Source organism: Halomonas sp. G15, assembly GCF_021282295.1.
In the GTDB taxonomy this organism is placed as follows: domain Bacteria; phylum Pseudomonadota; class Gammaproteobacteria; order Pseudomonadales; family Halomonadaceae; genus Halomonas; species Halomonas alimentaria.
The window spans coordinates 1-50,802 of the sequence record NZ_JAJSPA010000024.1; the positions used below are offsets into that span (position 1 = coordinate 1).

General features: G+C 65.4%; 47 protein-coding genes, 1 tRNA gene and 2 pseudogenes. 21 read left to right on the top strand and 29 right to left on the bottom strand.

The window, feature by feature from the left end; translation table 11 throughout:
* Window positions 1-215, bottom strand: a pseudogene (locus LWH48_RS11915) (IS200/IS605 family accessory protein TnpB-related protein); the annotation flags it as partial.
* An 89-nt stretch (window positions 216-304) separates the two neighbouring features.
* Between LWH48_RS11915 and tnpA the strand changes: the two are divergent.
* Window positions 305-742: an IS200/IS605 family transposase gene (gene tnpA / locus LWH48_RS11920; RefSeq protein WP_232912747.1), complete on the top strand. Its 438-nt coding sequence runs from the start codon at window positions 305-307 to the stop codon at window positions 740-742.
* Between the two features lie 45 nt (window positions 743-787).
* On the opposite strand, the gene LWH48_RS11925 is transcribed toward tnpA, so the two are convergent.
* Window positions 788-1,255, bottom strand: coding sequence for a DUF2489 domain-containing protein (locus tag LWH48_RS11925; protein WP_232912748.1), 468 nt, complete (start codon window positions 1,253-1,255; stop codon window positions 788-790).
* Between the two features lie 209 nt (window positions 1,256-1,464).
* Here LWH48_RS11925 and LWH48_RS11930 point away from each other — a divergent pair.
* Window positions 1,465-2,922, top strand: a pseudogene (locus LWH48_RS11930) (SLC13 family permease).
* A 73-nt stretch (window positions 2,923-2,995) separates the two neighbouring features.
* Here LWH48_RS11930 and cyoE read toward each other — a convergent pair.
* The 4 genes from cyoE to LWH48_RS11950 are packed head-to-tail and all read right to left on the bottom strand — an operon-like array spanning window position 2,996 to window position 6,319.
* Complete coding sequence (gene cyoE / locus LWH48_RS11935) at window positions 2,996-3,949, bottom strand: heme o synthase (protein WP_161432211.1); 954 nt, start codon at window positions 3,947-3,949, stop codon at window positions 2,996-2,998.
* Entirely contained in the window at window positions 3,942-5,009 is a 1,068-nt protein-coding gene (locus LWH48_RS11940) for a COX15/CtaA family protein (RefSeq protein ID WP_161432212.1), read from the bottom strand. Before LWH48_RS11940 ends, cyoE begins: the two co-directional genes overlap by 8 nt.
* Window positions 5,010-5,036: 27 nt before the next feature.
* Window positions 5,037-5,600, bottom strand: coding sequence for a hypothetical protein (locus tag LWH48_RS11945; protein ID WP_161432213.1), 564 nt, complete (start codon window positions 5,598-5,600; stop codon window positions 5,037-5,039).
* On the bottom strand, window positions 5,597-6,319 hold the full coding sequence (locus LWH48_RS11950; RefSeq protein ID WP_232912749.1) for an SURF1 family protein: 723 nt from the start codon (window positions 6,317-6,319) through the stop codon (window positions 5,597-5,599). Before LWH48_RS11950 ends, LWH48_RS11945 begins: the two co-directional genes overlap by 4 nt.
* On the opposite strand from LWH48_RS11950, the gene LWH48_RS11955 reads away from it, so the two are divergent.
* A complete protein-coding gene (locus LWH48_RS11955) occupies window positions 6,318-6,509 on the top strand; it encodes a DUF2909 family protein (RefSeq protein WP_161432215.1) in 192 nt (63 codons plus the stop codon). The two genes, LWH48_RS11950 and LWH48_RS11955, sit on opposite strands and share 2 nt — an antisense overlap.
* A 23-nt stretch (window positions 6,510-6,532) precedes the next feature.
* On the opposite strand, the gene LWH48_RS11960 is transcribed toward LWH48_RS11955, so the two are convergent.
* The 5 genes from LWH48_RS11960 to LWH48_RS11980 form a co-directional block, all read right to left on the bottom strand.
* A complete protein-coding gene (locus LWH48_RS11960; RefSeq protein WP_232912750.1) occupies window positions 6,533-7,390 on the bottom strand; it encodes a cytochrome c oxidase subunit 3 in 858 nt (285 codons plus the stop codon).
* Window positions 7,387-7,986, bottom strand: coding sequence for a cytochrome c oxidase assembly protein (locus tag LWH48_RS11965; RefSeq protein WP_232912751.1), 600 nt, complete (start codon window positions 7,984-7,986; stop codon window positions 7,387-7,389). The genes LWH48_RS11960 and LWH48_RS11965 overlap by 4 nt, the downstream gene beginning before the upstream one ends.
* A gap of 30 nt (window positions 7,987-8,016) precedes the next feature.
* Window positions 8,017-9,651, bottom strand: a complete 1,635-nt coding sequence (gene ctaD, locus LWH48_RS11970) for a cytochrome c oxidase subunit I (RefSeq protein WP_232912752.1) — start codon at window positions 9,649-9,651, stop codon at window positions 8,017-8,019.
* Window positions 9,652-9,709: 58 nt separating this feature from the next.
* Window positions 9,710-10,828, bottom strand: a complete 1,119-nt coding sequence (gene coxB / locus LWH48_RS11975) for a cytochrome c oxidase subunit II (RefSeq protein WP_232912753.1) — start codon at window positions 10,826-10,828, stop codon at window positions 9,710-9,712.
* Between the two features lie 168 nt (window positions 10,829-10,996).
* Window positions 10,997-11,170: a DUF2970 domain-containing protein gene (locus tag LWH48_RS11980; RefSeq protein WP_232912754.1), complete on the bottom strand. Its 174-nt coding sequence runs from the start codon at window positions 11,168-11,170 to the stop codon at window positions 10,997-10,999.
* 138 nt (window positions 11,171-11,308) lie between these two features.
* Here LWH48_RS11980 and LWH48_RS11985 point away from each other — a divergent pair, with 138 nt between their 5' ends.
* Entirely contained in the window at window positions 11,309-11,638 is a 330-nt protein-coding gene (locus tag LWH48_RS11985; protein ID WP_232912755.1) for a hypothetical protein, read from the top strand.
* 63 nt (window positions 11,639-11,701) lie between these two features.
* On the opposite strand, the gene LWH48_RS11990 is transcribed toward LWH48_RS11985, so the two are convergent.
* The 3 genes from LWH48_RS11990 to LWH48_RS12000 form a co-directional block, all read right to left on the bottom strand.
* The gene (locus LWH48_RS11990) at window positions 11,702-12,436 is read right to left on the bottom strand and encodes an LrgB family protein (RefSeq protein ID WP_232912756.1); all 735 of its coding nucleotides are present in this window, start codon (window positions 12,434-12,436) and stop codon (window positions 11,702-11,704) included.
* Window positions 12,433-12,792 carry a CidA/LrgA family protein gene (locus tag LWH48_RS11995; protein ID WP_232912757.1) on the bottom strand — a complete coding sequence of 120 codons (360 nt, stop codon included), beginning with the start codon at window positions 12,790-12,792 and terminating at the stop codon, window positions 12,433-12,435. Before LWH48_RS11995 ends, LWH48_RS11990 begins: the two co-directional genes overlap by 4 nt.
* A 93-nt stretch (window positions 12,793-12,885) precedes the next feature.
* Complete coding sequence (locus LWH48_RS12000) at window positions 12,886-13,152, bottom strand: DksA/TraR family C4-type zinc finger protein (RefSeq protein ID WP_161432224.1); 267 nt, start codon at window positions 13,150-13,152, stop codon at window positions 12,886-12,888.
* Between the two features lie 295 nt (window positions 13,153-13,447).
* Here LWH48_RS12000 and LWH48_RS12005 point away from each other — a divergent pair.
* Window positions 13,448-13,524: transfer RNA gene (locus tag LWH48_RS12005), tRNA-Pro, on the top strand.
* Window positions 13,525-13,951: 427 nt separating this feature from the next.
* Window positions 13,952-14,863, top strand: coding sequence for a hypothetical protein (locus LWH48_RS12010; RefSeq protein WP_232912758.1), 912 nt, complete (start codon window positions 13,952-13,954; stop codon window positions 14,861-14,863).
* Window positions 14,864-15,491: 628 nt separating this feature from the next.
* On the opposite strand, the gene LWH48_RS12015 is transcribed toward LWH48_RS12010, so the two are convergent.
* Window positions 15,492-15,854 (bottom strand): hypothetical protein, encoded by a 363-nt coding sequence (locus LWH48_RS12015; RefSeq protein WP_232912759.1) that lies wholly within the window; start codon window positions 15,852-15,854, stop codon window positions 15,492-15,494.
* Window positions 15,855-16,229: 375 nt separating this feature from the next.
* Here LWH48_RS12015 and LWH48_RS12020 point away from each other — a divergent pair, with 375 nt between their 5' ends.
* Both LWH48_RS12020 and LWH48_RS12025 read left to right on the top strand, forming a co-directional pair.
* A complete protein-coding gene (locus LWH48_RS12020; protein WP_232912760.1) occupies window positions 16,230-17,309 on the top strand; it encodes a type I restriction endonuclease in 1,080 nt (359 codons plus the stop codon).
* Window positions 17,310-17,435: 126 nt separating this feature from the next.
* Window positions 17,436-18,251: a DUF6236 family protein gene (locus LWH48_RS12025; RefSeq protein ID WP_232912761.1), complete on the top strand. Its 816-nt coding sequence runs from the start codon at window positions 17,436-17,438 to the stop codon at window positions 18,249-18,251.
* Between the two features lie 168 nt (window positions 18,252-18,419).
* On the opposite strand, the gene LWH48_RS12030 is transcribed toward LWH48_RS12025, so the two are convergent.
* Complete coding sequence (locus tag LWH48_RS12030) at window positions 18,420-19,256, bottom strand: DUF6694 family lipoprotein (protein WP_232912762.1); 837 nt, start codon at window positions 19,254-19,256, stop codon at window positions 18,420-18,422.
* A gap of 393 nt (window positions 19,257-19,649) precedes the next feature.
* Here LWH48_RS12030 and LWH48_RS12035 point away from each other — a divergent pair, with 393 nt between their 5' ends.
* Together LWH48_RS12035 and LWH48_RS12040 are read left to right on the top strand one after the other, a co-directional pair.
* Window positions 19,650-19,928 (top strand): hypothetical protein, encoded by a 279-nt coding sequence (locus LWH48_RS12035; protein WP_232912763.1) that lies wholly within the window; start codon window positions 19,650-19,652, stop codon window positions 19,926-19,928.
* Entirely contained in the window at window positions 19,925-20,152 is a 228-nt protein-coding gene (locus LWH48_RS12040) for a hypothetical protein (RefSeq protein WP_232912764.1), read from the top strand. Before LWH48_RS12035 ends, LWH48_RS12040 begins: the two co-directional genes overlap by 4 nt.
* Here the strand turns inward: LWH48_RS12040 and LWH48_RS12045 are convergent.
* The 4 genes from LWH48_RS12045 to LWH48_RS12060 all read right to left on the bottom strand — a co-directional run bounded on the left by LWH48_RS12045 (window position 20,149) and on the right by LWH48_RS12060 (window position 27,525).
* Window positions 20,149-21,066: an LPD38 domain-containing protein gene (locus LWH48_RS12045; protein WP_269816193.1), complete on the bottom strand. Its 918-nt coding sequence runs from the start codon at window positions 21,064-21,066 to the stop codon at window positions 20,149-20,151. The genes LWH48_RS12040 and LWH48_RS12045 overlap by 4 nt on opposite strands.
* Before the next feature lie 51 nt (window positions 21,067-21,117).
* Window positions 21,118-22,554, bottom strand: coding sequence for a Fic family protein (locus LWH48_RS12050; protein ID WP_232912766.1), 1,437 nt, complete (start codon window positions 22,552-22,554; stop codon window positions 21,118-21,120).
* A 181-nt stretch (window positions 22,555-22,735) separates the two neighbouring features.
* Window positions 22,736-26,206, bottom strand: a complete 3,471-nt coding sequence (locus LWH48_RS18375) for a DEAD/DEAH box helicase (RefSeq protein WP_232912767.1) — start codon at window positions 26,204-26,206, stop codon at window positions 22,736-22,738.
* Between the two features lie 104 nt (window positions 26,207-26,310).
* Window positions 26,311-27,525 (bottom strand): DUF4236 domain-containing protein, encoded by a 1,215-nt coding sequence (locus LWH48_RS12060; RefSeq protein ID WP_161432264.1) that lies wholly within the window; start codon window positions 27,523-27,525, stop codon window positions 26,311-26,313.
* A gap of 133 nt (window positions 27,526-27,658) precedes the next feature.
* On the opposite strand from LWH48_RS12060, the gene mntA reads away from it, so the two are divergent.
* A complete protein-coding gene (gene mntA, locus LWH48_RS12065; RefSeq protein WP_161432265.1) occupies window positions 27,659-28,060 on the top strand; it encodes a type VII toxin-antitoxin system MntA family adenylyltransferase antitoxin in 402 nt (133 codons plus the stop codon).
* Window positions 28,061-28,091: 31 nt separating this feature from the next.
* Window positions 28,092-28,496, top strand: coding sequence for a type VII toxin-antitoxin system HepT family RNase toxin (gene hepT / locus LWH48_RS12070; RefSeq protein WP_161432266.1), 405 nt, complete (start codon window positions 28,092-28,094; stop codon window positions 28,494-28,496).
* Here the strand turns inward: hepT and rmuC are convergent.
* From rmuC to LWH48_RS12095, 5 genes are read right to left on the bottom strand one after another with little or no spacing between them, the layout of a single operon-like run.
* Window positions 28,481-29,935, bottom strand: coding sequence for a DNA recombination protein RmuC (rmuC, locus tag LWH48_RS12075; RefSeq protein WP_232912768.1), 1,455 nt, complete (start codon window positions 29,933-29,935; stop codon window positions 28,481-28,483). The genes hepT and rmuC overlap by 16 nt on opposite strands.
* On the bottom strand, window positions 29,935-30,825 hold the full coding sequence (locus LWH48_RS12080; protein ID WP_232912769.1) for a DUF7281 domain-containing protein: 891 nt from the start codon (window positions 30,823-30,825) through the stop codon (window positions 29,935-29,937). The genes rmuC and LWH48_RS12080 overlap by 1 nt, the downstream gene beginning before the upstream one ends.
* Window positions 30,826-30,831: 6 nt before the next feature.
* Window positions 30,832-32,067, bottom strand: a complete 1,236-nt coding sequence (locus LWH48_RS12085; RefSeq protein ID WP_232912770.1) for a hypothetical protein — start codon at window positions 32,065-32,067, stop codon at window positions 30,832-30,834.
* A complete protein-coding gene (locus LWH48_RS12090) occupies window positions 32,064-32,690 on the bottom strand; it encodes a condensin complex protein MksE (RefSeq protein WP_332875625.1) in 627 nt (208 codons plus the stop codon). Before LWH48_RS12090 ends, LWH48_RS12085 begins: the two co-directional genes overlap by 4 nt.
* A 26-nt stretch (window positions 32,691-32,716) precedes the next feature.
* Window positions 32,717-36,394 carry an ATP-binding protein gene (locus LWH48_RS12095; protein ID WP_232912772.1) on the bottom strand — a complete coding sequence of 1,226 codons (3,678 nt, stop codon included), beginning with the start codon at window positions 36,392-36,394 and terminating at the stop codon, window positions 32,717-32,719.
* A gap of 521 nt (window positions 36,395-36,915) precedes the next feature.
* Between LWH48_RS12095 and LWH48_RS12100 the strand changes: the two genes are divergently transcribed.
* Entirely contained in the window at window positions 36,916-37,881 is a 966-nt protein-coding gene (locus tag LWH48_RS12100; protein WP_232912773.1) for a zinc metalloprotease HtpX, read from the top strand.
* 94 nt (window positions 37,882-37,975) lie between these two features.
* Here the strand turns inward: LWH48_RS12100 and LWH48_RS12105 are convergent, their stop codons facing one another.
* Window positions 37,976-38,443, bottom strand: coding sequence for a hypothetical protein (locus tag LWH48_RS12105; protein ID WP_232912774.1), 468 nt, complete (start codon window positions 38,441-38,443; stop codon window positions 37,976-37,978).
* Window positions 38,444-38,623: 180 nt separating this feature from the next.
* Between LWH48_RS12105 and nfo the strand changes: the two genes are divergently transcribed.
* Window positions 38,624-39,472, top strand: coding sequence for a deoxyribonuclease IV (gene nfo, locus LWH48_RS12110; RefSeq protein WP_232912775.1), 849 nt, complete (start codon window positions 38,624-38,626; stop codon window positions 39,470-39,472).
* Entirely contained in the window at window positions 39,469-39,957 is a 489-nt protein-coding gene (locus LWH48_RS12115) for a GNAT family N-acetyltransferase (protein WP_161432274.1), read from the top strand. Before nfo ends, LWH48_RS12115 begins: the two co-directional genes overlap by 4 nt.
* A gap of 93 nt (window positions 39,958-40,050) precedes the next feature.
* Here LWH48_RS12115 and LWH48_RS12120 read toward each other — a convergent pair whose 3' ends face one another.
* A complete protein-coding gene (locus LWH48_RS12120; protein WP_161432276.1) occupies window positions 40,051-41,175 on the bottom strand; it encodes an RNA-guided endonuclease InsQ/TnpB family protein in 1,125 nt (374 codons plus the stop codon).
* A gap of 209 nt (window positions 41,176-41,384) precedes the next feature.
* On the opposite strand from LWH48_RS12120, the gene LWH48_RS12125 reads away from it, so the two are divergent.
* The 4 genes from LWH48_RS12125 to LWH48_RS12140 all read left to right on the top strand — a co-directional run bounded on the left by LWH48_RS12125 (window position 41,385) and on the right by LWH48_RS12140 (window position 44,452).
* Window positions 41,385-42,380: a TRAP transporter substrate-binding protein gene (locus LWH48_RS12125; protein ID WP_232912776.1), complete on the top strand. Its 996-nt coding sequence runs from the start codon at window positions 41,385-41,387 to the stop codon at window positions 42,378-42,380.
* Window positions 42,381-42,911 carry a TRAP transporter small permease gene (locus tag LWH48_RS12130; RefSeq protein WP_232912777.1) on the top strand — a complete coding sequence of 177 codons (531 nt, stop codon included), beginning with the start codon at window positions 42,381-42,383 and terminating at the stop codon, window positions 42,909-42,911. It abuts the gene before it with no gap.
* Window positions 42,908-44,167 (top strand): TRAP transporter large permease, encoded by a 1,260-nt coding sequence (locus LWH48_RS12135; protein ID WP_232912778.1) that lies wholly within the window; start codon window positions 42,908-42,910, stop codon window positions 44,165-44,167. Before LWH48_RS12130 ends, LWH48_RS12135 begins: the two co-directional genes overlap by 4 nt.
* Window positions 44,168-44,239: 72 nt before the next feature.
* On the top strand, window positions 44,240-44,452 hold the full coding sequence (locus tag LWH48_RS12140) for a hypothetical protein (RefSeq protein WP_232912779.1): 213 nt from the start codon (window positions 44,240-44,242) through the stop codon (window positions 44,450-44,452).
* Between the two features lie 54 nt (window positions 44,453-44,506).
* Here LWH48_RS12140 and rluF read toward each other — a convergent pair whose 3' ends face one another.
* Both rluF and LWH48_RS12150 read right to left on the bottom strand, forming a co-directional pair.
* Entirely contained in the window at window positions 44,507-45,607 is a 1,101-nt protein-coding gene (gene rluF, locus LWH48_RS12145) for a 23S rRNA pseudouridine(2604) synthase RluF (RefSeq protein ID WP_232912780.1), read from the bottom strand.
* A 105-nt stretch (window positions 45,608-45,712) separates the two neighbouring features.
* Window positions 45,713-46,171 carry a YchJ family protein gene (locus LWH48_RS12150; RefSeq protein WP_232912781.1) on the bottom strand — a complete coding sequence of 153 codons (459 nt, stop codon included), beginning with the start codon at window positions 46,169-46,171 and terminating at the stop codon, window positions 45,713-45,715.
* A gap of 184 nt (window positions 46,172-46,355) precedes the next feature.
* Here LWH48_RS12150 and LWH48_RS12155 point away from each other — a divergent pair, with 184 nt between their 5' ends.
* Window positions 46,356-49,073, top strand: a complete 2,718-nt coding sequence (locus tag LWH48_RS12155) for a cation-translocating P-type ATPase (RefSeq protein WP_232912782.1) — start codon at window positions 46,356-46,358, stop codon at window positions 49,071-49,073.
* 89 nt (window positions 49,074-49,162) lie between these two features.
* Window positions 49,163-50,802 (top strand): DUF2339 domain-containing protein (locus tag LWH48_RS12160; protein WP_232912783.1); only part of this gene is annotated, 1,640 nt, incomplete at its 3' end.

Below are 50,802 nucleotides of genomic sequence, written 5' to 3' on the forward strand. Positions count from 1 at the left end.
AACTCGATGGCGGCTCGGCGCAGGTAGGACGGGAACTTGTAGAAACGCTTCACGAAGTAGTGGTGGCGAGGCGAGGGGTTCTTCTTGGTCGGGTGCATCAGCCGCTCCACGGCAGCGGCAAAGCTGGAGGCCTGCTGCAGCGACGGCCAGTTGGCCAGGACCACCACCGACAACGCACGGCAGAACTGGCGATACTCCGCCAGCGTCAAACGCATCAGGTGTCGCTGCTGCGTCGTGGCTTGTAGTGGCCACTTGTCCGTGCGTATCATCGACTTTGTCATGACTCATATAGTCGGTGCATAGAATGGAAATTTCAAGGCTTCGTACAAGCAACCACAGTGCCTACAGGCTTTATTATCATCTGGTGCTGTCAATGAAGTATCGCCACAAGTGCTTGACGGGGCCGATGCTGGAGCGTCTGGAAGAGATGCTGCGCGACCTGCTATTCCGATGGGGCGGCGAGCTGGTCGAGTTTGGCGGCGAAGCCGACCATGTGCACCTGCTGTTTGAGGTGCCGCCGACCGTGAAACCGTCCGATCTGGTAAAGAACCTGAAATCCGTCACTGCCCGTCGCATGCGCAAAGAGTTCGCGGCCGAATTGGCGCCCTACTACTGGAAACCCTACTTCTGGAACCGGGCCTATGCCCTGATCAGTGTCGGCGGCCGGGCCAGCATCGAAACGCTGCTGCGCTACATCGAAAACCAGGACGACCCTCGCAAGCTCGGGCAGCCGCTTAACTAACGCATCACGCTTCGCGTCGATGCGTAGGATGCGCGGCCGATTTGCTCAATGCAGGCTCGCCGGCCAGTCGCGCCGGAAGGCCAGCGCCGCCCTGGCGGCCTCGAGTACGGCATGGCGATGCTCCTCCTCGACTGCGAAGCGCTCCTTGTCCTCCTTGAAGCGCTCCTTGGGGCTGAGCGCCTGACGCGCCTCATGGGTATGCAGGTGCCGGGTAAGGGCATGCACGTCGCCGAAGGGACGGAAACTCTCGCGTTCCAGCAGACGCGAATCGAGGATCTCCAGCAGCACCTTGCAGCGCCATGCACCCTCGGTGATATCGACCTGTTCCTGGAGCAGCGCCGAGGCCACCAGCTCGAGGTTCTCCAGGCAGTTATCGTGGGCGCGCTTCAACTCCTCCTGCTGACTCGCCCGGCGCCGGCGAACTTCACGCCACAGGGTAAAGGCATAGGCGCCGAGGCCGGCGATGATCACCAGGGCAAGGCCGGCAAGGATCAGGGCAGTGGTGGTACTCATCGGGGATCACCGTGGTATCACGAGAAATGGGCTGTCGATTCTACCTGCTTGCACGCTTCCACCCCAACGTCACCACGATGACACCCCGGTAGCCAACGAGGCCTTCAGGCGTGATGCCGCCGGCTCGGGACGCTGACGCGCAGCTGCATACTTAAGTATAATGCGATTACCAAGCGTTCCATGCACCCCGCCAACCAATGGAGACAGGCATGTCTGAGCCCCCCACTCCCGCAGGCGCGCCGGCGCCTCCTTCTACCGCCGCCAGGATCGGCCTGTGGTTCGGTCCCGCCCTGCTGCTGGCCACCCTGCTGTTGCCGCCACCGGCGGAAATGTCACCCGCGGCGTGGGCCTGTGTGGGCATGGCGCTGCTGATGGCCACCTGGTGGTCCACCGAGGCCATTCCGATTCCCGCCACCTCGCTGCTGCCCATGGTGCTGGTGCCGGCCCTGGGGCTGGGCAGCATGAGCGAGGCCACCGGCAGCTATGCCAATCCGATCATCTACCTGTTCCTGGGCGGCTTCCTGCTCGGCATCGCCATGCAACGCTGGGAGCTGCACCGCCGCCTCGCCCTGCACGTGCTGAAGCTGGTGGGGCACCAGCCGCGGCGGCAGATCGCCGGTTTCATGCTCGCTACCGGATTCCTGAGCATGTGGGTATCCAATACCGCCACGGCGATCATGATGTTGCCCATCGGCATGTCGGTGATCAGCCTGCTCGGCGACAGCGATCCCGAGGAGCTCAGGCGCTATGCCACCGCCCTGCTGCTGGCCATCGCCTACTCGGCCAGCATCGGTGGCGTGGCCACCCTGATCGGCACGCCGCCCAACGCCCTGCTCGCCGGTTACCTGGCCGAGGATCGTGGGATCGACCTGGGCTTCGCCCAGTGGATGGTAGTTGGCCTGCCGATCAGCATCGCCATGATGACGGCGGCCTGGTGGTGGCTGACCCGGCGCGGCTTCGCCCTCGATGCGGCCGGCCAGAGCGCCAATATGATCGACGACGAGCTGGAAAGGCTCGGTCGCATGTCGCTGGCGGAGCGCCGGGTGGCCATGCTCTTCACCCTCGCCGCGCTGGCGTGAGTTGCCCGCCCGCTGCTCAATGACGTCGGCCTGCCCTGGCTCACCGACACCGGCATCGCCATCGCCGCCGGCATCGCCCTCTTCCTGACGCCCAGTGGGACACAGGCCGGAGAGCGGCTGCTGGTCTGGGACGATGCCCAGAAGGTCCCCTGGGGCATCCTGCTGCTGTTCGGTGGTGGCCTCGCCCTGGCCGGCACCATCACCCGCACCGGGCTGGCGGAGTGGATCGCCAACCAGCTGGGGATCTTCGGTACCCTGCCGCTGCTGGCCATGATCGGCATCGTGGTCCTGGTCATCATCTTCCTGACCGAGGTGACCTCCAACACCGCCACCGCCGCGGCCTTCCTGCCACTGCTGGGCGCCCTGGCGCTGTCGCTGGATATCTCTCCGCTGCTGATCACGGTGCCGGCGGCCATCGCCGCCAGCTGTGCCTTCATGATGCCGGTGGCAACGCCACCCAACGCCATCGTCTTCGGTACCGGCCATATGAAGATCCAGTCGATGATCCGGGCCGGCTTCGCCTTGAACCTGATCAGCAGCGTGCTGGTGACCCTGATGGCCTACGGGCTGATCCAGCTCTTCTGGTGATCTCTCTCCCTGCCAACGACACGGGCCCGGCAGATGCCGGGCCCGTGTCGTTGTCGCTAGGCGATGGCACCCACTACTGGATCCCCGGAGCCATCCAAAGCGACCAGGCCTGGGCGTAGTGATCCAGCAGCAGCACGCCGAACAGCCCCAGGATATAGCGAATAGAGAACCAGAAGGCGGCCAGGGGAGCCTTCGGGTCCTGCCCCCGCCACACCCGGTAGTTCCAGACCATAAAGCGCATATTGAGCGCCATCACCCCGACCAGATAGAGCGCCCCGCTCATGCCGATGGCGAAGGGCAGCAGGGTCACCGCCACGGTCAGCCAGCCGTAGAGCCACACCTGCAGTCGGGTAAAGGCCTCCCCATGGGTGACCGGCAGCATCGGCACACCGGCACGGGCATATTCATCGCGCTTGTGCAGTGCCAGTGCCCAGAAGTGCGGTGGCGTCCAGGCGAAGATGATCAGCACCAGCAGCAGCGGCTCGGGGCCGACCTGGCCGGTCACCGCCGTCCAGCCCAGCAGCGGTGGCGCCGCCCCGGCTACCCCGCCGATCACGATGTTCTGGGGCGTGGCGTGCTTGAGGAAGGCGGTATAGACCAGTGCGTAGCCGATCAGCGAGCCCAGGGTCAGCCAGGCGGTCAGGGCATTGACCTGCCACACCAGCAGGGCGAGACCGGCCAGCGAGAGCAGCGTGGCCCACGCCAGGGCGATGCTCCCGGGCATGCGCCTTGCCGCCAGCGGGCGTCGCGAGGTACGCAGCATCATGGCATCGAGTCGCCGGTCGACCACATGGTTGAAGGCCGCCGCCCCGCAGGCGGTCAGGCCGATCCCGGCCAGGCCGTAAAGCACCACGGCAGGCGACGGCAGCACCGGCTGCGCCAGCGCCATGCCCACCAGGGCACACACCAGCATCACCAGCACCACCCGTGGCTTGCACAGGGTCACCAGGTCCCGCCAGCCCCATTCACCCAGCGCCGGGGACGGGAGTTCGGCGACACGGATCTCGGTCGTCAGCGCATCAGACATGGAGCCACTCCTTCTTCTGCAACGATGATTGTTGTGTCGTGGTCGACGCCGGCGCCAGGCAGCGCCATCTCCAGGAAGCCAGCGCCAGGCTCAGCACCAGCGCCACGGCGCCAGCGGTATGCAGCAGCGCCAACCACAGGGGCAGCCACAGCAGCACATTGGCCACCCCCAGCGAGAACTGCACCCCATAGGCCAGGCCCAGGGCACCCAGCCACGGACGCATCGCCGTCTCGCGCCAGTAGCACAGCAGCAGCGCCAGGATCGCGACTCCCAGCGCCAACGCCCCCAGGCGGTGCCCCACCTGGATGGCACTGCGCGCCTCAGCATGCAGTTGACCATGCAGGTAGTTGGGGCCGACGCTCTGGGTCAGGTGAAAGCCCTCGCTCCAGTCCAGGCCGGACCACCACTCGCCGTTGCAGGTGGGGAACCCCTGGCAGGCGATGCCGGCGTAGTTACTCGACACCCAGCCGCCCAGCGCCAGCTGAACCACCAGCAGGAAGGCAGCCAGCCCCCAGAGTGGTGTCAATGCGCGGCGCGGCGCGGCAACCCCGCCAGGCGCCAGGCTGCCGCTTGCACAACGCCGCAGGCGCAGATGCAGCCACAGGAACACCAGCATCACGCCAAGCCCCCCCAGCAGATGCAGGGTGACCACCTGGGGCCACAACCTGAGGGTAACCGTGAAGGCGCCGAACGCCCCCTGCACCAGGATCAAGGCCAGCAGCCCCAGGCTGAGGCGCCAGGGGTAGTCGGCACGTCGCCGCAGGGGCCTGCCCAGCACCACCAGGGCGATGACCAGCAGACCCAGGGAGGAAGCCACATAGCGATGGATCATCTCCATCCAGGCCTTGGCACTCTCCAGCGGTGCTTCCGGGGTGTGGGCCAGGGCCCGCCCCTCGTCGGGCACCACCAGGGCGCCATAGCAGCCCGGCCAGTCGGGGCAGCCCAGCCCAGCATCCACCAAGCGCGTCCAGGCGCCCAGTAGGATCACCCCCACCGTCAGCACCACGCCCAACAGGCTCAGCATCTTGAGCAGTGCCAGTCGCCGCTGTGCTGCGTGCATCGCCCCACCTCCCTTGTCATTGCAGGATCAGCGTCCCGCCAGCTCCTGGCCCGCCAATTCCTGACCACCCTGCCAGGGTGCCTCCGGATTCATGCGCAGCAGGCGCCCCAGATCTGCCTTCACCGCATAGGGGTCCACATCCGCCGGGTAACCAAGCACCGGCTGTCCACGCGGGTCGAGCAGCCATAGCCGACCCGGCTCGAGCCAGCTTGGCCGCTCAGCCCAGCGCGCCACCACCTCGCCGGGCAGCGCCTCGGCCTGGCCGCCCACGCGCAACCGGCTGACGCGGGGCGCCTCACGCCCCAGCGCGCGATGCAGACGCCACCACTGGTCGCTCAGCTCGGCACAGCGCCGTCCGCAGTCGAAGGCCAGTACCCAGTCGCCGGACACCGACGGTGCCATGTTCGCGGCCAGTGGCCACTCGGCGAGTACCGGAATCTCCGGGGCCAGTTCACCATGGGCCGTGCGCCCCTCGGGGATGCCGACTCGCCCTAGCGCCATGACCGTGGCCACCAGCACCGGCAAGGAGAGGAACAGCAGCAGCGCCAGCAGCTTGAGCCGCCCGTAGCGCGCAGCATGGGTCATCGTCATTTTGAGTCCTCCACGGGCAAGCCGTCGCGGCGCATGCGCCGCCCGCCGATAATCATCACCACCAGTGCCGCCAGCGCCAGGCCCCACCACTGGACGGCGTAGCCCACATGTCGGCTGGGCGGCATCACGCTGGGCGTCCACCAGGCTGGGAGCGCGCCGGGCCCCTCCTCCAGATGCAGCCAGCCAGGGTGGGCGAAGTCGAGGGCCCAGGCGTCGAGCTGGATACGCTGCAGCCGTGCCCCCTCATGGTTGGGACCGAACAGCGGCGCGCCCTCACCCGCCGCCTGCCAGCGTCCACGCAGGGTGACCCTGCCCTGTGGCGTCGCCACGGCAGGGTCGGCACGGCTGGTGCCGGTCTCCAGGAAGCCGCGCTGCACCAGCCAGATCCGCCCATCATCGCCTCGCAACGGGGTCAGCGGAGCGACCCCCAGGCGACCGTCATGGGTGCGGTTGTCCAGAAACAGCGTGCGGTCCACCAGGTACTCGCCGCTGAGCGTGAGACGGCTGCCCTCGGGGGGCATCTCGCTGGGCGCTGTCAGGGTCGGCGCACTCGACAACCGCGCCAGATAGTCACGCTTTTCCTCGCCGCGCTCCCACTGCCAGAGGCCCAGCGCCAGCCCCAGCACCACCAGCAACGACCACAGGCTCCACCACAGGCGTTGCCGCCACCTTCCGCGGCGGGCATGCTGGGAAACATTGCTGCCCAAGGAGTGTTCCATGCTGCTCAAGGTCCTGATCGCTCTGGTGTTCCTGGCCATGCTGGCGAGCCTGGCCGCCGGCGCCGGCTTCCTGCTGCGCGACAGCGGCACCTCACGGCGCCTGCTGGTCTCCCTGAAGCTGCGGGTGGCACTGGCCGCCACCCTGCTGGCCCTGCTCTTCTACGGCTTCTATGCCGGCAGCCTGGGCTGATCCTGCGAGTCCCTGACACCGGATCAGAACACGTAGACGAACAGGAAGAGCCCGATCCACACCACGTCCACGAAGTGCCAGTACCAGGCCGCCGCCTCGAAGCCGAAGTGATTCTCCGGGGCGAAGTGCCCCCGCAGGATACGGAGCAGCATCACCGTGAGGATGGTGGCACCGATGATCACGTGGGCCCCATGGAAGCCGGTAAGCAGGAAGAAGGTCGCCCCATAGATCCCCGCCTCCAGGGTGATGCCGTAGTGGTGGTAGGCCTCGTAGTACTCCACGCCCTGGATGATGATGAAGGTGAAGCCCAGCAGCACCGTGACCAGCAGCCAGTTGCGCGTGGTCTCGCGCATGCCCTCCTTGAGCCCCTCGTGGGCCACGGTGAGGGTGATGCTGGACCCCACCAGAATCAGGGTGTTGACCAGCGGCAGCTGCCACGGACTGAAGGTATCGCGGGGGCCGGCCACGTCGCCCGGCGGTTCCAGCAGCGGCCAGCTGGCGGTGAATTCCGGCCACAGCAGTGCGGCCACGCCCTTGGCCCCGTCGCCGTCCAGCCACGGCAGCGCGAAGGTGCGCACATAGAAGAGCGCACCGAAGAAGGCGGCGAAGAACATCACCTCGGAGAAGATGAACCAGGCCATGCCCTGGCGGAAGGAGCGATCCATCTGGGCATCGTAGAGCCCACCCCGGGACTCCTTGACCACATCCCGGAACCACAGCCCCATCACCGCGAGCACCGCCAGCACCCCCGCCGCCAACAGTGCGCTCCCCCGGCCATGCACCATCAGCATGCCGGCTCCGATCATCATCGTGCCCAACGCCAGCGAGCCGAGGATCGGCCACTTGCTGGTTGCGGGGACGTAGTAGCTGCCACCACTCATGCCTCATCTCCTTTGCCGGCAGTCGCCCGGGCCTGAAGCACGGCTTCATCGCGGGTGACCGGATACAGGGTGTAGACCAGGGTCAGGGTATTGACGTCCTCGGGCAGGTCGCGAGCCAGCTGGAAGACCAGTGGCAGTTCGAGGCGCTCGCCCGCCTCGAGGCGCTGCTCCTGGAAGCAGAAGCAGGCCAGCTTGCGCAGGTGCGGCGTGGCCTCGGCCGGCGACACGCTGGGCACCGCCCGCCCCCATAGCGCCGTCTCGGCCGGATTGTGGAAGGTGAAATCCACCTCGGCGCTCTGGCCGGGGTGCAGGCGCACCTGGCGGGTCTCGACCTCCAGGTTCCACGGCAGCCCGGCGCTGCCCCGGGTGATGAACTGGACCGTCACCATGCGCGAGTCGTCGACCTCCTCATGGACGATCGCCTGGGCCGAACCGCTGGTCTTGCCGTTGAGGCCGGTGACCTCGCAGAACACGTCATAGAGCGGCACCAGGGCGAAGGCGAAGGCGAACATGCCGGCCAGGGCAAACAGCGTCTTGGCGACGGTGCGGCGCACCCCCCGGCGGGACGCGTTCGGCGAGGCATGACTCTCAGGCATGAGCGACTCCTCCTGTACTTGGGATGGGCGTCATTCACCCTCACGGCGGAAGGTGGGCGGGTGCTCGAAGGTATGCAGGGGCGCCGGGCTCGGCACGCTCCACTCGAGGTCCTCGGCGCCCTCCCAGGCCTTGGCCGGCGCCTTCTCGCCGCCCCGCACGCATTTGATGATCAGCAGCACGAAGAGCAGCTGGGAGGCGCCAAACATGAAGGCCCCCAGGCTGGACGCGAGGTTGAAGTCGGCGAACTGTAGGGCGTAGTCGGGGATGCGCCGCGGCATGCCGGCCAGACCGGAGAAGTGCATGGGAAAGAAGGTCAGGTTGACCCCGATCACCGACAGCCAGAAGTGCCACTGAGCCAGCTTCACGTTGGGGTAGTGGCCGGTCCACTTGGGCAACCAGTAGTAGGCCGCAGCGAGGATCGCGAACAGTGCACCTGGCACCAGCACATAGTGGAAGTGCGCCACCACGAAGTAGGTGTCGTGGTACTGGAAGTCGGCAGGCGAGATCGCCAGCATCAGCCCCGAGAAGCCACCGATGGTGAACTGCACCACGAAGGCCAGCGCGAAGAGCATCGGCGGCTCGAAGCTGATGGAGCCGCGGAACATCGTGGCGATCCAGTTGAACACCTTCACCCCGGTGGGCACCGCGATCAGCATGGTGGTGTACATGAAGAACAGCTCGGCGGCCAGCGGCAGCCCCACGGTGAACATATGGTGGGCCCAGACCAGGAACGACAGGATGGCGATGGCCGCCGTGGCATAGACCATGGAGGCGTAGCCGAACAGGCGCTTGCGCGAGAAGGTCGGGATGATCGCCGAGACGATGCCGAAGGCCGGCAGGATCATGATGTAGACCTCGGGATGCCCGAAGAACCAGAACAGGTGCTGGAACAGCACCGGGTCCCCGCCGCCGGCGGCATTGAAGAAGCTGGTACCGAAGTTGATGTCCATCAGCATCATGGTGACCGCCCCGGCCAGCACCGGCATCACTGCGATCAGCAGGAAGGCGGTGATCAGCCAGGTCCAGCAGAACAGCGGCATGTCCATCAGGCGCATGCCCGGTGCGCGCAGGTTGAGGATGGTGGCGATGATGTTGATGGCGCCGAGGATCGAACTGATGCCGGCGATGTGCAGCGAGAGGATGAAGAAGGTGGTGGATGGCGGCGCATAGGTGGTGGAGAGCGGCGCGTAGAAGGTCCAGCCGAAGTTGGGGCCACCTCCCGGCATCAGCAGGGTGCTGAGCAGCAGCGTGAAGGCCACCGGTAACAGCCAGAAGCTGAAGTTGTTGAGCCGCGGCAGGGCCATGTCCGGTGCACCGATCTGCAGTGGCACCATCCAGTTGGCCAACCCCACGAAGGCCGGCATGATCGCCCCGAACACCATGATCAAACCGTGCATGGTGGTCATCTGGTTGAAGAACTCCGGCTCCACCAGCTGCAGGCCGGGCTGGAACAGCTCGGCGCGCACCACCAGCGCGAATACCCCACCGATGAAGAACATCGTCAGCGAGAAGATCAGGTAGAGGCTGCCGATCTCCTTGTGGTTGGTGGTGAGCAGCCAGCGCATCAGGCCACGCGGCGGGGCGGGATGCGCCGCCGCCTGGCCGCCGGCACTGGCGGTGGAGCTCTGCTCGACGGGGTGATGCAAGGGCAACTTGGGTGCCATGGTGAATCTCCCTGATCTTCGCTGTTCTTGTCTGATCGTTGGGGAACCGGGAGCCGGTCTAGTCGGCCAGCCGCTCGGCAATCTCCGCCGGCTGAACCAGGTCACCGGTTTCATTGCCCCAGGCGTTGCGTTCATAGGTGATCACGGCGGCAATCTCCACCGGGCTCAGGGTATTGCGGAAAGCCGGCATGGCCGAGCCCGAGACCCCGTTGACCACGGTCTCGATATGGCGCTCGCGCTCATCCATCAATGCCTGGTTGCCCGCCAGGGCCGGGAAGGTCGGCGGATTGCCGCTGCCATCCGCCTGGTGGCAGGAGGCACACACGGCGTTGTAACTCTGCTCGCCGCGCGCCATCAGCTCGTCCATGGACCACTCGCGGTCGACGCCCGATGCCTCCTGGGCGCTGGCCTCCTTGCGCTCGGCCAGCCAGGCATCGAACTCCTCGCCCTCCATAGCGTGCACCACGATGGGCATGAAACCGTGGTCCATGCCGCACAGCTCGGCACACTGGCCGCGATAGATACCGGGCTCGTTAATCCGCACCCAGTTCTCGTTGACGAAGCCGGGAATGGTGTCCTGCTTGACGGCGAGATCCGGAACCCACCAGGAGTGGATGACATCGTCGGAGGTGAGCAGGAAGCGCACCTTGCGACCCACCGGCAGCACCAGCGGCTCATCGACCTCGAGCAGATAGTGCTCGCCCCGCTCACCCTCGCCGCGGATCGTCTCTCGTGGGGTGCCGAGGTTGGAGGTGAAGGCGACGTCCTCCCCAAGGTACTCGTAGCGCCAGCGCCACTGCTGCCCGGTGATCATCACATCCAGGTCGGCGTCAGAGGGGTCGTACATCTTCTTGAGAGTGGCCGTGGCGGGGACTGCCATGCCGATGAGGATCAACAGCGGGATCGCCGTCCAGATCACTTCGACAAGGGTGTGCTCGTGAAAGTGCGCCGCCTTGGCCCCCTTGGAATGACGAAAGCGGAACAGGGAGTAGAACATCACCCCGAACACCACCACGCCGATGACCACGCAGATCCAGAAGATGGTCATGTGCAGCGAGTGAACCTCACGGCTGACGTCGGTCACACCCACCGGCATGTTCCAGCCGTTGGCCATGGCCAGCGTCGTCATCAGGGGGACGACCAGGCAACCTGCCATCCACACGATGAACGTGCGCATCGGCGCCTCCTCCTAGCTAGTTGTCGTGGCTTATTGTTGTCGTGAGCTGTCGTGTCGTGCGGTAACTGCACGCTACTGCTCGATCAGTTCAGATACACCTCATAAAGTGAGTGTAGACCCCTCGCCTGCGGCCAACTGTCGCAGAACTCCATTCCGCCAACGGCAATTTCAACGCGCCACCGTCACGGCAAGCACCGCCACCAGCACCACCAGCACAAGCGCCATCAGTATGCCCACGACAATAAAGGCCACGGGATGGCCCTTCTCGAAGTCCTCGCGCCGCTGCACATCCTTCTGCACACCGAAGAAGGCCGCTAGCACAGACTTGACAACGCTCCACATCGCACACTCCCCATGCCGGAAATCAAACACGCGCGGTTCCACCGCAGGTCTTCCCCGTCTACCTCTCCTATACTCTAGTCAAGAGACCACGGCATTTGCCGCAAAGTCATCCGATGGTGCATTCCGCAGGAGGTCATCATGACCCAGAATCCCTTTGCCAACCCGATGCTGGAGTGGTGGCAGCAGCAGTGGACCCAGGGCGTCAATCCCATGGCTCGCACCCAGCTGGCGTGGATGGAGAGCATGGCCGAGGCCCTGCAGTTCGAGGCCCAGTTCCTGAAGGCCATCGCCGAGAGCGGTGAACGGATGGCCAAGTGCTTCAACGGCAAGCAGCCCACTACCCCGGAGGAGGTGCGGGCCTGCTACGAAAAGCTGGTGAAGGAGGTAGGCGACGCCCAGATGAAGCGTCTCGAGCAGGCCTCACAGCTCACCCACGATTTTCGCAAGCGGCTCTGGGAGGAGATCTGACCGACCTTGGCCGCGTCCGCACTACGCCAGACGACACCCCAGGCGCCCTTCGAGGGCGCCTTTTCAGTTACCCAGCCCGAACAGCCCCGTGATCAGCGGCAGCAGGAAGGCCGTCAGCAAGCCGGTCAGGCCCATGGCCAGGCCCGAGAAGGCCCCGGCCACGGCACCGATATGCGCGAAGGCCTGGGCGGTGCCGAAACCGTGGGCGGAGAGCCCCAGTGCAAAGCCCTGCACCGCCGGATCCTTGATGCGCAACAGGCGGAATACCCAGGGCGCCAGCGCACAGCCGATGGAACCGGTCAGCAGCACCAGTCCCGCGGCCAGAGAGGGAATGCCTCCGATCTGCTCGGCGATACCCATGGCGATGGGAGAGGTGACCGAGCGCGGGGCCAGGGAGAGCACCGTTTCCGGGCGCGCACCCATGGCCAGGGCGATGCCCAGGGTGCTGGCCACCGCGGTAACGATGCCCACCCCACAGGCCAGCAGCAGCGGCATCAGCAGTCGCCTGATCCGCTCGCGATGATCATAGAGGGGAATCGCCAGTGCCACGGTGGCCGGACCCAGCAGGAAGTGAATGAACTGGGCCCCTTCGAAGTAGGTGGAATACTCCATGTCCACCAGCAGCAGCAGGCCGATCAGAATGGCGATGGAGAGCGTGACCGGGTGCACCAGCGGCGTGCCCCCCAGTGCCTTGTTGATGCGCACCGCCAGGGTAAACACCAGCAGCGTGACCAGCAGGGAGAGCAGCGGATTACCGGAGAGATAGACCCATAGCTGGTCGAGTGTCGCGACGTTCATCGCCCCTGCCCTCCGCGGCGACGATTGAGCCGATCCAGGGCCCAGGCGGTGGTGGCCAGGGTGAGCGCCGTGGATACCACCAGGGTGACGAGGATCGGCCACAGGTCGCGTCCGATCAGGGCGAAGTGGACCATCAACCCCACGCCCGCCGGCACGAAGAGCAGCGTGAGGTAACGTAGCAGCCCCTCTCCCGTCAGGCGCAGGCTGTCCGGCACCTTGCCACGCACCATCAGACCCACCAGCAGGATCACCATGCCGATCACCGGTCCCGGTATCGGCAGGGTCAGGCCACGCGCCACCAGCTCACCCAGAAACTGGCACGCGAGCAGCACGCTCATTCCCATGATCAGCGGCATTCGCCACCTCCCGCAAACAAGGCCATCCAAGCCGGAACGCAGGGTATGCTGCCCTGCGCCGGAGCAAACCACCGAAGAATCAGGCGGGCCAGCTCAGCGCAACTGGCTGTCCTTGCTGCCCCTGCGGTTGTAACCCGCCGTGGCGCCCTGCCGCTTGTCACGCTCTGCCTGGCAGGCGACACACAGACGCACCCCGGGAATGGCCTCGCGCCGCGCCTGCGGTATCTCGTCATCGCACTCCTCGCAGTGCGTAAGACTCTCGCCATGCGGCAGCCGGCTGCGAGCCAGCGATACCGCATCCTCAACGCTGGCATCGATCTGATCCTGAACCGCACCATCCTTGCTCCATCCGCCCGCCATCTCCATCTCCTCCCGGCCATCAGGCCGGCAACGCCTGATCACGCCCGGCCCGAACGGGAAGGTCCCGAACTAGGTTACCGGACACACCACTTCGCGGCGAACCACGCCACCGCTTGTGCTCGATCCTGATGATTGCGTCACATCATAGTGCATAACCCGGGCCGGCCCCAGCGGCCCCGAGCCAAGCGACTGAATCGAAAGTGCAAAAGGGGCTTTTCATTTGCCGACGAAAGCGCTAGTATACGCCTCGTTCTCGGGGGACAGGCCAGATGGCCACAAAACCCGAAAACAGAGTCGGAGCGTGGCGCAGCTTGGTAGCGCGTTGCAATGGGGTTGCAAAGGTCGCAGGTTCGAATCCTGTCGCTCCGACCATTAATTTTAGAGAAAACAGCCGCTTACGGGTTACTCCGAGCGGCTGTTTTTCTGTGCGATCAAAAAATGTCAAAACCGTGTCAAAATTCGCCGTTCCATCCGAAATGGAACTGACCAAATCGCAGCCCCTTGTGATTTTCGAATTTGGAGAAAGTGACCGTTACCTCTGACTTTAGCGTGAAAACTAACAGTGCATACCAGTTCACAATCTAATGCATTGTTATGAAAGGACAACCTCAGCATTTTTATGATGATATATACAGCACACACCACAACAAAGTGAAGCTACTCAGTGGGTAGGTTTTACCAACCTGCTTACAGCCGAACATATTCTGTATGGCCGCAGGTCATGCCCGCACGTCCTTAGGTTGCATATGGTTACATTCACCCAATAGACTTAGGATTTTTGCGGGGGGGAATCCATCAAATGACAATTAATGTAGCCCTTTCGACTTCAGAGGCTATCGTGCTGGGCTGTGACAGCCTCTCAAGCGTCACCCAGCCAGTCGTGCACAGCCACCCGGATAACATCGCATACAAAGATGGAGAAATGCTCCTGGACGATGAAGGGGCACCATGCTTCACCGCTAAGGCCATCACTCATAACGTAGTGAACGTATTTGGCGGTGTACGTAAGATGTTTTGCATATACGAGTCCGGTGACTTTCATGTGGCCGGAGTTACTGCCGGACTAGCTATCCTTGAAGGGATGACAATTGCAGAGCACGCTAACAAATTCCGCAGAGAGAATAGGCATAGTCAGGAGCTTCAAAGCGTCGACGCTGTGGCTGCAGTATTCCTCGAATACATAAGAGAAAAGTGGGAAATAACTGTAGGGTATAAACCAAGCGACGAACATGACCAGTTTTCAGCCCCTTATCCACCCTTAGAGTTCCTGGTAGCTGGGTTTGAACCCTCTGGCGAGGGACGGGTGTACAGGCTAGATGTAAGCAACGACAGCATGGCGCTCCAGCATGATGGGAGCGAAGGAATTGCTTGGGCCGGGCAGGCGAACTATGTCCAGCGGCTTATCATGGGCTTTGATGCCACTTTGGGTGCTAGCCTGATTCAGGAGGGTGGCGTTTCTGAGGACTACCTTGCTAGACTGCGCCGACAGGTAGGGACGAACATCGATTTTGCCAACCTCCCAACGCAGTATGCTATTGATTTTGTTGAGATGCTTGTAAATACACAATCCGGAATGCAGCGTTTCGAGCCAGGCATTGCTACTGTTGGGGGTAGAACACACATTGGCGTGCTCAGGCGTGGTGAAAGGTTCACCATGCTCAATGAGCCTGAGCTGGTACACAAGCACACGGGGTTCAATCATGATGACTAACTTTGCCTCAAGCAGCGGCTCTATCGCCTCCAGCTCGCACGCTCCAAGAGACCCGGATTTTTACAACGGATCTGGATGTTTCACCTCCACCGCAAGCAGCCGTCATGTAGCCCGCAAGAGGGATGAGGTGGAACAGCGAAAAGCGAAAGGCCCAACATATTTTTCACGAAGAATCAAATGATGTTTTTACATGCATATATAATTTTCTGCTGCAACTGAATTTTGTAATAGCCCCGCTCAATGCGGGGCTACGTTATTTGGTCTTCACTTCCTCGAGCCACAGCCTATTCCGATCACCGGCTCCTCGCCCCCCTACATTACCCCATGGCCGACGCGACCCTCTACCGGATAACCACTTGGCGTAAGCGGCTGGAACGCAGAGGGTGGACCACCCTCCGTCGTGCGCGGCCACCGAGAAACCGGCTGATCGAATATCACGTCATCTGGGAAAGTCAGATCGTCAGCGGGCGAGTACAGCTGATGGATTTAGACGACGAAGCCTACTGGATACCTGGATCACCTATCGCACTGCTCGAGCGCGGCCTGGGTGTCGTGGAAGGCGTCTGGCGACTGGCCCAAGGCCAGAACAGACAATCGGGACAGGTCAGGCGCCCTTTACCGTGGCCGCCTACTTGAGTTGTACCAACTGATCGGCTTGCCGCTGGGTCGTTTCTAGGGTCAGGTGCTGCCCGTCCTTGAACTGCATGTCGACCAGATAGCTGGTCTTGCCGTAGAACGAGCCGACGATACACAACACCAGGGCAATGAGTAGACCGAGCGGACCCAGTATTAGGAAGCCGATGGTGCCGAGAAACAGCAGGCCGAGAAGGAAGGTCAAGAAAGCGAAATGGCGCTCTTTTTCACGGCGGGTTGAGACACTGACCAAGGTGCCCGGCGGGTAGACCGCCTCGCGGCTCGCCTTGATATGCACGCCGTGGCTGCCAATTTTGACCTTGCCGCGGGTGCCGAACGAGCCCCCAATGATGCGCATGTCGTCTCCTGAATGAGGGGCATCCGCGCCCAACCGTCCATGGTGTCCTGTGACGCAAGGAGCAAGCGATGCACTCGCAACGCGGAGGAAGTGGCGTCACACCTTCAGCCTAGCACCCGTAACGGCCCCGTCATGACGAGATCGGTTCGCCGGTTTGTAAGAGATTTCCGACGAAAGTGACTCGCCATCTCCCCTCCGGTTCTCGCCCGGTGCCTCGATAACCCCTCAGCCAACCAGCGCTTCCATGCCGAGCCAGCAGCCCTCTCCATTGCCATAGTGCGCCTACGGAGCCTCATGGGCTTTTGTGCTGACGGGAAACCAGGTCTAGGCTAAGAGAACCTCATATCGCATATAACGAAAGTGGCAGGGAACATCATGGAGCTAGGTGACAAGCTGTCCGGGATCGCCCGGAGAGGACAAGATCAGGTAGATCACATCACCAACGAGGAGGCCACCAAGACGGCCCTGGTGATGCCGTTCATCGGCGCGCTGGGCTACGACCCGTTCGACCCGCGCGAGGTGGTGCCGGAATTCACGGCCGACGTCGGCACCAAGAAGGGGGAGAAAGTCGACTACGCCATCAGGACCAACGACACCCTTTCCATTCTGGTCGAGTGCAAGCCAGTCGGGGCCGATCTCGCCAACGTGCAGTACAACCAACTGTACCGCTACTTCGCCTGTACCGATGCGAAGTTCGCCATTTTGACCAACGGCTTCGAGTACCGCTTCTATTCGGACCTCGACTCAGAGAACAAGCTGGACACCCGCCCCTTCTTTACTTTCAACTTGACCGATTTCAACGACCAGGACATCAGCGAGCTTCAAAAATTCACCAAGCCCAACTTCGATGTGGAGGCAATCCTCAGCACCGCCAACCGCTTGAAATACACCAACCTTGCCAAACGGGCCATTGATCAAGTCTTACGCGAGGTGCCGGAGGAGTTCGTCAAATTTATCCTTGGCAAGGTTTACGAGGGTCGGCAGACTCGACAGGTCATCGAAGAATTCACACCGATCATCAAGGAAGCTGGCACTTTATACGTCAAGGAACAAGTTGCCCACCGGCTTAGAGGCGCACTGGCAAGCAACGATATAGAAGCAGCCAACTCCATTCAATCCAGCCGACCGACTCAGGAAGAGCAGCCGCAGCCGGATGATGACGGCATTGTGACCACCCAGGAAGAGATCGACGCTTACAACATTGTGCGCTCGATTCTTGCTGAGCAGGTCGACATTTCCAGGGTGACGATGCGGGATGCCAAATCCTACTGCGCCGTGCTGCTGGACGACAATAATCGAAAGCCTATTTGTCGCTTCCATTTCAATGCCAAAAGCGTAATGAAAATCGGATTGTTTGAAAATAAGCAAGAATCAAAGGTTGAGATCTCCACTGTAAGTGACATATTCAAGTTTCGAGAACAGTTAAAAACGAATGTCAGCCAATACATTGAATAGATAGCTCTCTACGCAAATCGATATTATGTTTTGCGTAGAGAGAATATTATGCTTTTAATCGACAAATAACCTAGGGTAAATAGAGAGTGAAAATTGATTAAAAAAGGAATAATCGCAGAGCCTGACATGGAACTCATAGAGGGCGGAATTAAAATAAATAACGCAAGAATTGAGAGCCAAAAACTGTTCCACTATTTACTATACTGGGATAGAATCGCCTTCCCTACTAACAACGTTATCCACATCCCGCCTCAGCCGGACATTCAATTTCTAGCACAAGAAGGTGAAGCAGAAATAATAAATGTTACAACAGAGGGAGAATTTAACGCAGACGACAAGTTTTTTGTTGCATTGCAAAATATAACTCACCACCAACTTTCAGTAAGGGGTGACATAGAATGGTGCATTGGGAAGCCTTTGAGAGAGAGCTTGCAAGACCCTGAGGCTCCAGACTTCAAAAGCACGATTGAAATGGACCTATATAACGCAATACCAGTTCCAAACTCATGCCACCACATTGAGGACATCCTTTCATTTAAGAAAAAAAGAAACCCTGAGCTTCAAGAACTCAGGCACGTGATAGACGCCATGAAGCTAGAAGCACAAATCAATTACACGAACCCTTTAGCAAGGAAAAAGCAAATTAAAAAAATCCAGAGTGCCATAGATCAAATTCAAACCTGCCTTCATGAAAGCAAGCTGTCTTTTATAAGAAGAAGCGCAAAAATAATTGCTAACAGTCCTGTTAATTTTTATGGGGGGCTGGCCGCCACAATAGCCGGATTCTCTTATCCACCGCTATTAATTCCAATTTTAATTGGAAGCTCTAGCATAGCATGCATATCTTCAGCACCGAGAATAATGAATATAGGCGATAGATTACCAGACAGCCTGAAAAGCTATGCTTATATAGCTTGTGCGAACAGAGAGCTTGGTAACTAATATGCCTAGCTAAACTGTTTTTTACAATGTCTCCTCCTCCATTCACCGTATCCAAGTCCGTGTGCCCGCTGATCATCGCTGGAATTTTGAGCTGAAATTACAGCGATGAATGGCTCAAAAGATCAATAAGTTTATAAGAAGTAGGCCTCCCATTTTTCCTGGAAGAAACTAGAGGCTGTCATATTCCTTCCTCAACCTGTCTAGGCACTCTTGGTCCCTATCGTCAAAATTCCAAGACGCCCATAACGGCTCACCATCAGCCCCATCAAGTTGCACAACTTCTATCTCAAGAAAAGCATCGTCAGGTGGTTCAGCATCACCCAAAAACTCCCGGTCAACCACCAAGGCCTCAATATCCATTTTCTCTCCAGGTTCGATCCCGCCCGGTATGGAGCTATGGAACTCTCCCTCCCCCCATGGCACTGAGCGCCCGGGACTCAATAATTTCCCGTGAAAGAATGCTCTTGAAACAGGGTGCGGCGTAGCATTTTCAACATTAATCTTGACAGTTGACATAACTTCCCCAGGATCTGCAGGAATTAAAGAAGCCTCCAAAATTGCAAATTTCTCCAAGTGTCTTTTTGCTGACTCAGTCGCGGCCTTTCGTTTTTCTAAATTTTCGACCTTATCTCTTAGCTGCTCTTTAAGACGGTCGTGTGCTCGCTGCTCTCGTTGGCGCTCACGCTGCTCGCTCAGTCTTCGAAGCTCTTCGCTTTTGGCTATCACTTCTGCTGCCGTCAGCCCATCAAGCCCGCGCAGCATTCCATCAATGCAATCACCTTGCCTCCCATATCCCGAGAGAAACGTCTGCCAGTCATCGCTAGACGTAGTCACGAATATGAGCGCGTCTGTAAAATCCTCTCGTTGGTCGTAATCGAGTGACTCCAGGATCTTCCCAGAAGACTGATAAAACGCCTCCTCGCTCGAGGCGTCAATGGTTGGATCGGAACAGCCTGCCAGCAACAGTCCCAATCCTAAAGCCGGTATAACCACAATTCCTGTCATGCTCCCTCCTCTAAGCCCACTTTGGCAAAGGTTATCCCTTGCGCCGGTGATCTGCCACTCACCGTCACTTACATAAGTGGCTTCGTAACGGCCTTGTCATACACGCCTGCTCTGGCGACACAGGTTTCCGTCTCCAGAGCCGCCAGTGCCTCGCATTCGTAACTCGCCGCATCTACGGTGTCGCCATGGCTGGCGTAGGAGGACGTCCATGCGACGTGTTCTCTCGCTGTGGTGGGCGCTGCTGCCCCTGGTGGCTGGTGCCGACTATGGCCCATTGATCGGCGAGGCGATGCCAGTGCGGATGGACGGTAAGGATCTTGGGGAGGCGTTGATCGGGGGCCGGCCAGAGTGGCCAGACCTAGTGCGCCCCGGAAGGAAAGGTAGGAGGTCAACATGATCCTGTTGCCGAGCAAGGACCACTGGTGGGCGGTCGCCGGGATCTATGCAGTGGCCGTGGTCGTATGCAGTGTCTTGGCCTACCAGACCCAGACCATCTATTGGCCGGCAATCCTGCCCGGGGCCGTCGGCGAGGCGACCGGCGGGCTGATCGGCGCCACCATGGTCGCCCTGCTGCTGCGTCCGTTCGGCCCGCGCGGGGCGGTGGTGGGCATGGCCATCGGCTGGGCCGGCTTTTTCTTCGGGATGCTAGGTCGCTACGGGGTGCTGGGGTGAACGAGGCCTGGATCACCCTGGGCATGGGGGCCTTCACCCTGCTACTGCTGGGTGCCCTGGTGATGTCCCAACTGCCGCGCATGTGGGATAGCGTCGGCGGCTGGCTGTTCATCAGCTGGATCGCCCTGCCCGCCTTCCTCGTCTTCATCGCCGTCCTGGTCCGCTACCCTACCCTGCTCGCCGGTGTGGTCGTCGCCCTGGGCCTCTACGCCATGCGCCGCTAGTCCTCCTGCGCACGCAGCGTCTCGACCTCCTGGCCCAACACCTTGGTGATCTGGTTGCGAATCGCGCGCAGTCGCTCCAGCTCGCGACGCTTGTAGTCCCCGTCCATGTCGGTGCTGCGCTGGATCTGCTCCATCGCCTCGCTGATCTCGCTCAGCTCGCGCTGGGCACGGTTTAGCGGCTTGCGCAGGCGCAGCCAGTCGCGGCGCGTCTCGGCACGCTCGCGGGCTTCGGCCAGGCGGCCCAGCTCCTCGAGGCGCTTGACGTCGCTGTAGACCCGGTTGGCCTCCTGGAGCCCGTCATAGAACAGCGTCTGGTAACGGGTGCTGTAGGCTGGGGTGGCCAGATCGCGGTAGAAGCGGCGGATCGGCTTGGACTCAGTCCAGCGCCGGCTGGGCGCCTCCTCGCCCTTGGCGTTGCGCCACAGCGTATCGGCGATGCCGGTGGCGTAGAGCCCCACGGTGCCCAGGTAGCCGCTGACCAGGTAGTCGATCTGGCGCGGCGACAGCGCCGCCTTGCTGTCATCACCAAAGATCCCCTCCAGGGTTTCGCTGGCCTTGATCGCCGGCATGGTGGTGCCGGGGCTGGTGCGCAGGCTGGGCGACAGCTGCTGCTCCCAGAACGGCTCAATCGGGCGGTCCCGGAAGGGGTCGCGGTTGGCGTAGATGTCCAGCGCCGGCTTGGCGGCCTGGGGCACCGGATGGAAGGCGAACGTCTGGCTGATCATGTGCCACAGACGATCCTTGAAGACCTCGCCGGTGGCCTGGTCGTCGACGAACTGCTGGGTCACCCGCTCGGCCATGGTGGCGATGGCTCCGACCTCGAAGGGTTTGGGCAGGAATAATCGGCTTAGGGTATCACCGGCTCGGGAGTGGGCACAGTGGAGCGAAAGGCGGAGAGAGCGGGTTTTCTGCATTATCTCGATCTAGCGAGGGCCGGCAGACCAGCCGCCTCATGGAGGATATATTTACCGGGCAGAGGGCTTCTCCTCAGCAGCCTCACCAAGCGCCTTCCGGGCTTCCGCTTCGATGGCGTCCAGCACCTCTTCGGGTACCTGGTAGCGAAACTGCTTGCGGCGATTCTTCGAAAGCACGCCGTCATCGCTCAGGCACATCATCACCAGCCGTGACATCTCGCTGCCGCGCACATCGAAACGCGTGTCGATGGCGCGATAGACGCGGTCGAAGCAGGCCAGGTAGCGAGTTTCCGCCTTCAGGTCCTCCCTCAGTGCCTCCCTCGCCATACGCAGGGTGAAGGCCACCGCCTGGGTGGCATCCCAGTAGCGATAGAGGTTTTCGCTCCCCTCGAAGTGGAAATCATGGTGGTCGGCATCGATCCAGTTGACCCGCCACTGCTCCCGAGCCAGTGTCGAGAAGGCTTCGAGTGCCGCGAGGTAGTCCCCTTCATGCCGCTTCATGGCGATGGAAATGGGCAGCAGATTGCCACGCGGCAACTCGCCCAGCCGGCACAGCGTATGGTGCAACAGAAACCGGGAGATGCGGCCATTGCCGTCCATGAAGGGGTGCAGGAAGACGAAGCCAAACGAGATCACGGTGGCGGCGACAAGTGCCGGCACACGCTCGACGGAAGAGCCGTCCTGCCCCTCGGGCAGCCCATTGGCCCATCCCATGAGCGCTTCTATCAGGGTCTCACAGAGCCCGGGAGGTGGCGGCAGATAGCTGACACCGATGGCACCCGGCAGCCCGTTATGCAGATAGTTCTGTTCATGCCGAAAGGCGGCCGCCTTGTCGAAGGGATTGCTGACAACGCTGTTCTGAAGGGCCACCAGATACTCTTCATCCAGTGGCTGGCCATCATGTGCCTTGCGCAGCAGCTGCATGAAGCGGTGCTGCTTGTCGGGGGATGGCGATTCGCGCTCGATCTCGAACGAGGACTGCGTCTCGCTGAGATAGGCCCATTGGATGGCGCGATCCAGCATGCCTGGCGGCAGGGACGCCATGAAGGCGCGTGCCTCGGCCAGGATATCCTCCCGCAGTAGCGCCTCGATCTCGGGAGTCCGACGCACCACTGGGCAGTATTGGAGGGTGCCCAGGCCATTGACGTCCACACGCCAGCGGCTGTTACGCCTGGCCGGGCCCGTCACGTAGCGCTCAGGGTCGAACAGCGGTACGGCGCTGCCCTTGACCGAGGGCTCCAGCGGCAGCAGCTCCACGAAGCTCTCGTACAGGCAAGCCACTCGACGCAGATAGATGCCGTTGGGTGACGCCTCCAGGGCCGCAACAAGCGTCTCGACCGGCAGGTGTGGCAGCGTCTCGGCAAGAATGGCCAGGTCCACGCCCTCATGCTTCAGGGCGAACAGCAGATGCGAAAGCAAGTCATCATCGGATGGCGCACGCTCCGGCGGCACGGCAAGCTCATCCTCGAGCCGCATCAGGCGCGTCACCGGGCGCACTCTCGCCGGGCATTGTGGCGGCAGGACACCCAGCGCCAGGTGCTGATGAAGGTGCGCATAGCCAACGTTTTTCATCACCATGCCCGGTTAGCGAGATATTTCGTTGACTACAGCAGGAAAATCTTCAGTTCTCAACAAAGACTGGCTTTTTTCTTGACCCCTGCCCCGCTCGTTACACCGCCGGCGCAAACAGCAGCGCCAGGTCTTCCTCGTCGAACAGCGGGCCGTCGCCCTTTTGTTCTGCGCCGCCCTCGAGGATGGAGGCGGCGAGGTCGGCCTTCCGCGCCTGCAGGTCGAGGATGCGCTCCTCCACGGTGCCGGCGCAGACCAGCTTGTAGACGAACACCGGATTCTGCTGGCCCATGCGGTGGGCGCGGCCGGTGGCCTGGGCCTCCACCGCGGGGTTCCACCAGGGGTCATAGTGGATCACGGTGTCCGCGGCGGTCAGGTTGAGGCCGGTGCCGCCGGCCTTGAGGCTGATCAGGAACACCGGGATCTCGCCCTGCTGGAACAGCGCCACGCGCTGGGTACGGGTTCTGCCGGGGGTGTCGCCGGTCAGGGTGGTGAAGGGAATGCCGTCCTTCTCGAGGGCGTCACCGATCAGCGCCAGCATCTCGGTGAACTGGGAGAAGATCAGGATGCGCCTGCCCTCCTCCACCAGCGGCGGCACCAGCTCGCGCAGCTGGTCGAGCTTGGCCGAGCGCTTCGTCTTGCGCGCGCTGTCCAGCTTGACCAGCCGCGGGTCGCAGCACACCTGACGCAGCTTGAGCAGCGCATCGAGCATGACGATGCCGGAGGCGGCCAGGCCGCGCTCGGCGACGGCCTGCTGGACGCGCTGGTGCTGGGCCAAGCGCAGGCTCTCGTAGAGCTCGCGCTGGGCGCCGCTCAGAGTGACCTCGCGGCGGGTCTCGGTGATCTCCGGCAGCTCGGTCAGCACCTGCTGCTTGGTGCGGCGCAGCATCAGCGGGGCGATGCGCCGCGAGAGACGCTGACGTAGCTCGACATCTCTCTCCTTTTCGATGGGGGTGCGGAAGCGCTGTCCGAACCATTGCTGGCTGCCCAGGGCGCCCGGGGCCACGGCATCGAGCTGAGCCCACAGCTCACCCAGGTGGTTCTCCAACGGTGTGCCGGTCATGGCGATGGCGCGCTGGGCGTTGAGCTCGCGCACCGCGCGGGCGGTCTGGCTGGCGGCGTTCTTGATCGCCTGGGCTTCGTCGAGCACCAGCAGGCCGAAATCATGTTCGCGCAGCCGCTCGAGATCGCGCATCAGGAGCGCATAGGTGGTCACCGCCAGGTCAGCGTCGGGCAGCGCTTCCTCGAACTGGCGCTCGCGCTGCGCCTTGCCGCCCTGCAGGGCGACCACCTTGAGCTCGGGGGCGAAGCGCTCTGCCTCCGCACACCAGTTGCCCACCAGGCTGGTGGGCGCCACCACCAGGGTCGGGCGGGTCAACGCGCCACGGGCACGCTCGTCGAGCACATGGGCCAGCACCTGCACCGTCTTGCCCAGGCCCATGTCGTCGGCCAGGATGCCGCCGGTACCGAGCTCGGAAAGGAAGCGCATCCAGGCGATACCGCGGGCCTGATAGTCGCGCAGCTCGCCGGCGAAGCCCTCCGGCGCCGGCAGGCTGGCGGGCAGCTCGCGCAGGCGCCGGGCCAGGGCGGTGACGTCCTCGCGCCCGGCCCAGCGCTCGTGCTCGGCCAGCGGCGCCAGCTTCTCGGCTGCCATCACCGGCAGGCGCACGGCCGCCTCGTCGTCTTTCTCGTCGCCGAGCCAGTCGAGGATCGGCGCCATCAGCGAGCGCAGCCGGGAAAGGGGCATCACCAGCCGGCGATTCTCCGGCAGGGCCAGCGTCCAGCTGGCGTCGTCGGCCTCGCCCTCGGCGGGCTCCAGCGGGAAGGCGGGATCCCGGAACAGCCGGCGCAGGATGGGCAGCAGGTTGAGGCGCTCGCCCTCCACCTCGATATCCAGTGCCAGGTCGAACCAGCCATTGCCGGCCGGCTCCAGCTCGCCGACCCAGTCATCCGGCTCGACGACGGTAGGTTCCTCGGGGAAGTCATCGCTGAAGATGACCACACAGCCCGCTTCGCGCAGCCTGGCGATCATCTCCCACCACTCGTCGGGCCCGGCCAGGTGGGTTGGCCACTCATTGGCACAACGTGGCGGCGTGCCTTCGCGCGGCAGCAGCAGCGACCATTCGGGCAGATCGAGGTGCGCCGGCACGGCATCGATCTGCTGCAGGCGCTCCAGGGTCACCATGCCGGGCGGCAGGTTGCGCACCAGGGCCAGCTCCGCCTCGCGGTCGCGCTTCACGGTAAGGTGCTGGCCGTCGCGGAAGGCCTGGTGGCTCTCGCCCTCCTCCGGTGGCACCTCGATTCCGGCGTAGTCGAAGCCCACCACGGCGGCGCCCACCTCGATCCAGTGCGGCACCATGGCGCCGTCGCGGTAGCCCAGTTGGCCGGTGGCGACTCTCATGGTGACCTTGAGGCGCGGTGCCACTCCCTCAAGGGTGCGCTCCTCGACTTCCTGGGGGGCCGGCAGCCGCCTGGAAAGACCCGGGACCCGATGCAGACGCTCGGTCAGCCAGCCGCTCATCTCGGGGGGCAGCGGCGGCGCGCGGCGCAGGCGCATCAGCACGTCGGGGTCACCTTCCAGTCGCCCGATGCGACCGCGCCGCTCATCGAGATAGCACAGCTCGGTGCCGGCCCGCACGATCACCGCCTGATCCGAGATGACGTCGGCGGGTTGGGTATCCGCACGCAGGTGCTGGTTGCCATCGGCATCGGGCTCCCAGGCGAGGGCCAGCCGACAACTGGGGCCGGGGTCGAGCATGGTGCCGGTCTGCTTGGGGTGGAACAGCAGCGGAGGGGTATCGCTCTCCAGCAGCGACCACAGGGCGCGCGCCTGGAAGGCGTGGGTGACACGGCTCCAGCGCTGCTCATTGGCTCCCACATACTGCCGCCGCTGCTCGCCCAGCATGAGCAGCTCCAGCGCCTCTTCCTCATCCGCTGCCAGTCCGTGAGGCGGCCTGGGGGTGAGCCCGCCACCGCTGCGCACCATGATGGGTCGCGGCTTGACCCAGCCGTTGCCGCGGCTGCGCTGTTTGGCGGGGCGCAGCCACACCGGCGACACCTGCAGGGTGGGGGCACGCGGGTCAGGGTCAACGTCGAGGAACAGCGCCAGGCGATAGTCACTCTCCAGTTCCTCGACGTAACGCCTGCCGCCAAGTGGCGTCTGGAGCTCGGCAAGCCAGGACTCCCAGCGCTGCTCCAGCAGCGCCGTGTCGTCACGTGGCGGAATGCCATCGGCCTCCAGGTCATCGATGAAGCTCTGGATCACCGCCACCGCGTGCTTGCACTGGCGTCCCACCGGGCAGCTGCAGTCGCTGACCACCCCCATGCTGTGGTCATCAGGATCCACCGCGAGACTGGTGAGGTAGCGCCTGTGACCGCTGCCCTCCACCTGGGCCCGCAGCACCAGCATCTCTCGTTCTCGCTCGAGTCGGATTCCGTGACGCACCTTGCCCTGCCGCGCATAGCCACGCCCACGGGTCAGCGAGCGTGGATCGAAGCTGCGCTGCCAGGGGATATCCTCCAGGGTGTGGTAGAGCTTCAGGGCGGGGGCGGCGAGTTGGGGATCCGACACGAATAGTCCTCACGGCTTGAAGGCGAGGCCAGTATTGGAACGAAACCCGCCGCCGAGAGCAACCAGAGAACCGCCCGACGCTACGCCTGACGCCCGGCGTCACCCTACACCAGCTTCAGCGGCTCGATGTCGCGGAAGATTCCCGTCTTCGTCATGTCGCGGCGCAGGGTGAAGGCCTCCAGGGCGGCCACCGGGTCGACCTGGTCGAGGCGGTCGAAACGGATCGCCTCCCACTGGGCGCGAGTGACCTTGACGCTGTAGAGGTACTGGTCGCGCTCGGCGCCGGTGGCGGGGTCGACCACCTGGCGGTAGCCGGAGACCCGCGCCTCCTTCACCCCCGGCAGGCGGGCGAACACCGCCCCCAATACACGGAAGGCGATGCCGTGGACATGGTCGCGGTAGAGCTTGCGCTGGCAGGTATCGCTCAGCCGGCGCGACGAGAGCTTGAGCTGTTTGGGGGGCATGCCCCAGTAGCGATCGGGCATCTCCTCCTCGCCGGGCAGGTCGATGTCCACCGCGATGGTCGAGATATCGCTGCCCAGGTCGAAGTCGATCAGCGTCTCCCGCGGCCAGTCGATCTCCTCCAGCCGCTCACGCAGGGTCGCCTCCATCGCCTCCGGATCGTCCCAGACGCCCTCGCTCTCGCGGCGATGGCGGGCAAACTCGGCGGCATCGTGCTCCGCCTTGCGCCACTCCCAGGCTCGATAGCGCTCGTCGAACTCGGCCTTCAGGCGCCGACTCTGCGCCTCCCGGGCTCGCCGGGCCGGAGGCCACAGCGCATGCCACCACACCGGGGCCAGCGGCTGAAACGGTGCCGGGGGCGGCTCGTCGAAGTCGCGCATCGCGTAGCCTGTGACCTCGGGCGCCGGGGTCTCCTCGTGGAGGCGCCCCAGGCGGTCGAGGTCGGCGTTGAGGCGCTCGCAGTGGGCCTGGAGCTGCTCGCGCAGGCTCGCCTCGGCATGGCGACGCACCTCACGCGCCTCGGCATCCGACATCGGCGTGCCATCGGCATGGAAGTAGCGGAGCTGGCCGCTCTCGTCGATCTCGAGGGTCAGCGCCAGGCTATCGCCCTCGGCCAGCCGCTGGGCCAGGGCCGAGGCCGCTGCGCTCCGGCTGGCACGCCGCTGGCGACCAGCGCCGGAAAGCTTCTGCCGATAGGAGAGGCCGGTGCCGGGGATCCCGGCATGACCATGCACGCCGCTGGGCCCGACACTTAGGCTGGCACCCCGCGGGCCCACCGAGAGGCCCAGGCCGCGCTTGCTGAGGTTGAGGCGCACCCCGGGTGCCAGGCGGATGCGACGCTGGAAACGAAAGGCCATCTCGACTCCCTGCTCCCTATGCTGACTTCCTACGGTCCTACCCCCATGGCTCAACGGCTGCATACCTGCCGCCTGAACCTGTGATGGGGATGGTAGACTGGCGGCAAACCTTCATCACGCCAAGGGATTCACTATGCCGGATATCGACATCCTGCTCGAGGCCTTCGCCGACATGGCCAGACGCGAGCCCAGCATCGCCGTGCTGTGGCTCTACGGCTCCCACGCCAAGGGCACTGCGACCGCTCAGAGCGACATCGACCTGGCCGCAGCCTTCCGCGACTTCGAGCAGGACCCGCTGGAGCGGCGCCTGCGGCCCGAGCTGCTGACTCAGGCCTGGCAGGATGCCATGGGGCTGGAGGCGGAGCGCCTCTCCATCGTCGATATCAACCTGGCTCCCCTGCCACTGGCCCATGCCGTGATCCGCACCGGAAGGGTGCTGCAGGCCAACGACCGACTGCGCCTGGCCCGCGAGGAAAACCGCATCACCTCTATGTGGGAGCTGGATCACCTCTACCATCAGCAACAATTCGCCTGATGCCTCAGGTACCGACCACAGGACCCCCGCGATGGAACCCGAATACATCGATGCCATGGGCGAGCACCTGGCGACGCTTGCCGAAGAGCTGGAGCAGCTACATGAGGCGTCCACGATGGCGAACGGTCTCAACGCCCTGCTCTACCGCGCCGCCGAACGCAACCTGCAGCTGCTGACGGAGGCCTGCATCGGTATCGCCAAGCAGCGCCTCAAGTCGCAGGGCAGCGTTGTTCCGAGCGATGCCCGCAAGGCGTTCGACAAGCTGCGCGAACAGGGACTCGATGCCAGCGACGTCCCCTGGAACAAGGTGATCGGGCTGCGCAATGCGCTGGTGCACGACTACCTGAATCTTGATGCCGCGATCGTCGAGTCCATTATCCGCCAGCGAGAGTATCGCCGGCTGCTCGACTTCGCACAGGCTCAGCTCCGCGCCTGATCGTCGCTCCGCCCATCACCCGGCGGGGCCGTGCCCACTTCGAGCCTGGCACGCTCGAGGATCTCGGCAGGCAGCTCCTTCTTTACCGCCACGCCCAGTTCGCGGAACTCGCTGGCCTGCTTGACCAGGTTGCCACGGCCGTTGACCAGCTGGCCCAGCGCCCGGTCGTAGCTCTCGCGGGCGCCATCGAGCTTGCGCCCCACGTCCTGCATGCTGTCGAGGAAGGTGGAGAGCTTGCTGTGGAAGCGCTCGGCCTTGCGGGCCAGCTCGGCGCTGTGGCGGCTCTGGTTCTCGAAACGCCACAGCTGGCCGACGATATTCAGGCTGGTCAGCAGCGTGGTGGGGGTGGCCACCAGCACGTTGCGCTCGATGGCGCGCTGGTAGAGGGTGGCGTCGTGGCGCAGCGCCTCGATATAGGCCGACTCCACCGGGATGAACATGATCACCACCTCCGGCGAGTTGAGCCCCGGCAGGTCGTAGTAGTGCTTGTCGGCCAGCTCCTCGATGCGATCGCCCACCGCCCGGGCGTGGTCGGCCAATGCCCGCTGGCGGGTCGCCTCGTCCTCGGCGTTGACGTACTCAAGATAGGCGGCAAGCGAGGTCTTGGCGTCGATCACCAGATGGCGCCTCTCGGGCAGGTAGACCAGCGCATCGGGGCGGCGCTTGCCCGCCTCGGTGGTAAAGCTCTTCTCGCGCTGGTAGTCCGAGCCCTGGCGCAGGCCGGCACTATCGAGCACGTTCTCCAGCATCAGCTCGCCCCAGTTGCCCTGGACCTTCTTCTGGCCCTTGAGCGCCTCGGTCAGCTGGGCGGCCTGGTCGGTGATATCGCGATTGAGCTGCTGCAGGTGCTTGAGCTCGGTGGTCAGGCTGGCGCGCTGGGCGGTCTCCTGGTGGTGCAGGGTCTCGACCTTCTCGCGGAAGCCCTTGATCTCCTCCTGGAAGGGCTTTAGCAGCCCCTGCAGGTTGCGCTCGGAGAGCGACGAGAAGGCCCTGCCCTTCTGCTCCAGCAGCTCGTTGGCGAGGTTCTCGAACTCCACCTTGAGCTGGCCCTTGCTCTCCTCCATCCAGGCGAGCTGGCGGGCGAAGTGTGCCTCCTTCTCCTCCAGGCGAGTGGTCAGCTCGCCATGGGTCTGCTTGAGCGCATAGTAGGCCTCGCGGAAGCGCTCGAGCTCCCGCGCCTGGGCCTGGTTGGCTTCGCGCTGGGTCTCCACCTCGCCTTCGGCCACCTGCAGCGCCACCGTCTGCTCGCGCGCCTCCAGCTGCTGGGCATGCAGCTCGCCACGCATGGCCTCCCGCTCGCGGCGCGCGTTGCGCAGGCGGCGTTGCTGGAGGGCAAAGGCGATCGCGAGGCCCGCCGCGAAGGTGGCCAGGCCCAGGATCAGCTGGGTCGTGTCGAGCGTCTGCAGGAGTTCCACGGTGGCGTCGTCCGGTTGGGGCATCAGGAATTCGGGCGGGGGTGCAGCGGCACCGCGACCCAGTCGTCGGCGCTGCCGAACCACTGCTGCAGCAGGCCGCGCTGCTCACCGAGCAGGATGGCGAGATAGCGTGCCAGCGGATGCTCCTCGGGCAGTCGCGCCGCATGCTGGCGCAGCGCCGCCTGGTAGCGCTGTTGCTCGGGGGGCAGCTGCTGGGCATTGGCACGCTCGGCCACCAACTCAAGGGGTGGCAACAGCTGGTGGCTGGCACCGCGCTCCAGGGCAATGCTCACCCCCTTGGCATCGAAGTCGCCCAGGTAGAGATGCGGCCGACCGCTGGCGGCCCAGTCGGCGGCCAGGTCGGCGAAGCCTCCGCCGTAGAAGCTATCGCCGCGGTAGAGCACCAGCGGGCGCGGCCAGGACGAGAGTGCCGGCAGCGTGTCGGGCAAGCCGTAGAAGCTGTCGAGGTTCTCGACCTGCACCAGGGCGTCGAAGGCGGCGAGGTCGAGATCGCGAAGATCGAGATCGAGGCAGTCGTGCGCCCGGCAAGCGACCCCGGGACGGCTCACCGCCGGCAGACTGGCCAGCACGCGGCGGGCACGCGGCTTCTCGCGGACGCCCTTCGCCTCGCGGTTGCCGAGCTCCGCCTGCTCGGCGGTGGTCAGGCCGGAGAGCCCGGCGGCGATGACGGGCTCGCCCAGAGCGGCCAGGGCCTCGTCGATGCGGTCCAGCAGCTCACGGTCGAGCACCAGACGGGCATGGGTGAGGCGCGCACCGAGTTCGATATCGTGCGCCTGGCACCAGGCGACCACCTCGTTCACCACCTGGCGGCGAGGCCTCTCCTGGCGGGCGGAGCGTCGCAACGCCTGGTCGGCGTCGCGGAGCAGGTTGCGGGCACGGGACGATAGATGCATGGGGCCTCAGGCGAGCTGCAGGGTGACGTCGTGGATCAGCCGGACATGATTGTAGCGGCTCGCCTGGCTCTCCTGCTGGCTGAGGCGGAAGGCGCGCTGCTCGCTTCTGGGTAGCCCCTGGAATTCGGCGATCACCTGGAACAGCCAGATCTCCTCGCTCCACTCGTACTCCCCCTGCTGCAGGAACTCCAGGGCGCTGAGCCCCTCGCCGCCGTCCACCACCGCCAGATAGAAGCGCTCCACGTCCTCCTTGAGGGCCTGCTGGCGAGCGGCCACGAGGGTGTCCTCCTGAGGCGCGGCGGCCCCCGCGGCGGTGACCGGCTCGGGTCGCTGGGCGGGCCGCGGCAGGCGGTGCAGCAGTTCGCCGAGCACACGGCTATCGGGGTGGTGGTCCAGGGCGGCGGCACCGGCGGCAACCAGCGGAGCGGCGCGGTTGACCAGTGCCGGCACCTCGCCGCGCCGGGCGTAGTTGCCAGGCACGAAGCCGGGGTGCTCGCGCAGGAAGCCGGCCATGCCTGCCACCAGGCGGCTGCGCGACTGCTGCTGGCGGAAGCGCGCCATCAGCTCGACCAGGCGCCGCTGTACCTCGCGCAGGCTGGTGTAGTGCTGGGTAAGCTGCTGCTGCAGGCCGCTGACCAGCAGCTTGCGCAGCGCGCCGTCGCTGCCCACCAGTTCGATCAGCTCGTCGAAGTCGATCAGCGCGAGGCCGTCGAGCAGGCGCACGATCTGTTTCTGGGCACGCTGGTTCTCGCGGATCTTGTCACCCAGGCGGCTGACGAAGCCGAAATCGCCGTTGAGGCGTCGCCACAGGCTGTCGATGGCGTCGGCGAAACGACCATTGAGGTCATCCACCTCCTGGCGAAGGCGTAGCAGCTGCTGTTCCTGGCGCCAGTACTCACCGCCGTCGCGGGCCTCGCGGTAGCTCTGCACCAGGCTGCGCAACAGCTCCAGGGTCTCGGCCACATCGGCGTTGACGTGGCGGCGGCTCTCGTCGGCAAGCATCTCGGCGATCAACTCGCGCACCTTGGGCGCCAACTTCACCCCGCCCTGCTCATCCGGGCGCCACAGGATGCGTGCCGCCAGCAGCCGGTTGAGGGCGGTGGTGCTGAGCCCCTCCAGCGGCACCTCGTCCCGGGCATAGCCGGCCATCAGCGCCTCGGCGTGCTTGCCCAGCAGCGCCAGGCGTTCAACGCCGGTGCTGACCAGGCGGCTCTCCAGGGCGTGGGGATGGTCGACACTCACAGCAGGCTCTCCTGGCCGCTCGGCGCCTGGTCATCCACCGGCAGGTTCTCCTCGTCGCGGATGAAGCGCGCCAGGTCGATGAGGTAGTCGATCTTGGCGGTGACCAGGTAGTACTGGCGGTCGGCATGGGGCTGGAGCAGGTAGCCGTGCTCCTTGAGCCGCTTGAACACCTGCTTGAGCTGGGCGTCGAGCTGGTCGCTCTGGGAGCCGAAGAAGGGGTCGGTGGCCAGGCGCTCGAGACGCTCGCGCAGCCCCTGGTTGTCCTCGCAGCGCGAGCTGAAGTCGGCGGGTTTGAGCACCTCTCCGGGCGCGGCCGGCCCGTCGCGCCCCAGCGCCTCCTGGACCAGCTGCAGCCACTCCAGCAGCGGCAGCAGGCTCGCCACGGTCTCGCCCAGCTGCCGCGACAGCTGCTCCCGGGCGGCCTCATCGAGCACACGCCAGGCCAGGAAATAGACGCTGCCCTCGTCGTTGCTGGCCAGGCGGCGGTTGAGCGGGCGCAGGTAGGCGTCGATCCGCTCGCGGGTCTCATCGTCCTGCAGGCGGCGAAAGGCGCCCTCGTCGCTCACCGCGCAGATGAACTCGCCGGCCAGCAGGCGCTCCAGCAGGGGACCGAACTCCACCATGGAGCGCTCCATCGGGGTATGTTCACTCATGATGCCGCCTCCTCGGCGCGGGCCTGCAGGCGCTGGGCCAGGCGGCTCAGGCGCGGCTCGATGCGCTTGAGGCGGCGCTTGGCTGGGGCGGCCTCGTCACGGTCGATCAGGTAGCGATTGTGGAACAGCAACAGCACGTCCGACTCCGGATTGGGGAAGGCGCCGACGATATGGATGCGGTTGTTGTCGCAGGCGTCGAACAGCTTCTCGACGTTGTGGTAGGCCAGGGTGCCGATCTCGTCGATGGGCCAGTGGATGGCGATCTCGGCCGGGCCACGCAGCAGTCGGGTGAAGGCGAGCAGGAACTTGCACAGGATCAGGTAGGCCATGCCGTGGCTGGAGGACTCCAGCAACTGGCGGTCGTTGCGGATCACCAGGTCGGTGCCGCCCTCGTTGAGGTGCAGCTCCAGGCGCAGCAGGCTCTCGAAGCTGTACTGCTGGTCGCTGCGCAGCAGCTCCACCACGTCGGCCAGGGCATCCAGGTAGTCGTCGCCGGGGAGCGGCTGGCCCGAGTCGCGCCACTCGCGGTAGCGCTGGGCGAAGCGCTTGAGCGGCTCCCAGAAGCCCAGCTCGTCGATGGTCGACTGGATCCTCACCTCGGCGCGGCCGATGCCCTCGAGCACCAGGTCGTCGGCGACCTCGTCGGAGAGGCGCCGGCTCTGGGCACTGATGCGCCGATTGAGGTCGCTGAATACAGTGAAGAACTTGTCGAGGTCGTCGGAGAGGTTGCGCCCCTCCTGCAACAGCTGCTGCTGTTGCCCCTCGAGCAGCTGGAGCATGCCGGCGATCACCGGCAGCAGGCGGCGCGGGCTCTCGCCGTCGAGTCGGGCGCGTTCGGCCGCCAGGGTGGCCTGGAAGTCGGCGCTGGCTCCCTTGATCAGCTCGGACTCGAGCTTCTCGCAGCCACGGCGCAGGGCGTCGAGCTCACGGGCGTGGTCGGTGAGACCCTGGCGCAGGCGCTCGATGCGCTCCTCCACATCCCCCGGTGCCTCGCCGAGGGGCTCGGGAGCCGGCTCCAGGGCCAGGGTTTCCAGCTTGTCGAGCAGCGGCGCCAGAGTTTCCACCAGCGCCTTGGCGGCGTCACGCCGGATGGCAAGTTCGCTCACCGCGGCCTGATGCTCGCTGCGGGCAGTACGGAAGTCGGCAGCGTGCTGTTCGCGCTCCCGCGCCAGGGCATCCCGGTCGCGGGCAAGCTCGGCCTCCTTCGCGACCAGGCGCGGCTTGCGCTCGCCCCACTCCACGCGCATGAAGTGACGATATTCCCTCAGTTCATCCTCGCGCTCGGTGGTCTGGCGAATACGCTTGCCCAGTGCCTCCAGCCGCGCGCGGGTATCTCGCACGGTCTCGGGGTCGACACCCTGCTCGGCCAGCTCGCGGTCGAAGGCGGCGGTGAGCTCGTCACGCTGGCGGCGATGCTCCTCCTTGTGCTCGGCGAGCTGGCGGCGGTACTGGGCGACCTGCTGGTCGAAGCCGGCCAGCCGCCCCTGGAAGTCGGCGGTCAGCTCCAGGCGTTGGGCACGGTGGCCGTCGGCCAGCGCCTCCAGCGCCCGGTGCTGCTCGTCGCGCAGCGCCTGGTGAGCGGCGTCCTGCTCCGCCAGCGCCTCCTTGGCGCTGGCCTGGCGCGCCTGCTGGGCGGCGGCGTGGCGCTGCTGGCACTGGCTGCGGGCCTGCAGGGCGTAGTCCACCTCCTCGGCGGCACGGCGGCGGGCGGTACGCGCCCGCTCGAGGCGGGCATCGGCCTCCTGCACCTTCTGGTGGCAACCGCGCAGCGACTTCTCGGCAGCCGCTTCGCCCTCCTCGGCCTGGGCCAGCGCCTGCTCGGCGGCCTCGATCTCGGCCAGCAGGCTGGCCTCGTCCTGGGCGTAATCGGGCAGCGCGATGGCAGCGAGGTCCAGGGCGAGCCCGAACAGGTCGTCGCTGCCCTCGTCGTTGAACTGGGGAGCGAGGTCGCGGCGCTCGAGCAGCTCCGGGGCGATCACCTTGCCCAGGCCCTGTTCCCAGCCCGGGCGGTGATGGCGCAGGAAGTGGCGCAGGCTGCCCTGGGCGGGATCACGCTGGACCAGCAACTCGTCGAGGTGTCCGCGGGAACGCGACAGCTGGGTGCGGGCCAGCTCCAGGTCGCGCTCGGCGAGCCCCCGGGCCTGGCGGCACTCATCGAGCTCGCCACGCAGTGATTCCACGGCGCCGGCGGTGGCGCTCTGCTCGCTCTGGGCCTGGTCGACCCGAGCCTGGGCCTGCTCTGCCTCGCGGGCCTCCTCCGCGCTCTGGGCGGTGTGGGACAGCTGCGCCTTGAGTTCGGCGAGACGCGCGGTCACCTGCTCCAGGCGGGCGCGATAGTCATCATCCAGGGCCTGGCGGCGAGCCTGGTAGTCGGCATCCAGGCGACTCTCGGCCTCGCCCTGCTGGTCGCGGCAGGCCTCCTTCTCCTCGCCCAGGGCATCGATCAGCGCCTGGAGGTCGTCGCGGCGCGACTCGAGCAGGTCGCCCAGCTCCACCAGGCGCGCCTCCAGCTTGGCCTTGCTCTCCTTGACCGCCTGCTGCATCAGCTCAAGGTGGTCGCGCAGCTGTTGCTGCTGCTCACGCCACTGGGGCAGCGCCTTGAGGTCCTGCTCCAGGCCCGGCATATCCGCCGTCTCGTAGGCCTCGAACTGGCGCTGCAGGTCATCGAGCACGCCGCGGGTCTGGTCGAGCTCGCTGTCGACTCGGCTGGCACGGTCGTTGAGGGCGTCGCGGCGCTCCTGATAGGCCGTATCAAGGGCCTTGAAGTCACGCTGGCGCTGCTGGATCTCGGCCTCGCGCTCGGCCTGGTCCCGCGCGGCACGGTGGCGGTCCGCCTCCAGCTGGGGCTTGAGCTGCCACAGCGTCGCCTCAAGGTCGGCGATCTCGCGATCCAGGCGTTCGAGCTCACCCAGCGAGCGCTGCAGCGGCTCCAGGCGCATGGACTGGCGCATGCGAGCGATCCACTCGCGGGCCTTGGTATTGCGGATACGGGTCACCGGCAACTCGACCCCGTCCTCCTCGAAGATCGCCGCCAGCATGGTCTTGAGGGTATCCATCTTGCCCTCCTTGGCATGCACCGCGGAGACCAGCTTCTCCATATGCCGGATGCGCTGGCCGGGACGCACCAGGCTGAAGCGGGCGGCCACCTGGCGCAGGCGCAACCCTTCCTTGCTGTTGCCCCGGGGCTGGGTCCCGGTCTGGGTGAAGTCGTTCTGGATCACCGCGCGATACTCGGAGGTCGCCCCCAGCTTGGGCGAGACCGATACGCCCCGCCGGCGCAGGCCGTTGGCCCACTGGGCATAGTCCAGGGCGGCCACGCCGGCCTCGCTCTCGACCAGGTAATCCTCGGGGCGGTAGGCGTCGCCGACGAAGCGGTACTCGACTCCGCCCTCGCTGCGCCGTGTCAGCACCGCCTGGCACACATCACCCTCCTCGCGGCGGTATTCGTAGACGAGGTAGCTGTTGCGATGCGGCAGGTAGAAGGCATCGAACTTGAGGCGGGTGCGTGGCACCACCTTGTTGGGCAGTTCACCATAGAACACCGGCACCAGCCGCTGCAGGGTGGTCTTCCCCGAGGCATTGGTACCGCAGATATTGGTGTGGCCATCCACACTGAGCTCGACCACGCCCTCGAGGTGGCCGTGTATCATCACGATGCGAAGCAGCTGGCCCATGTCGCGTCCCTGTCGTTTGGCATGGCGATCCCGACTCATCATCGGCGAGCGCACATAGTGCCGGAGCGGCGCTGGCATCTCAATTGGAGCGGCGGGACGCGCAAGGATCATCGACTCGAGCCATACGCTGAAGCGGCACGAGCGAAGCTGGAAGATAGAGTGGGATCAGTCAGAAAACGCAGAATGGGGTGGCCGTCCCTGGCCGGGGGAAAACCGGGTCAACGAAGCTCAGTCGATATAGGTGGCGATCGCCTCGCGGCAGGATCGGATGGCCTCGGCCTTCTCCATCAGGTGTTCCAGGATTTCCGGGATGTGAATGGGCAGTGGCATGGGATATCTCCAAGTTGTTTACCAGACTAATAGAATCCATCCCCGCGCCTTTTTCAATCTCTTTGGTAAGGGTTTCCATAATTCTTGCGCGACTGTAACCGAATGTTTCTTCACGGCTTCAGCGCGTGGTTCGACCGGCAGGTGCCAGCAGGCCACCTGGCGCGGTAACCTGTTGGCATCAGGAGGATACGATGCTCTCTCGCTTCACCGCCCAGCGCCTGCACAACACCCTTCAGCACCTGCTGATCCTGGCCGGCATGTCGCTGCTGCTTGCGGTGCCTGCCTGGTTGCTGGCGGGGAGTGGCGGTGTGCTGTGGGCCTTCGGCCTGGTGATGCTGACCCTCTACCTCGGCGGCCGGGTACCGGCGCGGCTGGTGCTGGCACACACCGGTGCCGGCGTGCTGCACCGTCACCAGGCGCCGCAGCTCTACCGCGTGATGGACCTGCTCTATCGGCGGGCGGGGCTCACCCAGCAGCCCTGGCTGTTCTACGTGCCCTCGCCGGATCTCAATGCCTTCGCCGTGGGGGATGCCAGGGATGGCGGTATCGCCGTCACCGAGGGGTTGCTGCACGGCCTGTCGCTGCGCCAGCTGGCCGGGGTGCTGGCCCATGAGGTCAGCCATCTGCGCCACGGCGACACCCGGGTGATGTCCATGGCCGCCACCATGACGCGGCTCACCATCTGGGGGGCCTTCCTGGTACAGCTGGCGCTGATCGCCATGCTGCCCATGGCCATGGCCGGCGAGATCCGCATGCCCTGGCTGGAGCTGATGGTGGTGGGGCTGGCCCCTGTGGCGAGCACCCTGCTGCAGCTGGCACTGTCGCGGAACCGCGAGTTCACCGCCGACCTGGAGGCGACGGCGCTGACCCGCGATCCGCAGGGCCTGGCCGCCGCCCTGGAGGCCCTGGAGCGTCGCAACGGGATGTGGCTGACGACCCTGTTCGGCCGCCGGCAACTCCCGGGCTGGCTGCACTACCTGCAGACCCACCCGCAGACAGATGAGCGGGTGCGACGCCTGATGGCACTGGCCTCTCACCAGGGGCCACGGCCGCCCTCCTCGCGTCCCTATCGACCCACCCATCCACTGGTGGAGACGCGACCGGAGCGCCAGGGGCATCGCTACTGGCTCGGCCGCCCCGGCAACCGGCGGCATTGATAAACGCAGATGGCACCCCGCGGGGTGCCGTCTGCGCTATATCAATGCCGGGACCAGCGGCCGCCGGGGCGACCGCAAGCCCATCCGAGGAGGCTTACTGTGCAGGCGCCTGCTGCTGTTGCATCTGTTGCTGCATCTGGCGCATCTGCTGCTGGCGCTGGGCAACCTGACGCTCCAGCTCGTCGCGCTGCGCCGGGCTCAGGGCCGCCTGCATGCGCGACTGCATCAGCACGCTCTCGGCGGTCATCTCGCCGGTGAGGTCACCCAGCAGCTCGGCATCCTGGCGAATGGCGGCCTCGTCGAATTCGGGGCCGGCATTCTGCTGCAACCGCATCTGCACTTCCTGGGCCTCGCTGCGCAGCGACTGGATACGCTGGCGAGACTCGCTGAGCAGGCTCACCAGCTCCTGCTCCTGGCCCTGGTCGAGGTCCACCATCTGGTCGAGCTGGGCCACCTGGTCCTCGGCGCTGGGAGCCTGGCCCTGGGGCATCTGCTGGGCGAAGGCCGGCACGGCGAGCGCCAGGGACAGTGAGGATACGGCGAGCGACTTGCGCAGGGTCATGGGATCTCCTGAGTCATCGAATTGGCCCCTGACCCTAGCGGACCGCATCGGGTGGCGTCCACCGTCGCCACGAATCCATACCCTCTGGTTCGACGCTGGGGTTCGGCCTTCGGATCGGCGACAATCCCGTGATCCACCCCCCTGGAACCCTGGACCAGACTGCACACAGGACCCTACCGCATGAAATATATCGGAGCCCATGTCAGCGCCGCCGGCGGCGTCGATCAGGCGGTCGAGCGCGCCGTGGCGATCGGCGCCAACGCCTTCGCGCTCTTCACCAAGAACCAGCGCCAGTGGCGAGCCAAGCCGCTCGACGAGGCAGTGGTTACTGCCTTCCGCGACGCCTGCCGACGCCACGGCTTCGGTCCGGGACAGATCCTTCCCCACGACAGCTACCTGATCAACCTCGGCCACCCCGAGACCGAGGGGCTGGCCAAGTCCCGTGCTGCCTTCCTCGACGAGATGCAGCGCTGCGAGCAGCTGGGCATCGACCGCCTCAACTTCCATCCCGGCAGCCACCTGCGCAAGATCAGCGAGAGCGACTGCCTGGCACGCATCGCCGAGTCGCTCAACCAGGTGCTCGCCGAGACTGATGGCGTCACCGCGGTACTCGAGAACACCGCGGGCCAGGGCAGCAACCTGGGCTGGCGCTTCGAGCAGCTGGCCGAGATCATCGAGCAGGTGGAGGACAAGTCGCGGGTCGGCGTGTGCATCGACACCTGCCACGCCTTCGCCGCCGGCTATGACCTGCGTACCCGGGAAGCCACCGTCGCCATGCTCGACGAGTTCGACGCCGTGGTGGGCATCGAGTACCTCAAGGGGATGCACCTCAACGACGCCAAGAGCGAGCTTGGCAGCCGGGTGGATCGCCACCACAGCCTGGGCAGAGGCAATATCGGCAGCGACTGTTTCAGCGCCTTGATGCAGGACCCGCGCACCGACGACATGCCGCTGGTACTGGAGACCATCGAGCCCGCCATCTGGGCCGAGGAGATCGCCTGGCTGCGCGCCCAGCAGGAGGCGGCATGATCACCTTGCGAGCCTACCACCCCGACGACTGGCCCGCGCTGTGGGCCATGCTCGCGCCGGTGTTCCGCGCCGGCGAGACCTATGCCGTGCCCCGGGACATCACCGAGCAGGATGCCCACCGCATGTGGATCGAGCTGCCGCGGGCGGTACGGGTGGCGGTGGACGAGGCGGACAAGCCGCTGGGCACCTACTACATGAAGCCCAACCAGGCCGGCCCCGGCGACCATGTCGCCAACTGCGGCTATATCGTCGCTGCCGAGGCGCGAGGCCGTGGCTTGGCGGGGCAGATGTGCGAGCACTCCCTGGGACTCGCCCGGGAGCTCGGTTTCACCGCCATGCAGTACAACCTGGTGGTGGCCACCAACACGGTGGCGGTGCGGCTATGGCAGGCCCACGGCTTCGCGGTGTGCGGCACGCTGCCCGGCGCCTTCCGCCATCCGGTGCTCGGAGCGGTGGACGCCCATGTGATGTACCGCCGGCTCTGACACTCCCCGCCCGCCGCGCTTCGCGCTTTGGGCGAGGGTTCTGAGGTCACCCCCAGAACCTTCCTGCTTCGACACGCCTTCACTAGGCCGTGACTAGGCCACGGCCCCCGCTCCAGTCGCTCCACAGGCTAACCCCGCCAGCCCGGCGGTTCGGATATTTCTGGCCGCGTTGATATCACGGTCGATGGCTTGGCCGCAGCCCTCGCAGTGCCAATGGCGTTGCGATAGCGGCAGTTTCTCAACTTGGTGCCCACAGCCGTGGCACCGCTTGCTGCTCGGCAGCCACTGGCTGACTTTCACCAGTTGCCGGCCCGCCCAGGCGGCCTTGTATTCGAGTTGGCGCACAAACTCTCCCCAGCCGGCATCGCTGATGGCCTTGGCCAAGGAACGGTTTTTTACCATGCCCACGATATTGAGCGATTCGACACACAGCACTTGGTTTTCGTTAATCAGCGTGCGGGTCGCTTTGTGGATCGCATCGCGGCGGCAGTCCGCGATCCTGACATGTAGCCGCGCCACTTTCTGGCGCAGCTTGTGGCGGTTGTGCGAGCCTTTCTGCTTTTTCGACAACCGGCGTTGCAGATAGGCCAGCTTGGCCTCATAGCGTTTGAGATGACGCGGGTTGCCCGACTTCATGCCCTCGCTGGTGATGAACAGGTCGGTCAGGCCGAGATCGATGCCTACCATCTTCGGCGTGACCGGCAGCGTCTCCGGCTCGAACTCGCACAGGCAGCTGATGAAATAGCGGCCGGCACGATCCCGCGAAATCGTGATGCTGGAGGGTTCGCTGGGCAGCGGGCGGCTCCAGCGGATCGGCAGCGGCGCCGTGGTCTTGGCGATGGTGATCTCGCCATCGCGATAGCTAAATGCCGCCTTGGTCAGCCGGATCGACTGCCGGCCGTCCTTGCGCTTGAAGCGCGGATAGCGCGCCTTGAGTTTGGGGTTGAAAAAATTGTCGAAGGCCGCCTTTTGATCGCGCAGCGTCTGCTGCAGGATCACGCTGGAGACATCCTTCAACCAGGGATAGTTGGCCTTGAGCGCGACCAGGCGCTTTTCTGCGGCGGCGTGCGACACCGGCTCGCCGCGCTGCTGATAGGCCTCGGTGCGATAGGCCAGCGTATTGTTCCAGACAAAACGGGTACATCCGAACGACTGCGCCAGCAGCACCGCCTGCTCGGGGGTGGGGTAGAACCGTTCTTTGTAGGCACGCTTTGTCATACTGGAAAGATATCAGGGGTTCGAGGCAATATCCATTCAGCACCGCTTCGCGGTGCGCGCTTGTATCACCGCCCGATTGGGCGATGCTTTACGCGCTGTTTGGTAAGCCGCCCAGGCCCGGCCAGCGTCGATTGACCGCTTTACCCGCCTCGGTGCATGCTCTTGGACGCTGGACTTCGCAACACGCTGACACCAAAAGGAAACCAACAATGAAAGGCTTTGTACGCAGCTCGCTGGCACTGGGCATTTCACTGGCCGTGATGGCCTCTGCCAACGCATCAGATTTCGCCGACATGGATCCTGTCACCCTGCGCCTGGCCCACGTGGTCAACGAGCAGGACGGCTTCCATATCGCCGCCATGAAGTTCGAGGAGCTGGTGGAGGAGCGCACCGACGGCAAGGTGGACATCGAGCTCTACCCCAACGCCAGCCTGGGCGACGAGCGCACCCTGCTCGAGGGCATGCAGATCGGCACCGTGGACATGGGCGTGATCACCAACGGTCCGGTGGCCAACTTCCTCGAGGATATGGCGGTGTTCGAGCTGCCCTTCCTCTTCCCCAGCCCCGAGGCCGCCTACGCGGTGCTCGACGGCGAGATCGGCCAGGAGCTGCTCGACCGCCTCTCCGAGGTCAACCTCAAGGGGCTGGCCTATGCCGAGCGCGGCTTCCGCAACCTCACCAACAGCGAGCGGGCGGTGGAGACGCCTGCGGACATCGACGGCCTGCGCGTCCGCGTGATGGAGAACCCGGTCTACGTCGACACCTTCCGCGAGCTGGGTGCCAACGCGGTACCCATGGCCTGGACCGAGGCGCTCACCGCCATGCAGCAGGGCACCATCGACGGCCAGGAGAACCCGGTCAACGTCATCCACTCGTTCAAGCTCTACGAGACCCAGGATCACATGACCCTGTCGCGCCACACCTATGCGCCGGCGATCTTCGTGATGGGCATGCCGGTCTGGAATGCGCTGCCGGAGGCCGCCCAGGCGGTGATCGAACAGGCCGCCCAGGAGGCCGCCGAGCACGAGCGCCAGGTAAATGCCGAGATGGAGGCCGAGCAGTTGGCCGAGCTGCGCGAGGCCGGCATGCAGATCGTCGAGGAGCCCGATATCGCCGCCTTCCAGGAGGCCGTGGCCCCGGTCTACGAGCAGTACGGTGAGCAGTTCGGCGACACTCTGCCGCGCATCCAGGAGGCGCTGAAGTAAGTGACCTTCTCCGCCCATTCCCTGCTGCGACCGCTGCGGTGGAGTGAGAGCGCCCTCGACGCCGCCATCGCCCCCGTGGTCTTCACGGCGATGGCGGCGTTGATCGGTGTGATCACCCTGCAGATCGTCTCGCGGGTCTTCTTCACCGCGGTGGGCTGGACCGAGGAAGTGGCGCGCTTCCTGCTGGTGTGGATCACCTTCCTGGCCGCCACCCTCGCCTTCCGCCGCGGCCGGCATATCGCCGTGACCTTCGTGGTGGACGCCCTGCCCGGGCTGCCCCGGCGCCTGGCGCGCATCGCCGCCCTGCTGGTGTCGCTGGGCTTCCTGCTCGGGCTGGTCACCATCGGCTGGGAGTACATGCAGGTGCAGAGCTTCCAGAAATCCGCCTCACTGCGCCTCTCCATGACCTGGGTCTACGCCGTGATCCCGCTCTCCGCGGCGATCATGGCCTGGTATGCCCTGGTGGACATCGCCGGCCTGGCACTGGGCGATGACCCCGTGCCACACGCCGACGACGAGGAGCAGCCATGACCGCGCTGCTCTTCGTGCTGTTCCTGGTCTTCATGCTGCTGGGGGTACCCATCGCCCTGGCCATCGGCGCCAGCACCCTGGTGGCGCTGCACGCCCAGGGCGTGCCACCGATGGTGGTGACCCAGCAGATGTTCCAGGGCATCAACTCCTTTGCCCTGGTGGCGGTACCGATGTTCATCCTCGCCGGCGACCTGATGGCCCAGGGCAAGGTGAGCGAGAAGCTGGTCGACTTCGCCGATTCGCTGTTCGGCTTCCTCAAGGGCGGGCTCTCCATCGTCTCGGTGGGGGCCGGGATGTTCTTCGCCGCCATCTCGGGCTCCGGCGCCGCCACCACCGCCGCGGTGGGCTCGAGCCTGGTGCCGGAGCTGCGCAGGAAGGGCTACGACCCCGCCTCGGCGGCCAGCCTGATCGCCGCCAGCGGCACCATCGGGGTGGTGATCCCGCCCTCGGTGCCGATGATCATCTATGCGGTGATTGCCCAGCAGTCGGTATCATCGCTGTTCCTGAGCGGCATCCTGCCGGGCATCGCCATGGGCCTCGGGCTCTCCGCCATCGCCATCGTGCAGGCCTACCGCCGCAACTACCCGCGGGGCACCGCCCTCTCGGCGGCCACCATCTGGCGTACCTTCCGCAGTGCCAGCTGGGGCCTGATGACGCCGGTGATCATCCTCGGCGGCATCTTCTCGGGGATCTTCACGCCCAGCGAGGCGGCGGTGGTGGCGGTCAACTACGCCCTGCTGGTGTCGCTGTTCATCTACCGTGACCTGAACCTGGCCGACGTCTACCGCATCCTGATCCGCTCGGCCATCACCACCTCGGTGATCATGCTGGTAATCGCCACCTCGGCGGTACTCAGCTGGACCCTCTCCAGCTGGCAAGTGCCCGGCGCCATCGCCCAGGCGGTGCTGTCGCTCTCCACCGACCCGCTGGTGATCATGCTGCTGGTGGTGGCGGTGATCCTGCTCACCGGCGTGTTCATCGAGACCGCCAGCGCCCTGATCATCCTCACCCCGGTACTGCTGCCGCTGGTCACCCAGCTGGGCATCGACCCAATCCACTTCGGCCTGATCATCGTGGTGGGGCTTGCCATCGGCATGATCACCCCACCGGTGGCGATCAACCTCTACGTGGCCTCCTCGGTCACCCAGCTGCCGCTGGAGCGCATCACCCGGGCGATCATCCCCTACCTGCTGGGGCTGATCGCGGTGCTGCTGCTGGTGGTCTACGTGCCAATATTGCTCGGCTGGTCGGGTTAAGCGGCCTTGAACCTACGCCGGCCAGCGGTGACGCTGGCCGGCCCCCCTTCACCGTCTCACCGGAGAGATTCCATGCCCCTCACCCGCCCGCGGCTCGCCGCCCTCGCGCTGCCCCTCACCATCAGCCTGGCACTGCTCGCTGGCTGCACCACCTACAGCTACCCGGACCGCGAGAGCGAGACGGTATGGGGCGTGCCCGCCGAGGACGAGACGCTGACCCGGGAGGAGCGCGAGAACGCCCCGCCGCGCTATCGCGTGCCGGGGGAGGTGCCCGAGTCCGACTAGGATGTCCACGGCCTCAGCTGGTTGCTGCGGCCCCCGCGAGTGGCAGATGAGGGCCTAGCGCTTCCTGCCCCGCGGCTTGCCGCCCGGGGCGACGGCCTTGGCGCGCGAACCCGAGGGACGCCCCCCCTTGGGCTTGCCCCCCGCCTTGCTTGCCGCTGCCTTCTTTCCCGCCGGCTTCCTGCCCGGTCCAGCCCCCTTCTCCGTCACCTTGCGCCTGGCGGGCTTGCCACCGCCGGGCTTTCCTGCACCGGTCTTTCCAACACCAGTCTTTCCCGCCCCCGGTTTGGCGACGTCACCGCGGCGAGACGCGCTGCGTTGCCCGGTTGCTGCCTTGCCTGCCGACCTGCTTCCGGGCTTCCCGGCACCGCCTCGGCTGCCCTTGCCGGCCTTGCGTCGCGCCGTGCGACGCTCGGGCTGCTGGGCCTCGGAGCTGGAGTGCTCGGTCAGGGAGAGGATCGTCGACACCTCGGCCGGGGTCAGGTCCCGCCAGTCGCCGGTAGCCAGCCCCTTGAGCGAGACGTTCATGATGCGGATGCGTTCGAGCTTCACCACCTCATAGCCGAACACCTCGCACATGCGCCGAATCTGGCGATTCAGCCCCTGGACCAGGGTGATGTTGAAGACGAAACGCGACTCCCTGACCACCCGGCACTTCTTGGTGACCTCGCCGAGGATCGGTACCCCGCCGCCCATGCCGGCGATGAAATCGTCGGTGATCGGCTTGTTGACGGTGACCCGATACTCCTTCTCGTGTTGGTTGCTCGCCCGCAGGATGCGGTTGACCAGGTCGCCGTTGTTGGTCAGGAAGATCAGCCCCTGGGAGTCCTTGTCCAGCCGGCCGATGGGAAAGATCCGCGCGCCATGCCCGACGAAATCGACGATGTTGGCCTTCTCGACCGGGTCCGTGGTGCTGACGATGCCCACCGGCTTGTTCAGCGCGATGAACACCAGGTCCTCCTCCTCCAGTTCCAGGGGCTCGACGACCTGGCCATTGACCTTGACGACGCTGCCGGGGACGACCCGGTCACCGGGGGTGGCACGCCGGCCATCGATCTGCACGTTGCCCTGCTCGATGTAGCGATCGGCCTCTCGTCGCGAGCACATGCCGCTTTCGCTGATGTACTTGTTGATCCTTTTCGAGAGGGTCTGGGCCATGGGACGCATCCGGGAGGTGAAGTGAAGTGGGAGCCGAGGCGGCAGCCGGCAGTGGCGCGCAGTGTAAGGGCTGTCCCGGGCGACGGCCAGCCCGCTCGGGCAACCCTATCGGGTCCCGCAACACTGCTTGAACTTGCGTCCGCTGCCGCAGACACAGGGATCGTTGCGGCCCGGCTTGAGGCGCGACACCGTCGGCTGGCCATCCAGGTAGTACCATGCGCCAGCCAGCCGCAGGAAGCGCGAGGCTTCCTCCAGCACGCCGAAACGCCGTCCCTCGCGGAAAGTGGCGCGAAAGTGCACCTGCCCCTCGTCGCCCTGGGCGCTGCTCGAGCGGACCTCCAGGCGCAGCCAGGTCGTGGCGTCATCCGGCGACAGCTCGGCCGGGCGCGTGTCGGGGTGCCAGGTGGCCAGCAGGTAATCGACACGGCCCAGGGCGAAGGCGCTGTAGCGCGAGCGCATCAGCGCCTCCGGCGTGGGTGCGGGCTGGCCGGCGTGGAAGCGGCCGCAGCACTCGTCAAGCGGCCTGCCGCTGCCGCAGGGGCATGGCGTGGTGACAGTCGACATGCACTCTCCTGTTGGAAGGATGGGAAGGAGACCATCCTAGCAAGTCCCCTTCTTTGCGGCTCTACCGCTTGAGGTAAACGGGATATCAGCGACTTGCTTCCCGTTCTTGTCCCGCATCACTGCACTGCAGCATCGAGTGTGTTACACCTTAGTCTTCATCACTCCCGCAGCCGGAGGTCACAGGATGTCCGAACCCCACGCCCGGAAGGCAATCGCCTGGCACGCCCAGCCCGAACAGGAAGCGCTGGAGCGTCTCGAGGCCGACAGTGACGGGCTCTCCGCCAGCGAGGCCCAGGCGCGGCTGGAGCGCTTCGGCCCCAACCAGCTGCAGCAGGCCGAGGCCCGCCCCTGGTGGAAACGCCTGCTCGAACAGCTCAACAATGTCCTGATGCTGGTGCTCATCGGCGCCGCGGTGGCGAGCCTGGGGCTTGGCCATGGCGTGGATGCGATCGCCATCCTGGGCGTGGTGCTGATCATCGCCCTGATCGGCTTCATCCAGGAGGGCAAGGCCGAGCAGGCGCTGGAGAGCATTCGTGACATGCTCTCCCCCCAGGCCAAGGTGCTGCGCGACGGCAAGCGCCAGACGACCCCCGCCGAGCAGCTGGTGCCGGGTGACGTGGTGATGGTGGAGAGTGGTGACCGGGTGCCGGCGGACCTGCGCCTGCTGGAGGCCAGACGGCTGCGCACCGAGGAGGCCTCCCTGACCGGCGAGTCCACCGCCGTGGACAAGGATACTCCGCCGGTAGCAGAGGACGCCGACCTGGGCGACCGCACCGGCATGGCCTACGCCGGCACCATCGTGGTCCAGGGCGCCGCACGGGGCCTGGTGGTGGAGACCGGCACACGCACCGAGCTGGGCCGCATCTCCGAGATGTTGCGTGGCGTCGAGCAGCTCAAGACACCGCTGCTACGCCAGATCGATCGCGCCGGGCGCGTGCTGGCCCTGATCATCCTGGTGATCGCCATCCTCACCGCGGCCTTCGGCGTGCTGGTCCACGGCCAGCCCGTCGGCGACATGTTCATGGCCGCGGTGGGCCTCGCCGTCGCGGCGATCCCCGAGGGCATGCCCGCCATCGTCACCATCGGCCTGGCCCTGGGGGTGCAGGCCATGGCCCGCCGCAACGCCATCATCCGGCGCCTGCCGGCGGTGGAGACCCTGGGCTCCATCTCCACCATCTTCTCCGACAAGACCGGCACCCTGACCCGCAACGAGATGACCGCCCGGTCGATCTGGCTGCCCCAGGGCGAGATCCGCATCGACGGCACCGGCTTCGCCCCCGAGGGTGGCTTCCACGCGCTGGACGAGGAAGGCGAGGCACAGCAGGCGCCGCTGGACCTCGACGACCACCACGCCCTGCGCCACTTCCTCAAGGTCGGCGTGCTCTGCAACGACGCCGAACTGGCCCGCGAAGAGGGCCACTGGAAGATCCACGGCGATCCCACCGAAGGCGCCCTGGTGGTGGCGGCCGCCAAGGCGGGCCTGGAGGCGCGCCCCCTGCGCGGCGATCACGACCGCCAGGACGCCATCCCCTTCGAGTCCGCTAACAAGTACATGGCCACCCTGCATGAGATCGACGGACGCCACTGCCTGCTGGTCAAGGGTGCCCCGGACCGCCTGCTGGAGATGTGCCACCGCGTGCGCCAGGAGGATGGCGAGGACAGCGAACTCGATCACGCCGAGTGGGAAGAGCGCATCCATGCCCTCTCCGGGCAGGGACTGCGGGTGCTGGCGCTGGCCGAGAAGCCCCTCCATGACGTCGAGTCGCTCGAGGATCACCATGCCGAGGACGGTCTGGTGCTGCTGGGGCTGGTGGGACTGCTGGACCCGCCCCGGGACGAGGCCATCGAGGCGGTGAAGGAGTGCCTCGCCGCCGGCATCCGTCCGGTGATGATCACCGGCGACCATGCCGTTACCGCCCTGGCCATCGCCCGCCAGCTGGGCTTTGCGCACACCGAACGCGCCATCAGCGGCCGCGAGATCGAGGCGATGTCCGACGCCGAGCTACGCGAAGTGATCCTCGAGGTGGACGTCTTCGCCCGGGCGGCGCCGGAACACAAGCTGCGGCTTGTGCAGGCGATGCAGTCCCACGGCGGCATCTGTGCAATGACCGGCGACGGGGTCAACGATGGCCCGGCGCTGAAGCGCGCCGATGTCGGCGTGGCCATGGGCATCCAGGGCACCGAGGCCGCCAAGGAGGCCGCGGAGATGGTGCTCGCCGACGACAACTTCGCCACCATCGTCGGCGCCATCCGCGAGGGTCGCAAGGTCTACGACAACATCCGCAAGACCATCACCTACCTGCTGCCCACCAACGGTGCCCAGGGGCTGGCGATCCTGATCGCCGTGCTGGCCGGCAGCCAGCTGCCGGTGACCCCGGTCCAGGCGCTGTGGGTCAACATGGTGGTGGCGGTGACCCTGGGCCTGGCACTGGCCTTCGAGAAGGGCGAGGGGGACCTGATGCGTCGTCGGCCCCGGGACCCCGACGCCGCCCTGCTCGACCTCTTCCTGCTGTGGCGGGTGGGCTTCGTCTCGATGCTGCTGCTGCTCGGCGTGTTCGGGGTCTTCTCCTGGATACTCAATGCCCAGGGCGGCAGCATCGAGCAGGCCCGAGCCGGCGCGGTGAACATGCTGGTAACGGGCAGTGCCGCCTACCTGATCAACAGTCGCTTCCTCACCGCCAGCACCCTCTCCCTCCAGGGGATCTTCGGCAGCAAGCCGATATGGGGCTCCATCGCCGCCGTGGCCCTGCTGCAGCTGGGCTGGACCTACCTGCCGTTCATGCAGCTGGTGTTCGGCGGCGAGGGGCTCGAAGCCCCCCACTGGCTGGCAATCCTCTCGGTGAGCGTGGCCATCTACCTGGTGATCGAGGCGGAGAAGTGGGTGCTGCGACGGCGGCGCTGACCCCACGGCACCAACGACAGCGGCACGCTTGTGGCCCATGCTATGGAGGTCGCGGGTGTCCTGAGTAACCCCAGCCAGAGAGGAAGGCCATGCCGCTGCTGCTGACACTGCTGCTGCTCCTGCTGGGGCTGCCGAGCCTGGTGGCCATCGTCGCCCTGGTGCGCCTCGCCCGTCTGACGCGTCGGGTGGAGTCACTGGAGGCGGCCCTGGCCCGACCCGCCACGGAGGACGCGCCGGCCGCCCCCTCCCGGGGCAGGAAGGTCGAGACAGGCGCGAGCCGACGCCCCCTCTGGCGCGACGGCCTCGCCCGCCGGTTGTCCAGCGGAGCTCGCCGGGTGCGAGGCGCCGCGGCAGGGTGGCTCAGCGAGGGCAACCTGCCGGTCAAGATCGGTATCCTGGTGCTCTTCGCGGGGCTCGCGGCACTGATCCGCCACGCCTCCACCCAGGGCTGGCTGACCCTCTCCATCGAACTGCGCCTGGCCGGCATCGCCGTCCTGGCGGTGGCCGCCCTGGGCTTCGGCTGGCAGCAGCGTCGCACCCGGCGGGTGTTCGCGCTGAGCCTGCAGGGCGGGGCCATCGGCGTGCTGTTGATGGTGATCTTCGCCGCCGCCCAGCGCTTCGCGCTGCTGCCCCTGCCGTTGGCCTTCCTGCTCAGCGTGGCACTGGTGGCCGGGCTCGGGGTGCTGGGCGCACTCCAGAATGCGCTGGCACTGGCCGTGCTGGGCAGTCTGGCGGGCTTTCTCGCGCCGCTGTGGCTGGCCCGTGCTCCTGGCGATCCGCTGGTGCTGTTCGGCTACTACGCGCTGCTCAACCTGGGCATCTTCGCCATCGCCTGGGTGCGCCACTGGCGGCTACTCGACCTGCTGGGTTTCGTGGCCACCTTCGCCATCGCCACCGCCTGGGGCGTTCTCGACTACAGCCCCCGGCACTACGCGGTGGCCCAGCCCTTCCTGGCACTGTTCTTCCTGCTCTACCTGCTGATCCCGATCCTCCACGCCAGGCGCCGACAAGCGCAGGCGTCGCCGCACAGGACGGACAGCCGCATCGACGGCAGCCTGGTCTTCGGCACGCCGCTGGTGGCGTTCGGTCTCCAGGCGGCGCTGCTCGAGGGCGAGCGGCTGTCGCTGGCCCTGTGTGCCCTGGGCATCGCACTGCTCTATGCCCTGCTCGCCAACTGGCTACTGCGCCAGGCGCGCACGCGTCCGCTCGGTGAGGCCCACGCCGCCCTGGCACTGGGCTTCGCCACCCTGGCGATTCCGCTGGCACTCTCGGCGCGAGTCAGCGCCGCGCTCTTCGCCGTGGAGGGGGCCGCCCTGATATGGCTGGGCATTCGCCAGCACCGCCTGCTGCCCCGCTTCGCCGGCCTGGCCCTGCAGCTGGTTGCTGGCCTGACGCTGCTTGGCAGCCTTGTCTTCGCCTGGGCCGTGGACACTCCCGTCGCCAACGCCGCCTTCATGGCCGGGGTGATCCTTGCCGCGGCGGGCCTCGTCTCCGCCGAGACCCTGTGGCGAGGCGGTTACCCCCGCTGGGCGCTGGCCGCCCTCGCCTGGGGCCTGGCCTGGTGGCTTTCCATCGCCGCCCGGGAGATCGACCTGTTCGCCGCTCCGGCCATGGCCGATGACTGGCGCCTGGCGCTGCTGGCACTCACCGGGCTGGCCCTGGCCGAGCGCTACCGCCGCCGGCCGGCTGCGGCGCTGGCCTGGGGCGTCGCCGGTGGGCTGCTGCTCGC

Bases quoted from the DNA above. Each gene is read 5' to 3' on its own strand.
- tnpA (WP_232912747.1), top strand. From the start codon at position 305: ATGGAAATTTCAAGGCTTCGTACAAGCAACCACAGTGCCTACAGGCTT.
- LWH48_RS11925 (WP_232912748.1), bottom strand. From the start codon at position 1,255: ATGAGTACCACCACTGCCCTGATCCTTGCCGGCCTTGCCCTGGTGATC.
- cyoE (WP_161432211.1), bottom strand. From the start codon at position 3,949: ATGTCTGATGCGCTGACGACCGAGATCCGTGTCGCCGAACTCCCGTCC.
- LWH48_RS11940 (WP_161432212.1), bottom strand. From the start codon at position 5,009: ATGCACGCAGCACAGCGGCGACTGGCACTGCTCAAGATGCTGAGCCTG.
- LWH48_RS11945 (WP_161432213.1), bottom strand. From the start codon at position 5,600: ATGACGATGACCCATGCTGCGCGCTACGGGCGGCTCAAGCTGCTGGCG.
- LWH48_RS11955 (WP_161432215.1), top strand. From the start codon at position 6,318: ATGCTGCTCAAGGTCCTGATCGCTCTGGTGTTCCTGGCCATGCTGGCG.
- LWH48_RS11950 (WP_232912749.1), bottom strand. From the start codon at position 6,319: ATGGAACACTCCTTGGGCAGCAATGTTTCCCAGCATGCCCGCCGCGGA.
- LWH48_RS11960 (WP_232912750.1), bottom strand. From the start codon at position 7,390: ATGAGTGGTGGCAGCTACTACGTCCCCGCAACCAGCAAGTGGCCGATC.
- LWH48_RS11965 (WP_232912751.1), bottom strand. From the start codon at position 7,986: ATGCCTGAGAGTCATGCCTCGCCGAACGCGTCCCGCCGGGGGGTGCGC.
- ctaD (WP_232912752.1), bottom strand. From the start codon at position 9,651: ATGGCACCCAAGTTGCCCTTGCATCACCCCGTCGAGCAGAGCTCCACC.
- coxB (WP_232912753.1), bottom strand. From the start codon at position 10,828: ATGCGCACGTTCATCGTGTGGATGGCAGGTTGCCTGGTCGTCCCCCTG.
- LWH48_RS11980 (WP_232912754.1), bottom strand. From the start codon at position 11,170: ATGTGGAGCGTTGTCAAGTCTGTGCTAGCGGCCTTCTTCGGTGTGCAG.
- LWH48_RS11985 (WP_232912755.1), top strand. From the start codon at position 11,309: ATGACCCAGAATCCCTTTGCCAACCCGATGCTGGAGTGGTGGCAGCAG.
- LWH48_RS11990 (WP_232912756.1), bottom strand. From the start codon at position 12,436: ATGAACGTCGCGACACTCGACCAGCTATGGGTCTATCTCTCCGGTAAT.
- LWH48_RS11995 (WP_232912757.1), bottom strand. From the start codon at position 12,792: ATGCCGCTGATCATGGGAATGAGCGTGCTGCTCGCGTGCCAGTTTCTG.
- LWH48_RS12000 (WP_161432224.1), bottom strand. From the start codon at position 13,152: ATGGCGGGCGGATGGAGCAAGGATGGTGCGGTTCAGGATCAGATCGAT.
- LWH48_RS12010 (WP_232912758.1), top strand. From the start codon at position 13,952: ATGACAATTAATGTAGCCCTTTCGACTTCAGAGGCTATCGTGCTGGGC.
- LWH48_RS12015 (WP_232912759.1), bottom strand. From the start codon at position 15,854: ATGCGCATCATTGGGGGCTCGTTCGGCACCCGCGGCAAGGTCAAAATT.
- LWH48_RS12020 (WP_232912760.1), top strand. From the start codon at position 16,230: ATGGAGCTAGGTGACAAGCTGTCCGGGATCGCCCGGAGAGGACAAGAT.
- LWH48_RS12025 (WP_232912761.1), top strand. From the start codon at position 17,436: ATGGAACTCATAGAGGGCGGAATTAAAATAAATAACGCAAGAATTGAG.
- LWH48_RS12030 (WP_232912762.1), bottom strand. From the start codon at position 19,256: ATGACAGGAATTGTGGTTATACCGGCTTTAGGATTGGGACTGTTGCTG.
- LWH48_RS12035 (WP_232912763.1), top strand. From the start codon at position 19,650: ATGATCCTGTTGCCGAGCAAGGACCACTGGTGGGCGGTCGCCGGGATC.
- LWH48_RS12045 (WP_269816193.1), bottom strand. From the start codon at position 21,066: ATGCAGAAAACCCGCTCTCTCCGCCTTTCGCTCCACTGTGCCCACTCC.
- LWH48_RS12060 (WP_161432264.1), bottom strand. From the start codon at position 27,525: ATGGCCTTTCGTTTCCAGCGTCGCATCCGCCTGGCACCCGGGGTGCGC.
- mntA (WP_161432265.1), top strand. From the start codon at position 27,659: ATGCCGGATATCGACATCCTGCTCGAGGCCTTCGCCGACATGGCCAGA.
- hepT (WP_161432266.1), top strand. From the start codon at position 28,092: ATGGAACCCGAATACATCGATGCCATGGGCGAGCACCTGGCGACGCTT.
- rmuC (WP_232912768.1), bottom strand. From the start codon at position 29,935: ATGCCCCAACCGGACGACGCCACCGTGGAACTCCTGCAGACGCTCGAC.
- LWH48_RS12080 (WP_232912769.1), bottom strand. From the start codon at position 30,825: ATGCATCTATCGTCCCGTGCCCGCAACCTGCTCCGCGACGCCGACCAG.
- LWH48_RS12090 (WP_332875625.1), bottom strand. From the start codon at position 32,690: ATGGTGGAGTTCGGTCCCCTGCTGGAGCGCCTGCTGGCCGGCGAGTTC.
- LWH48_RS12095 (WP_232912772.1), bottom strand. From the start codon at position 36,394: ATGGGCCAGCTGCTTCGCATCGTGATGATACACGGCCACCTCGAGGGC.
- LWH48_RS12100 (WP_232912773.1), top strand. From the start codon at position 36,916: ATGCTCTCTCGCTTCACCGCCCAGCGCCTGCACAACACCCTTCAGCAC.
- LWH48_RS12105 (WP_232912774.1), bottom strand. From the start codon at position 38,443: ATGACCCTGCGCAAGTCGCTCGCCGTATCCTCACTGTCCCTGGCGCTC.
- nfo (WP_232912775.1), top strand. From the start codon at position 38,624: ATGAAATATATCGGAGCCCATGTCAGCGCCGCCGGCGGCGTCGATCAG.
- LWH48_RS12115 (WP_161432274.1), top strand. From the start codon at position 39,469: ATGATCACCTTGCGAGCCTACCACCCCGACGACTGGCCCGCGCTGTGG.
- LWH48_RS12120 (WP_161432276.1), bottom strand. From the start codon at position 41,175: ATGACAAAGCGTGCCTACAAAGAACGGTTCTACCCCACCCCCGAGCAG.
- LWH48_RS12125 (WP_232912776.1), top strand. From the start codon at position 41,385: ATGAAAGGCTTTGTACGCAGCTCGCTGGCACTGGGCATTTCACTGGCC.
- LWH48_RS12135 (WP_232912778.1), top strand. From the start codon at position 42,908: ATGACCGCGCTGCTCTTCGTGCTGTTCCTGGTCTTCATGCTGCTGGGG.
- LWH48_RS12140 (WP_232912779.1), top strand. From the start codon at position 44,240: ATGCCCCTCACCCGCCCGCGGCTCGCCGCCCTCGCGCTGCCCCTCACC.
- rluF (WP_232912780.1), bottom strand. From the start codon at position 45,607: ATGGCCCAGACCCTCTCGAAAAGGATCAACAAGTACATCAGCGAAAGC.
- LWH48_RS12150 (WP_232912781.1), bottom strand. From the start codon at position 46,171: ATGTCGACTGTCACCACGCCATGCCCCTGCGGCAGCGGCAGGCCGCTT.
- LWH48_RS12155 (WP_232912782.1), top strand. From the start codon at position 46,356: ATGTCCGAACCCCACGCCCGGAAGGCAATCGCCTGGCACGCCCAGCCC.